This window comes from Amycolatopsis minnesotensis (genome assembly GCF_039529815.1).
GTDB lineage: Bacteria > Actinomycetota > Actinomycetes > Mycobacteriales > Pseudonocardiaceae > Amycolatopsis > Amycolatopsis minnesotensis.
Genome location: NZ_BAAANN010000038.1, coordinates 1 through 53541, shown reverse-complemented (window position 1 = coordinate 53541; position 53541 = coordinate 1). Strand labels below are relative to the sequence as shown.

64 protein-coding genes and 2 pseudogenes (1 of these 66 only partly in view) are annotated in these 53541 nt (G+C 69.0%); 44 read left to right on the top strand and 22 right to left on the bottom strand.

What is annotated here, in order from left to right:
- The 3 genes in view from ABD256_RS35030 to folP are tightly spaced (at most 4 nt apart) and all read left to right on the top strand, a layout consistent with a single transcriptional unit that may run on beyond the window.
- Nucleotides 1-303: the end of a GntR family transcriptional regulator gene (locus ABD256_RS35030; RefSeq protein ID WP_344429021.1), read on the top strand. The gene continues 537 nt to the left of window position 1, outside the view; the window shows 303 of its 840 coding nt (coding positions 538-840); the start codon falls outside the window, past its left edge; the stop codon is at nucleotides 301-303.
- Nucleotides 304-307: 4 nt separating this feature from the next.
- A complete protein-coding gene (locus tag ABD256_RS35025) occupies nucleotides 308-1087 on the top strand; it encodes a glycosyltransferase (protein ID WP_344429019.1) in 780 nt (259 codons plus the stop codon).
- Nucleotides 1084-1956 (top strand): dihydropteroate synthase, encoded by an 873-nt coding sequence (folP, locus tag ABD256_RS35020; RefSeq protein ID WP_344429124.1) that lies wholly within the window; start codon nucleotides 1084-1086, stop codon nucleotides 1954-1956. The genes ABD256_RS35025 and folP overlap by 4 nt, the downstream gene beginning before the upstream one ends.
- A gap of 36 nt (nucleotides 1957-1992) precedes the next feature.
- On the opposite strand, the gene ABD256_RS35015 is transcribed toward folP, so the two are convergent.
- Complete coding sequence (locus ABD256_RS35015) at nucleotides 1993-2763, bottom strand: pyrimidine reductase family protein (protein ID WP_344429017.1); 771 nt, start codon at nucleotides 2761-2763, stop codon at nucleotides 1993-1995.
- Nucleotides 2764-3122: 359 nt separating this feature from the next.
- On the opposite strand from ABD256_RS35015, the gene ABD256_RS35010 reads away from it, so the two are divergent.
- Nucleotides 3123-3716: a P-loop nucleotide/nucleoside kinase family protein gene (locus tag ABD256_RS35010; RefSeq protein ID WP_344429015.1), complete on the top strand. Its 594-nt coding sequence runs from the start codon at nucleotides 3123-3125 to the stop codon at nucleotides 3714-3716.
- Nucleotides 3717-3731: 15 nt separating this feature from the next.
- The gene (locus tag ABD256_RS35005) at nucleotides 3732-4652 is read left to right on the top strand and encodes an NAD(P)-dependent oxidoreductase (protein WP_344429013.1); all 921 of its coding nucleotides are present in this window, start codon (nucleotides 3732-3734) and stop codon (nucleotides 4650-4652) included.
- Nucleotides 4653-4873: 221 nt separating this feature from the next.
- Here ABD256_RS35005 and ABD256_RS35000 read toward each other — a convergent pair whose 3' ends face one another.
- The 3 genes from ABD256_RS35000 to ABD256_RS34990 all read right to left on the bottom strand — a co-directional run bounded on the left by ABD256_RS35000 (nucleotide 4874) and on the right by ABD256_RS34990 (nucleotide 6517).
- Nucleotides 4874-5683 carry a helix-turn-helix domain-containing protein gene (locus ABD256_RS35000; RefSeq protein ID WP_344429011.1) on the bottom strand — a complete coding sequence of 270 codons (810 nt, stop codon included), beginning with the start codon at nucleotides 5681-5683 and terminating at the stop codon, nucleotides 4874-4876.
- A 64-nt stretch (nucleotides 5684-5747) separates the two neighbouring features.
- Nucleotides 5748-6311: a DUF6879 family protein gene (locus tag ABD256_RS34995; protein WP_344429009.1), complete on the bottom strand. Its 564-nt coding sequence runs from the start codon at nucleotides 6309-6311 to the stop codon at nucleotides 5748-5750.
- Complete coding sequence (locus tag ABD256_RS34990; RefSeq protein WP_344429007.1) at nucleotides 6308-6517, bottom strand: hypothetical protein; 210 nt, start codon at nucleotides 6515-6517, stop codon at nucleotides 6308-6310. Before ABD256_RS34990 ends, ABD256_RS34995 begins: the two co-directional genes overlap by 4 nt.
- A gap of 397 nt (nucleotides 6518-6914) precedes the next feature.
- Here ABD256_RS34990 and ABD256_RS34985 point away from each other — a divergent pair, with 397 nt between their 5' ends.
- From ABD256_RS34985 to ABD256_RS34960, 6 genes and pseudogenes are all read left to right on the top strand, one after another.
- Nucleotides 6915-7142, top strand: coding sequence for a type II toxin-antitoxin system Phd/YefM family antitoxin (locus ABD256_RS34985; RefSeq protein ID WP_344429006.1), 228 nt, complete (start codon nucleotides 6915-6917; stop codon nucleotides 7140-7142).
- 399 nt (nucleotides 7143-7541) lie between these two features.
- Nucleotides 7542-8900, top strand: coding sequence for a hypothetical protein (locus tag ABD256_RS34980; protein ID WP_344429004.1), 1359 nt, complete (start codon nucleotides 7542-7544; stop codon nucleotides 8898-8900).
- A gap of 94 nt (nucleotides 8901-8994) precedes the next feature.
- Complete coding sequence (gene dnaB, locus ABD256_RS34975) at nucleotides 8995-10383, top strand: replicative DNA helicase (protein WP_344429002.1); 1389 nt, start codon at nucleotides 8995-8997, stop codon at nucleotides 10381-10383.
- A gap of 164 nt (nucleotides 10384-10547) precedes the next feature.
- A pseudogene (locus ABD256_RS34970) lies at nucleotides 10548-11453 on the top strand (replicative DNA helicase); the annotation flags it as partial.
- A gap of 1864 nt (nucleotides 11454-13317) precedes the next feature.
- Nucleotides 13318-14160 (top strand): ParA family protein, encoded by an 843-nt coding sequence (locus tag ABD256_RS34965; RefSeq protein ID WP_344429000.1) that lies wholly within the window; start codon nucleotides 13318-13320, stop codon nucleotides 14158-14160.
- Nucleotides 14161-14162: 2 nt separating this feature from the next.
- Nucleotides 14163-14588, top strand: coding sequence for a hypothetical protein (locus ABD256_RS34960; RefSeq protein ID WP_344428998.1), 426 nt, complete (start codon nucleotides 14163-14165; stop codon nucleotides 14586-14588).
- A gap of 325 nt (nucleotides 14589-14913) precedes the next feature.
- On the opposite strand, the gene ABD256_RS34955 is transcribed toward ABD256_RS34960, so the two are convergent.
- Nucleotides 14914-15999: a hypothetical protein gene (locus ABD256_RS34955; protein ID WP_344428996.1), complete on the bottom strand. Its 1086-nt coding sequence runs from the start codon at nucleotides 15997-15999 to the stop codon at nucleotides 14914-14916.
- Between the two features lie 336 nt (nucleotides 16000-16335).
- Here ABD256_RS34955 and ABD256_RS34950 point away from each other — a divergent pair, with 336 nt between their 5' ends.
- Together ABD256_RS34950 and ABD256_RS34945 are read left to right on the top strand one after the other, a co-directional pair.
- Entirely contained in the window at nucleotides 16336-17820 is a 1485-nt protein-coding gene (locus ABD256_RS34950; protein WP_344428994.1) for a UvrD-helicase domain-containing protein, read from the top strand.
- Nucleotides 17820-19211: a competence protein CoiA gene (locus ABD256_RS34945; RefSeq protein ID WP_344428992.1), complete on the top strand. Its 1392-nt coding sequence runs from the start codon at nucleotides 17820-17822 to the stop codon at nucleotides 19209-19211. The genes ABD256_RS34950 and ABD256_RS34945 overlap by 1 nt, the downstream gene beginning before the upstream one ends.
- A gap of 571 nt (nucleotides 19212-19782) precedes the next feature.
- Here the strand turns inward: ABD256_RS34945 and ABD256_RS34940 are convergent.
- The 5 genes from ABD256_RS34940 to ABD256_RS34920 all read right to left on the bottom strand — a co-directional run bounded on the left by ABD256_RS34940 (nucleotide 19783) and on the right by ABD256_RS34920 (nucleotide 24427).
- Nucleotides 19783-21219, bottom strand: coding sequence for an RNA polymerase sigma factor (locus tag ABD256_RS34940; protein WP_344428990.1), 1437 nt, complete (start codon nucleotides 21217-21219; stop codon nucleotides 19783-19785).
- Nucleotides 21212-21472, bottom strand: coding sequence for a hypothetical protein (locus ABD256_RS34935; RefSeq protein WP_344428988.1), 261 nt, complete (start codon nucleotides 21470-21472; stop codon nucleotides 21212-21214). The genes ABD256_RS34940 and ABD256_RS34935 overlap by 8 nt, the downstream gene beginning before the upstream one ends.
- A 967-nt stretch (nucleotides 21473-22439) precedes the next feature.
- Nucleotides 22440-22697 carry a hypothetical protein gene (locus ABD256_RS34930; protein ID WP_344428987.1) on the bottom strand — a complete coding sequence of 86 codons (258 nt, stop codon included), beginning with the start codon at nucleotides 22695-22697 and terminating at the stop codon, nucleotides 22440-22442.
- Nucleotides 22698-22870: 173 nt separating this feature from the next.
- Nucleotides 22871-23785 carry a hypothetical protein gene (locus ABD256_RS34925; RefSeq protein ID WP_344428986.1) on the bottom strand — a complete coding sequence of 305 codons (915 nt, stop codon included), beginning with the start codon at nucleotides 23783-23785 and terminating at the stop codon, nucleotides 22871-22873.
- Between the two features lie 327 nt (nucleotides 23786-24112).
- Complete coding sequence (locus tag ABD256_RS34920) at nucleotides 24113-24427, bottom strand: hypothetical protein (RefSeq protein ID WP_344428984.1); 315 nt, start codon at nucleotides 24425-24427, stop codon at nucleotides 24113-24115.
- Nucleotides 24428-25091: 664 nt separating this feature from the next.
- Here ABD256_RS34920 and ABD256_RS34915 point away from each other — a divergent pair.
- Nucleotides 25092-25961 carry an SAM-dependent methyltransferase gene (locus tag ABD256_RS34915; RefSeq protein ID WP_344428982.1) on the top strand — a complete coding sequence of 290 codons (870 nt, stop codon included), beginning with the start codon at nucleotides 25092-25094 and terminating at the stop codon, nucleotides 25959-25961.
- A gap of 29 nt (nucleotides 25962-25990) precedes the next feature.
- Here ABD256_RS34915 and ABD256_RS34910 read toward each other — a convergent pair whose 3' ends face one another.
- The 3 genes from ABD256_RS34910 to ABD256_RS34900 all read right to left on the bottom strand — a co-directional run bounded on the left by ABD256_RS34910 (nucleotide 25991) and on the right by ABD256_RS34900 (nucleotide 28570).
- A complete protein-coding gene (locus ABD256_RS34910) occupies nucleotides 25991-26932 on the bottom strand; it encodes a hypothetical protein (RefSeq protein ID WP_344428980.1) in 942 nt (313 codons plus the stop codon).
- A 1159-nt stretch (nucleotides 26933-28091) separates the two neighbouring features.
- Nucleotides 28092-28232, bottom strand: a complete 141-nt coding sequence (locus ABD256_RS34905) for a hypothetical protein (protein WP_344428979.1) — start codon at nucleotides 28230-28232, stop codon at nucleotides 28092-28094.
- A gap of 32 nt (nucleotides 28233-28264) precedes the next feature.
- Nucleotides 28265-28570 carry a hypothetical protein gene (locus ABD256_RS34900; protein ID WP_344428978.1) on the bottom strand — a complete coding sequence of 102 codons (306 nt, stop codon included), beginning with the start codon at nucleotides 28568-28570 and terminating at the stop codon, nucleotides 28265-28267.
- A 139-nt stretch (nucleotides 28571-28709) separates the two neighbouring features.
- On the opposite strand from ABD256_RS34900, the gene ABD256_RS34895 reads away from it, so the two are divergent.
- The 20 genes and pseudogenes from ABD256_RS34895 to ABD256_RS34795 all read left to right on the top strand — a co-directional run bounded on the left by ABD256_RS34895 (nucleotide 28710) and on the right by ABD256_RS34795 (nucleotide 38760).
- A complete protein-coding gene (locus tag ABD256_RS34895; protein WP_344428976.1) occupies nucleotides 28710-28898 on the top strand; it encodes a hypothetical protein in 189 nt (62 codons plus the stop codon).
- Complete coding sequence (locus tag ABD256_RS34890; protein WP_344428974.1) at nucleotides 28891-29160, top strand: hypothetical protein; 270 nt, start codon at nucleotides 28891-28893, stop codon at nucleotides 29158-29160. Before ABD256_RS34895 ends, ABD256_RS34890 begins: the two co-directional genes overlap by 8 nt.
- 127 nt (nucleotides 29161-29287) lie before the next feature.
- Entirely contained in the window at nucleotides 29288-29545 is a 258-nt protein-coding gene (locus ABD256_RS34885) for a hypothetical protein (protein ID WP_344428972.1), read from the top strand.
- Complete coding sequence (locus ABD256_RS34880) at nucleotides 29542-29736, top strand: hypothetical protein (protein WP_344428970.1); 195 nt, start codon at nucleotides 29542-29544, stop codon at nucleotides 29734-29736. The genes ABD256_RS34885 and ABD256_RS34880 overlap by 4 nt, the downstream gene beginning before the upstream one ends.
- A 52-nt stretch (nucleotides 29737-29788) precedes the next feature.
- Nucleotides 29789-29944 carry a hypothetical protein gene (locus ABD256_RS34875; RefSeq protein ID WP_425546573.1) on the top strand — a complete coding sequence of 52 codons (156 nt, stop codon included), beginning with the start codon at nucleotides 29789-29791 and terminating at the stop codon, nucleotides 29942-29944.
- Nucleotides 29945-30097: 153 nt separating this feature from the next.
- A complete protein-coding gene (locus ABD256_RS34870; protein ID WP_344428967.1) occupies nucleotides 30098-30268 on the top strand; it encodes a hypothetical protein in 171 nt (56 codons plus the stop codon).
- Nucleotides 30269-30372: 104 nt separating this feature from the next.
- Complete coding sequence (locus ABD256_RS34865) at nucleotides 30373-30858, top strand: lytic transglycosylase domain-containing protein (RefSeq protein WP_344428965.1); 486 nt, start codon at nucleotides 30373-30375, stop codon at nucleotides 30856-30858.
- 20 nt (nucleotides 30859-30878) lie between these two features.
- The gene (locus ABD256_RS34860; RefSeq protein WP_344428963.1) at nucleotides 30879-31589 is read left to right on the top strand and encodes a hypothetical protein; all 711 of its coding nucleotides are present in this window, start codon (nucleotides 30879-30881) and stop codon (nucleotides 31587-31589) included.
- Nucleotides 31590-31659: 70 nt separating this feature from the next.
- A complete protein-coding gene (locus tag ABD256_RS34855) occupies nucleotides 31660-31887 on the top strand; it encodes a hypothetical protein (protein ID WP_344428961.1) in 228 nt (75 codons plus the stop codon).
- Nucleotides 31884-32609, top strand: coding sequence for a GmrSD restriction endonuclease domain-containing protein (locus tag ABD256_RS34850; RefSeq protein WP_344428959.1), 726 nt, complete (start codon nucleotides 31884-31886; stop codon nucleotides 32607-32609). Before ABD256_RS34855 ends, ABD256_RS34850 begins: the two co-directional genes overlap by 4 nt.
- Nucleotides 32609-33289, top strand: coding sequence for a DUF4031 domain-containing protein (locus ABD256_RS34845; RefSeq protein ID WP_344428957.1), 681 nt, complete (start codon nucleotides 32609-32611; stop codon nucleotides 33287-33289). The genes ABD256_RS34850 and ABD256_RS34845 overlap by 1 nt, the downstream gene beginning before the upstream one ends.
- Nucleotides 33286-33810, top strand: a complete 525-nt coding sequence (locus ABD256_RS34840) for a hypothetical protein (protein ID WP_344428955.1) — start codon at nucleotides 33286-33288, stop codon at nucleotides 33808-33810. Before ABD256_RS34845 ends, ABD256_RS34840 begins: the two co-directional genes overlap by 4 nt.
- Entirely contained in the window at nucleotides 33807-34130 is a 324-nt protein-coding gene (locus ABD256_RS34835; RefSeq protein ID WP_344428953.1) for a hypothetical protein, read from the top strand. The genes ABD256_RS34840 and ABD256_RS34835 overlap by 4 nt, the downstream gene beginning before the upstream one ends.
- A gap of 279 nt (nucleotides 34131-34409) precedes the next feature.
- A complete protein-coding gene (locus ABD256_RS34830; RefSeq protein ID WP_344428951.1) occupies nucleotides 34410-35045 on the top strand; it encodes a hypothetical protein in 636 nt (211 codons plus the stop codon).
- Nucleotides 35023-35609: pseudogene (locus ABD256_RS34820) on the top strand (bifunctional DNA primase/polymerase). The gene ABD256_RS34830 and the pseudogene ABD256_RS34820 overlap by 23 nt, the downstream one beginning before the upstream one ends.
- Nucleotides 35602-36366, top strand: a complete 765-nt coding sequence (locus ABD256_RS34815; protein ID WP_344428947.1) for a hypothetical protein — start codon at nucleotides 35602-35604, stop codon at nucleotides 36364-36366. The pseudogene ABD256_RS34820 and the gene ABD256_RS34815 overlap by 8 nt, the downstream one beginning before the upstream one ends.
- Nucleotides 36363-37049, top strand: a complete 687-nt coding sequence (locus ABD256_RS34810) for a hypothetical protein (RefSeq protein WP_344428945.1) — start codon at nucleotides 36363-36365, stop codon at nucleotides 37047-37049. The genes ABD256_RS34815 and ABD256_RS34810 overlap by 4 nt, the downstream gene beginning before the upstream one ends.
- Before the next feature lie 371 nt (nucleotides 37050-37420).
- The gene (locus ABD256_RS34805) at nucleotides 37421-37837 is read left to right on the top strand and encodes a hypothetical protein (RefSeq protein ID WP_344428944.1); all 417 of its coding nucleotides are present in this window, start codon (nucleotides 37421-37423) and stop codon (nucleotides 37835-37837) included.
- A 47-nt stretch (nucleotides 37838-37884) separates the two neighbouring features.
- The gene (locus ABD256_RS34800) at nucleotides 37885-38349 is read left to right on the top strand and encodes a hypothetical protein (RefSeq protein WP_344428943.1); all 465 of its coding nucleotides are present in this window, start codon (nucleotides 37885-37887) and stop codon (nucleotides 38347-38349) included.
- Nucleotides 38350-38760: a hypothetical protein gene (locus ABD256_RS34795; RefSeq protein WP_344428941.1), complete on the top strand. Its 411-nt coding sequence runs from the start codon at nucleotides 38350-38352 to the stop codon at nucleotides 38758-38760.
- Between the two features lie 7 nt (nucleotides 38761-38767).
- On the opposite strand, the gene ABD256_RS34790 is transcribed toward ABD256_RS34795, so the two are convergent.
- Nucleotides 38768-39439: a hypothetical protein gene (locus ABD256_RS34790; RefSeq protein WP_344428940.1), complete on the bottom strand. Its 672-nt coding sequence runs from the start codon at nucleotides 39437-39439 to the stop codon at nucleotides 38768-38770.
- A gap of 564 nt (nucleotides 39440-40003) precedes the next feature.
- Here ABD256_RS34790 and ABD256_RS34785 point away from each other — a divergent pair.
- From ABD256_RS34785 to ABD256_RS34775, 3 genes are all read left to right on the top strand, one after another.
- Entirely contained in the window at nucleotides 40004-40405 is a 402-nt protein-coding gene (locus ABD256_RS34785; RefSeq protein ID WP_344428939.1) for a hypothetical protein, read from the top strand.
- A 6-nt stretch (nucleotides 40406-40411) separates the two neighbouring features.
- Nucleotides 40412-41974 (top strand): relaxase/mobilization nuclease domain-containing protein, encoded by a 1563-nt coding sequence (locus tag ABD256_RS34780; RefSeq protein ID WP_344428937.1) that lies wholly within the window; start codon nucleotides 40412-40414, stop codon nucleotides 41972-41974.
- Nucleotides 41975-42104: 130 nt separating this feature from the next.
- Nucleotides 42105-42392 (top strand): hypothetical protein, encoded by a 288-nt coding sequence (locus ABD256_RS34775; RefSeq protein WP_344428935.1) that lies wholly within the window; start codon nucleotides 42105-42107, stop codon nucleotides 42390-42392.
- A 13-nt stretch (nucleotides 42393-42405) separates the two neighbouring features.
- Here the strand turns inward: ABD256_RS34775 and ABD256_RS34770 are convergent, their stop codons facing one another.
- Nucleotides 42406-42681, bottom strand: a complete 276-nt coding sequence (locus tag ABD256_RS34770; protein ID WP_344428934.1) for a hypothetical protein — start codon at nucleotides 42679-42681, stop codon at nucleotides 42406-42408.
- A 94-nt stretch (nucleotides 42682-42775) separates the two neighbouring features.
- On the opposite strand from ABD256_RS34770, the gene ABD256_RS34765 reads away from it, so the two are divergent.
- Nucleotides 42776-43393: a GNAT family N-acetyltransferase gene (locus tag ABD256_RS34765; RefSeq protein WP_344428933.1), complete on the top strand. Its 618-nt coding sequence runs from the start codon at nucleotides 42776-42778 to the stop codon at nucleotides 43391-43393.
- Nucleotides 43394-43510: 117 nt separating this feature from the next.
- The gene (locus ABD256_RS34760; protein WP_344428931.1) at nucleotides 43511-43804 is read left to right on the top strand and encodes a hypothetical protein; all 294 of its coding nucleotides are present in this window, start codon (nucleotides 43511-43513) and stop codon (nucleotides 43802-43804) included.
- A gap of 140 nt (nucleotides 43805-43944) precedes the next feature.
- Here the strand turns inward: ABD256_RS34760 and ABD256_RS34755 are convergent, their stop codons facing one another.
- Nucleotides 43945-44079, bottom strand: coding sequence for a hypothetical protein (locus ABD256_RS34755; RefSeq protein WP_344428929.1), 135 nt, complete (start codon nucleotides 44077-44079; stop codon nucleotides 43945-43947).
- A 658-nt stretch (nucleotides 44080-44737) separates the two neighbouring features.
- On the opposite strand from ABD256_RS34755, the gene ABD256_RS34750 reads away from it, so the two are divergent.
- Nucleotides 44738-45670, top strand: a complete 933-nt coding sequence (locus ABD256_RS34750) for a hypothetical protein (protein WP_344428927.1) — start codon at nucleotides 44738-44740, stop codon at nucleotides 45668-45670.
- Nucleotides 45671-45771: 101 nt separating this feature from the next.
- On the opposite strand, the gene ABD256_RS34745 is transcribed toward ABD256_RS34750, so the two are convergent.
- The gene (locus tag ABD256_RS34745; RefSeq protein ID WP_344428925.1) at nucleotides 45772-46704 is read right to left on the bottom strand and encodes an endonuclease/exonuclease/phosphatase family protein; all 933 of its coding nucleotides are present in this window, start codon (nucleotides 46702-46704) and stop codon (nucleotides 45772-45774) included.
- A 113-nt stretch (nucleotides 46705-46817) separates the two neighbouring features.
- On the opposite strand from ABD256_RS34745, the gene ABD256_RS34740 reads away from it, so the two are divergent.
- Nucleotides 46818-48119 (top strand): hypothetical protein, encoded by a 1302-nt coding sequence (locus ABD256_RS34740; RefSeq protein WP_344428923.1) that lies wholly within the window; start codon nucleotides 46818-46820, stop codon nucleotides 48117-48119.
- Between the two features lie 89 nt (nucleotides 48120-48208).
- Here ABD256_RS34740 and ABD256_RS34735 read toward each other — a convergent pair whose 3' ends face one another.
- Nucleotides 48209-49060 carry a hypothetical protein gene (locus ABD256_RS34735; protein ID WP_344428922.1) on the bottom strand — a complete coding sequence of 284 codons (852 nt, stop codon included), beginning with the start codon at nucleotides 49058-49060 and terminating at the stop codon, nucleotides 48209-48211.
- 183 nt (nucleotides 49061-49243) lie between these two features.
- Here ABD256_RS34735 and ABD256_RS34730 point away from each other — a divergent pair, with 183 nt between their 5' ends.
- Nucleotides 49244-49741 carry a hypothetical protein gene (locus ABD256_RS34730; protein ID WP_344428920.1) on the top strand — a complete coding sequence of 166 codons (498 nt, stop codon included), beginning with the start codon at nucleotides 49244-49246 and terminating at the stop codon, nucleotides 49739-49741.
- Nucleotides 49742-50058: 317 nt separating this feature from the next.
- Nucleotides 50059-50997, top strand: coding sequence for a hypothetical protein (locus tag ABD256_RS34725; protein ID WP_344428919.1), 939 nt, complete (start codon nucleotides 50059-50061; stop codon nucleotides 50995-50997).
- A 54-nt stretch (nucleotides 50998-51051) separates the two neighbouring features.
- Here the strand turns inward: ABD256_RS34725 and ABD256_RS34720 are convergent, their stop codons facing one another.
- The gene (locus tag ABD256_RS34720; protein ID WP_344428917.1) at nucleotides 51052-51234 is read right to left on the bottom strand and encodes a hypothetical protein; all 183 of its coding nucleotides are present in this window, start codon (nucleotides 51232-51234) and stop codon (nucleotides 51052-51054) included.
- Nucleotides 51235-51317: 83 nt separating this feature from the next.
- Between ABD256_RS34720 and ABD256_RS34715 the strand changes: the two genes are divergently transcribed.
- Complete coding sequence (locus ABD256_RS34715; protein ID WP_344428915.1) at nucleotides 51318-51707, top strand: GntR family transcriptional regulator; 390 nt, start codon at nucleotides 51318-51320, stop codon at nucleotides 51705-51707.
- Nucleotides 51708-52080: 373 nt separating this feature from the next.
- On the opposite strand, the gene ABD256_RS34710 is transcribed toward ABD256_RS34715, so the two are convergent.
- The 3 genes from ABD256_RS34710 to ABD256_RS34700 all read right to left on the bottom strand — a co-directional run bounded on the left by ABD256_RS34710 (nucleotide 52081) and on the right by ABD256_RS34700 (nucleotide 53427).
- Entirely contained in the window at nucleotides 52081-52362 is a 282-nt protein-coding gene (locus ABD256_RS34710) for a hypothetical protein (protein ID WP_344428913.1), read from the bottom strand.
- 188 nt (nucleotides 52363-52550) lie between these two features.
- Nucleotides 52551-52940 carry a hypothetical protein gene (locus tag ABD256_RS34705; RefSeq protein ID WP_344428911.1) on the bottom strand — a complete coding sequence of 130 codons (390 nt, stop codon included), beginning with the start codon at nucleotides 52938-52940 and terminating at the stop codon, nucleotides 52551-52553.
- Nucleotides 52941-53001: 61 nt separating this feature from the next.
- On the bottom strand, nucleotides 53002-53427 hold the full coding sequence (locus ABD256_RS34700) for a hypothetical protein (protein WP_344428909.1): 426 nt from the start codon (nucleotides 53425-53427) through the stop codon (nucleotides 53002-53004).
- Between the last annotated feature and the right edge of the window lie 114 nt (nucleotides 53428-53541).

Below are 53541 nucleotides of genomic sequence, written 5' to 3'. Positions count from 1 at the left end.
CCCCACGACGTAGTACGGCACAATCCACGACTCCTCGACCCCAACGAGGAGCCCTGGCCTGGCGGCACTCTGCATCAGCTGTGGACTGCCGGCCGCGAAGTCGGCCGGATCGAGGACCGAATCACTGCCCGGATGCCGACCAAAGCCGAGCAGGAGGCACTCGACATCCCTCCTGGAATCCCACTGCTCGACCTCACCAAGATCACCTACGACACGCTGGACAGGCCGGTCGAGGTGGCGTTTGTTCCCCTGCCAGCCGACCGCGTCGAGTTCCGATTCTCGACCGACCTCGAGCGGTGGTGACGACGTGCCGACGATCTCGATCATCACGCCTGTCTACGACGGCGGGCACCAGTACCTTCCTGACGTCTACCGGTCGCTGGTCAACCAGCAGATGCCGCCCGGCTGGGAGTGGCAGTGGATAGTCCAGGAGGACGGCGAGAGCGGTCGTCCTCTCGGTGCGCTGCCCGCCGACGATCGGATCTCATGCGGCCAAGGTCGGCGCAGCGGCGCGGCCACCGCGCGGACAATGGCCCTGGCTCGGGCGATCGGTGAGCTCACCCGCCCGCTGGACGCGGACGACGTGCTCACCGACGGCGCGCTCTGGCGCGATATCGCGGTGCTGACCAGCAATCCTGCACTGGGGTGGTGCGTCTCGGCCGGGCTTGATCTGCTGTCAGACGGACAGCAGATCGCCGCTCCTGACGATTTCCCAGCCGGCCCAATGCACCCAGGCGTCATCTATGACCACTACGAAGCCGGGGCGCACCGGGTCATCTCCTGCACGCTCTCCGCCTACACCGAGCTCATCCGCGCCGTCGGCGGCTGGGGAGCGCTCCCCGCGAGTGAGGACAGTTCACTATTGCTGGCCTGTGAAGCAGTGGCGTCCGGCTGGATGATCAGCCAGCCGAGCATGCTCTACAGGAAGCACGCCGGGCAATCGACCCGAAGCACGGCGTTCCACGACGAAACCGAACTCGCCGCGCGGCAGTTGTCAGCCCTGCAGCGTGCAGAGGCGTTGGCTCGCACCGGATGGCGCTGGACCCCGACCACCAAACTCTCACCGATCGCAGAGGCAGCCGTATGACATCCTCCTTGGCGTTCCGCGGCCGTCGCGTCGAACGCGACCGCGCATTGATCATGGCCATCATCAACCGCACCCGCGACTCCTTCTTCGATCGCGGCGCCACCTTCTCCGAGAACGCCGCCCGCGACGCCATCTCGCGGGCCATCGACGACGGCGCGGACATCGTCGACATCGGCGGGGTCCGCGCGGGCGCGGAAGGCGAAACGGTCACTTCTGACGATGAGATTCGCCGGGTGGCACCCCTGGTCGCCTGGACTCGGCAGGCCTACCCCGACATCGTGATCAGCGTGGACACCTGGCGACACGAGGTCGGACGGGCGGTCTGCGCAGAAGGCGCCGACCTCCTCAACGACACCTGGGCGGGTTACGACCAAGAACTCGTCGCCGTCGCCGCCGAGTACGGAGCCGGGTACGTCTGCTCACACACCGGCGGCCTACCCCCGCGCACCGACCCATTCCGTCCTCAGTACGACGACGTGGTCGCCGACGTGATCACCACGACCACTCAAGCGGCCGAGGCAGCTGTCTCGCTCGGCGTGCCGCGAAGTGGCATTCTGATTGACCCCACGCTTGACTTCGGCAAGAACACCTGGCACAGCCTCGCTCTTCTGCGGAACACTGCCGCGCTGGTGGAGACAGGCTGGCCTGTCCTCATGGCACTGTCCAATAAGGACTTCATCGGTGAGACCCTCGACGTCGACGTAGACGAGCGCGGACCAGGCACTCTGGCCGCGACCGCCGTTGCCGCCGCCGCCGGAGCCGCGGTCTTCCGCTGCCACGATGTACCCGGCACCCGCGACGTCCTCGACACCGTGGCGTCCATTAAAGGAGATCGGCCACCTGTGAAGGTCGTACGCGGGCTGATGTAGCAGCTGGGATCAACGGGGGCCGACCAGGACTTCTGGTCAGCCCCCGTTTTCGTCGTCGCGACGGCGGCGATACCGCAAAAAGAGCAAGCCGTCCTCGGTCAACACGGAAGCCAGTGAAAGCGCGCGAGGTGTGGAAACCGCTCCCCCACCGACATGCCGGGCTCCTCCACCGGCCAGCATCGGGGACATCGTCAAGCACATTTGATCCACAAGATCCAGTGCGACCAGATCGCCAAACAGGCGCGGCCCGCCTTCGCAATCCACACGTCGTAGACCACGATCTCCCAATGCCGCCACTGCTATCCGCAGGTCGACGTGCTCATCACCAGCCACGATCACGTCTACGCCAGCAGAGATCAAAGCCGCTCGGCGACTAGCAGCAGCGGATGCACATGTGATCACGATCAGGGGCGCGACGGTGTCGGTGACCAACGGCGACTCCGGCGAGAATCGCGCTGTCCCTGTCACCACCGCAATCGGAGGTGCGACGGACAGACCCAGCCTCCGGCGGCGGGCGGCACCTTCCGCGGTAGGGCGCTCACCCCGGTATCCCTCGGCCACCGCAGTCGTAGCACCCACGAGGATCACATCGGCGAGATCTCGAGCTAGGTGAAACAGGCGCTGGTCGGCGGGATGGCCAAGCCCCGCGGACACACCATCCACCGCGGCCACGCCGTCCACTGAAGCCACGAAATTCACCTGGACCCAGGGCTCCTCCACGTCCTCCGGGTAGCTATAGATCCCCTCGAGGTCGTCATCGGACAGCTGGTGACCAACTCGAAGTCCGAACGGCCATACCGCCTCCACGATCAGTCTTCGTGCCCCGGAGCAGGGAGCCTGCGGAATTCTTCGGCAGCCTCCTCACGCCGCTCCGGAGGTAGATCCGGTGAGTCAACCTCCGTGGACATGTGCTGCAGCACCGCACGCCGAGTGTTGATGTTGATGTCGTTCGAGTCCGGCTCCGTCATACGCAGCACGGTACGCGAGGGCCACCACCAAACCGAAGCGCTCGAGCTGCAGCCCCGGTCGGCTCCGAGCTGCGCTCGACGTCACCCACGCACGCGCGGGCCGGACATCTGTATCTACCAGCCCAAGGTCATCCCGGGGGGGCTCACCCACGCACGCGCGGGCCGGACGCGCGGGCCAGCATGGCGGCGGCGGCGAGCGTGGGCTCACCCACGCACGCGCGGGCCGGACGCTGGACTGGCGGCTACGCCGGGTCCGGCAAGACCCAGCTCGGCCGCATCATCGCCAGCCACACCCACTGGCCGCTGCTCGATAAGGACTCCACAACGCGCGCGGTGGTCGAGGCCGCGCTCGAAGCGATCGGCTCGTCGCCACACGACCGCGACTCCGAGCTCTACAAGACCGTCGTCCGCCCCGCCGAGTACGTGGCCCTGATGACCGCCGTGCTCGAGAACATCGAGTGCGGCAGTTCGGTCGTGGCGACCGCGCCGTTCATCACCGAGCTGGCCGACCCCGCCTGGTGCGAAGAAGCACGGGACCGTGTCGAGGCCGCCGGTGGCCGGATGGAGGTCGTGTGGGTGCGGTGCGATGCCGACTCGATGCGCCGCTACATCCGTTACCGAGGCGCCGCTCGCGACGCCGCCAAGCTCGCTGACTGGGACGGCTACATCGCCGGAGTCGACCTGGACTACGCCCCGGTCGTCGACCACCAGATCGTCGAGAACAACGCGGCGCTGCGGTCGCTGCAGGAGCAGGGCGAAAAGCTCCTCGCCCGCGTGATCGCCGACGAGTAAGACAGGGAGAGGGACGTGCAGGTACTGGTGAGCCAAGAGACCGACGATCAGGTCGGGGCACAGATACTCGGCGGCGTCGATGGGGTTGAGGTCGTTTTGTACGACCCGAACACCGACCAGCTCGACGAACGCCAGCGCGGCGCCGACGTGCTGGTCCCGCCCTATCGCAGCAGTCACCGCCCGAAGCGGCTCTTCGTGCAGCTGGAGAAGCCCCGGATGGTGCAACTGCTTTCCGCTGGCCTCGACGAGTGGTCAGATACCGTGCCGAACGACATCGTGCTGGCCAGCGCCCGCGGCGCGCACGCCCGCCCGGTCGCCGAATGGGTCCTGTCCGCGATCCTGTGCCTGTACCGGCAATGGCCTGCCCTCGTGCGCTACCAGGACCAGAACACCTGGGCTCATCGTCGGGTCGAGTTCGACACCCTCGCCGGCAAGAGCGCCTTGATCGTCGGGGCCGGGCACATCGGCAAAACCGCCGCCCGGATGCTCACCGCCTTCGAGGCGACCAGCACGCTGGTCGCGAGCCAAGCTCGCGAAGGCGTGTCGGGGCCCGACGAGCTGCCCGCGCTGCTCGGCGAGCACGACATCGTGATCGTCACCGCTCCGCTCACCGACCAGACCCTCGGACTGATCGACGCAAAATTCCTGGCGCACATGCGTGACGGCGCCGTACTCGTCAACGCCGGACGCGGCCAGATCGTCCACACCGACGCGCTCGTCACCGAGCTGCAAGCCGGTCGACTCCGAGCAGCGCTGGACGTCACCGACCCCGAGCCGCTACCACCCGAGCATCCGTTGTGGACCTGTCCTGGCGTGATCATCAGTCCGCATTCCGCGCGCACCGTGCCAGGCACGAGCGCTCTCTGCTATCAGGTCGCCGCCCGGCAGATCTCATCCTTCCTCGATGGCGAAACGCCGTCTAACGCCAGACTTTGATCAACCTGCTCGAGCGGGGGGCCGGCCGTTTTGCGGCCGGCCCCCCGCCGTAAGGCCATCGCGAACAGGTAGCCCTCTCAACCCCTCGTGCCTCGTGGTGGCGCAGTGGAGGGGCAAGGGCTACGTGGTTCAGTTCCGCTGTGCAGTTTTCAAGGTACGACTATAAGCGACTATAGTCGTACCATGATCACATGGAAGCCCCATCCGAGTGAGAGCAGGGATTACAGGGCGCGGATGTGCTCGGCGGCGCGCTGGATTATCTCCGCGGCAGCGTCGTCGTAGACGGCCAGCGACTGCTGGTACTTGAACATCTCGTCGTAGGCGGCGAGCTCTTCGTCCGCGGTGAGGGTGATTTCGCGGGTTAGGGTCTCGACGCGGACGTCGGCCCAGTCGAGGCCGCGCTTGAGCACGAAGGAGTGCGCCGTGCGGTGCTCTTCCTGCACCGTGTCGGGCACGATGCCGATGCTGACCGAGGGCAGCTCGGCGATGGTGAGCAGGCGGTCGAGCTGCCCCAGCGAGACCGGCGGTGGGCCGGGGCGCCAGCGGAGGACCGATTCGAGGATCACGGTGTCGATCGTCTTGGTGCTGTCGTAGAGCACGGTCTGGCGCTGCGCGCGAGCTGCCACGGACTCGTCGATGTGCTCGGCGCCGCGGCCGATGCCCTGGAGCATGTGCCGGGTGTAGTCCGGGGTCTGCAGCAACCCGGGGACGACCTTGGGCTGGTAGATACAGATCTCGGTCGCCTCTGCTTCGACCGCTGCTCGGGCGTCTTGCTGAGCAACGAATCCGCGCCGGTCGACCTCCTGGTTCGTTGCGGTGAGGGCGGCGACTTGGTCCGCGAGCTCAAGAAGGTCGGCTCGTCGATCGCCGGTGACACTGCAGGCGGTCAGCCAGCTGGTGACATCGGCTGGCGATGGCCGCACCCGACCGACCTCGATCCGGCTGACCCTGGCCTGGCTCCAGCCGATCGCCTCGGCCATCTGCGCACCCGTCAACGCAGCGCTGTGGCGGACAGCGACGAGCTCCTCCACGAGGCGTGCGTGTCGTGGCGGAAGCTCGGCGAGATGGTTCTGACGTCGACGGGGACGAGGGGGGTCAGAGCTCAATCGTGGTCGCCTCACGAGTCGGGACGGACTCGTCGCTGCGCTGGTCCGGCAGCAGCGTGTACTCGCTGTACGGCACGGACAGCTCCAGAGCACGAGCCCGCAACGCGACATAGGGAGCCGGGTCATCCGCGAGCTCCGGCCCGAGGTAGGCGCCGTCGTCGGCGTACCGCTGGATCACCGCTGTCTCATCGTCGAACAGCCAGACGTCTTGCTGCCACAGCGGGTTCTCGTCGTTGAGCCACGCTCGGTCGAGGATGCGAACGTCCTCGCCCGCGGCGATGTTCTCGGGGTAGACCGACATCTCCCAGCGGGTGTAATCCGTTACCGGATGCCCGATCATCCGCACGCGAGCGAAAGAGCGCCCTGCGGCCGCAGCTGCAGCAGTCTGCTCTCCCCACGCGGTCTTCGTCGCCGATTCCGGAAGCGACTCGCCTGCAAGGAACGCCTGCAGGCGAGCGTTCTCGGCAGGCACCCCGTACACATCACGCGCTTCGAGACGCCACGCGTAACGGCGGAACGACCGGTACAGCTCGGCAAGTTCTTCTCTCGTCATGGGCCCTCCAGTCCGTGGGCTGCCCGCAGCAACAGAGAACGTGGGATCACGACGGCGTCCTCGTCGGAGGCGAACCTGATCGCGGCGCGGTCACCACTACCGATCATGTAGCCCTTGACGACCACGTCGCCGTCGTCGTTCGTGAAAATCTCCGGGCAGTCGCCACCCTCGCAGCCCGCCACAAGATTCAGAGCCATGACACCCACCTAGTCGACTATAGTCGAAGATCTTGTCGCTTCGGAGACTAGGCGTGCGTATAGACGTCGAACAAGAGCAGCCTACGATGTTCACCCCGACGACGGCACGCTCAGATCCGAGCGGGCGGCGCCAGTCTGCTGACCGACTAGTCGCCAGTCCAGCAGCCCTGGTGAGCTCGGCTTACTTCTCGTTCACGCGATGAGCTGCGGCTCGTGACGCTCGAGGTACTCCTGGACCGGAATGGAGTGACGGAGAGCGGTGGCCCTCATGTCCAGGTACGGACGGGCAGGTGAGCACACGGTCGGTTGCGCGACACGCCCAGGTGTGGCGTGTCGCGCAACTAAATGGATCGGTTTTGCTAGCGTGATCGCCGTCCGTGGGTCCCAGATGCCACAGGAGCACCAGATGACCACTTTGACCGCGTACGAGCTGAAGCTTCAGCCCGGCATCGTCCGAGAGACGATGAGGCGGGGGGAAGAGCTGGCCGTCACGTATCACCGCAAGCCGATGGCGCAGATCATCCCGCACGACCGGGTGCAGCAGGAGCGTGCCGAGCTGGCCGCGCTTCGTGCCGAGGTTGAGGAGCTGCGGCGTCGCTTGGGCATCGACCTCACCGAGGGGGTCCCGGCATGACGTAGGACCCACATCCAGGGTGATCGACACCCGGGCAGCGACAGGCCATACCTCCCTAGGCCGCCCGAGTCGAAATAGTCCCTGAATAGGCGAAACGCCCCACGCGTCAGGTTTGGCTGGCCGTCGCGTGGAGCGCCTCTCGAGTCAGGCACCTGACCCCTTTGACGAGGAGTCGGGCCTTAACGTCGCTCTTGATTCTGCCACATGCCTTCGGGATTTGTCTGTGGCACACGGAACATGCGGCGTGCGGGTTTGCCTGACTTCACGATCTAGTGGAGCAAACGCGCAGATGATCAACACTTTTTGGCCTTCCGGAGCCCGGTGGTGGTTCCGAGTTCGCCATCGGCGAGTCGTGTTAGCGCCCGTCGTGATGGTCGCCGAGGCCCTCGGGGGTGCCGCGTGATCGGGCAACAAGGAACTCAGGCGACCTTCCCGCTGGAGGCTGCGGTTGCCGAGGAATCGCGGCAACCGTTCGATACCGGGTTCACCTCGGCGACGCACATCGGCTTGTCTCCGAGGTGGGTGCAGTACAGCGGGGTGTCGGTGACGGCGCGGGCCGTGGCGGAGGTGCTCACCGATGTCACCACGATGAACACGCACGGAGACCAGGCGCTCCGGCTGGATCGCGAGTTTCTCGCGTACGCGGTCGATATCGGGCGGGCGGACAAACTCGCTCCGTTCCTGGCCGAGCTGGAAGCGATCGGGTTCTTGACGATCTTCAGCGGCGGGTTGGATCCGGCTACTGGTAAGCGACGGCAGTTGCGGGACCGGCATGGACGCCCTGTTCAGGACAGGTTTTTCATCTCGTTGGATCCGCCTGCGGGGTACGTGGGTCCGTCGCACCTGAACAAGATGTACGCCCAGTTCATCGGTGATCGTGACGCTGCCTATCAGGCTGCGCAGGACGCCGGGAAGCGCAAGCGGGGCAGTAACACCACCATTCGCCGGAGCTCGGTGGGTCGCCTCGAAGAGGTGCAGGTCAGCACTGACCCCGGATTCCGGGGTCAGCCAAATCGTACTGACCCCGGAATCCGGGGTCAGGCAAAGTTTCCGCAGGTCAGCACTGACCCCGCAATCCGGGGTCAGCTTTCTCAGCCTGACCCCGGATTGCGGGGTCAGGCTGAGTCTTCGCAGGTCAGCACTGACACCGGAACCCAGGGTCACCTTCAGATCGATTTGAGATCTTCGATCTCTGAAAGAGAGATCGAAGGATCTGAGCCTGTGGCGGGCGGGACGGCGAAGCCGCCCGCCGCAGGCAAGGACGAGGCGCTGGTGGCTGCGGTGCGCGAGTTGGTTCGGCAGCTGGACTGGCGTGAGTGGGCCAAGCGGAACCGGAAGACGTTCTCGCTGCGGATGTCGGACGCGGACACGGTGCAGGCCGCGGTCGTCGCTGCGATCGAGCGCGGCCAGGTGTCGCTGGAGCAGGCGGCTGAGGTCGCTGTCCAGGCGTTGTCGGAGGCGGCCGGGAACCCGGTCATGTTCGTCGCTGGCGCGTTCAAGGCGCCGCAACTGGCGCGGCGGCTGCGCGCGCTCGAGGCGGAGCCGCTCTCGGATGACCCGCTGCCGTTGCCGGACACCGGTGCTCGAGAGCCTGCCGCGGCCGCCAAACCGACGGCTGCGGGCCAGAGGCTGGTTGAGGTGCTTCCGGCGTGCGGCACCTGCGACGCTCGGGAGGGGGAGCCGTTGGGGTGGCGGACGGTGCAGTGCCCTGAGCAGGAGCGTGAGATCCCGTGTCCTGATTGCGGTCCGACGGCCTGACCTTGACTTCGACCGGATTTTCCCTCTGCGGCGCGGGTTGGTGTGACGGAATGCCAGCTGCGGTTCGTGAGGGGCGACGACCAGGAGGACGCGTATGTCCCACCCGATGATGACCACCTCGGCGGAGGAGGTCTACGAGAGCGATCGGGATCAGCCGCCGCACGATCGTGGTGCGGAGCAGTCCGTGCTCGGCGCGATGATGTTGTCGGAGGACGCGATCGGTGTGGTCGCCGAGTCGCTGGATGTCGAGGAGTTCTTCGAGCGTCGGCACCAGGCGATTTACCAGGTGATCCTGGATCTTTTCAACGCGGGGCAGCCGGCGGATCCGGTGACGGTCGCGACCGAGCTGGGGCGTCGTGGTGAGTTGCGGAAGGTCGGCGAGGCCCCGTACTTGCACACCTTGATCGCGACGGTGCCCACGGCGACGAATGTCGGGTACTACGCCGAGATCGTGGCGGAGAAGGCGACGCTGCGGGGGCTGATCGCCGCGGGCACGCGGATCAGCCAGTATGGCGAGCTCGCCGCGGCGACGAGTTCGCCGGACCTGCCGGTGCTGTTGGAGCGAGCGCAGGAGCACCTCGACGAGGTGCTGGACGGCCACGTCGCCAGCACCGACCTCACGACGCTGGGCGCGATGCGGGCCGAGGCGTTGTCGACGCTGGACGATCTGCAGGCTGGGCGGGTCGAACCGGGCCTGCCGACGGGCATGCTGGATCTCGACGCCGCGACCGGGGGCTGGAAACCGGGCCAGCTGATCATCATCGCTGCTCGGCCGGGCCTGGGGAAATCCACCCTCGGGGTCGACTTCGCCCGCTGTGCGGCGATCAAGCACGCCCAGCCCGCGCTGATCTTCTCGTTGGAGATGAGCCGCAAGGAAATCTGGCTGCGGGTCGTCTCCGCCGAGGCCAAGGTCCGCCACGAGAGCCTGACCACTCCGCATGCCCTGACGCCTGCGGACATGGACCGGATTACCGGCGCGCTCAACCGGATCGACGATGCCCCGTTCTTGGTCGACGACACCCCGAACATGACGTTGACGACGATTCGGGCGAAGGCTCGGCGGATCAAGCGTCAGCAGGGGCTCGGGCTGGTCGTGGTGGACTACCTGCAGTTGCTGACGGCCGGCGGCCGGTACGAGTCGCGGCAGCAGGAGGTCTCGGAGCTGTCTCGTCAGCTGAAGCTGCTGGCGAAGGAGCTCGAGGTGCCGGTGATCGCGATCAGCCAGCTCAACCGCGGCCCGGAGCAGCGGGCGGACAAGCGGCCGATGCTGTCGGACCTGCGGGAGTCCGGTTCGCTGGAGCAGGACGCGGACATCGTGCTGCTGATCAACCGGCCCGACGCCTGGGAGCGCGACGACCCGCGTGCGGGTGAGGCCGATCTGATCCTGGCCAAGCACCGTGCCGGGCCGCAGTCGACCATCGTGGTGGCGCACCAGCTGCACTACAGCCGGTTCGCCGACCTCGCCAAGTTCGGCGCGATGTGAGCGTTGCCGGTGGCGATCGTTTTTCCGATTTGACCCGTAGGAGCAGATCAGTGCGTACTTCCCCGGTTCCCGAGCCCGAGGTGCCCGAGACTGGCAGGTCGGGGCCGCTCCAGGATCAGGCCGCTGAGCAGTCGATGCCCGATGAGATGCCGCGGTCCGTGGGGTACGAGGCCGGTGAGCGGCGTGCCGGGACGGATTTCGTGGCGATGGGCGACCTGGCGCAGAGCATGCTCGCCGGGCTGGACGCGTCTGCGTCGAATGACGAGCCGAGTGGGGTGCCGACCGGGTTCCTGGAGCTCGATGAGCTGACGGCCGGGCTGCACCCAGGACAGATGATCACGGTTGCGGGACGGCCGGGGATGGGCAAGTCGACGCTCGGGCTTGACTTCGCTCGGGCTTGCTCGATCAGGAGGGGGCCCGGCGGTGGGATCGAGCCGGGATGTCCAAGCGCGGTCTTCTCGCTGGAGATGAGCCGTGAGGAGATCATGCAGCGGTTGTACTCGGCGGAAGCCCGAGTGCGGCTCTCGAACATGCGTACCGGGCAGATGAGCGACACCGACTGGACGCGGATTCGGCAGATCGCCAGGGACACCACGTCGGTGCCGTTGTTCATCGATGACTCCCCGAGCCTGACGATGATGGAGATCCGGTCGAAGGCGTGGCGGATCAAGCAGCGGCACGGCCTGGCGCTGCTGGTGGTCGACTGCCTGCAGTTGCTGACGGCTGGCGGCCGGTACGAGTCGCGGCAGCAGGAGGTCTCGGAGTTGTCTCGTCAGCTGAAGTTTCTGGCGAAGGAGCTCGAGGTGCCCGTGGTGGCGATCAGCCAGCTCAATCGCGGCCCGGAGCAGCGGGCGGACAAGCGGCCGATGCTGTCGGACCTGCGCGAGTCCGGCGCGATCGAGCAGGACAGCGACCTGGTGATCCTGTTGCACCGTCCGGACTTCTACGACCGCGACTCGCCCCGCGGCGGGGAGGCCGATCTGATCGTCGCCAAGCACCGTGCTGGGCCGCAGTCGACCATCGTGGTGGCGCACCAGCTGCACTTCAGCCGGTTCGCGAATCTCGCTTGATGAAGCAAGTGGCCTCGCACCTGCTCCCGCGAATGCTCGGAGACGTGGCGCGCTCGCCGAGAGCAACTCAAAAAACGGCGCCAGATTGGCCGTGGAGCGACGAACAGTGCCACGCGCGAGTCCTCGTATGGATTTCAATTTTCGGACGCCCAGCGGCGCTCTCAGCCCCTCGTGTTCGGATCCCCGGCGTCGTTGTTGATCTTTGGCGGGGGCGAGATGTGGCGATGACCTGCGAGATCAGCGAGTGTGATCATCAAAGCAGCACTGTATAACTAGTTATACAGTGCTGCGTTCAAGGTCTGCTTCCCGCGGCGGTTTCCCGGTGTCCGGTAGCCCCTCGGAGTACCGAGCCCCGTGACGGGCCCGCCCGATCAGTCCTTGCCGCCCACATCCAGGTTGGTCACGGTCGGTTACCTGTCAGGTGGGTGCGCAACCCGCAACCCGGGAGGCTGGCTCCTAGCCCGGAATCCGGGGCTAAGCGGCGCGTCGCGTGCGCGCGTATGTGCGCGAGGCGTTTCCGCAGGTCACGGGGTTGCGGTGGTGTGGGCGCAACCCGGGGTGCGCAACCTGGTTGCGTCACCGTCCGTCAGTGATGCGTCGACGAGGTCGCCGAGCCCCGCTCTCCGGCAGGCCGGAGCGTCACCGGCCGCCGGTGACGACCACGTTCCGGCGCGCGGTCGGCGGTGCCGGTGCTCCTGGTGGAGGTGGTGCTCGCCGCGGCGATCCGCGATCGCTCGACGCCGGCGGACCGGGCGTCGGCGGGGGTGTTGTGGGGTTCCGTTCCTGGAGCCAGGGGCGGAACGGAACCCCACCGCGAGCAGGTCGGTGGCCGGGCGGAAACGTGGTTCCGCCCGGAACGAGCCGCTCCCCGTTCCGGGCGGAACGGGGAGCAGAATGAGACCGGAACGAAGCACGCTCGCCGGGCCGGAACGTGCCCCGGAACGGCAGGGCGGAACGAGTGGTCTGACCTGCGTCGTTCCGGGTGTCGTTCCGGGCTGTTCCGCCCTGCCGTTCCGGGTGCCGTGGAGACCGTCGTTCCGGGTTGGGCGGCGCGGAACGTGCCCCGGAACGACGGCGTCGTCGACCGGAACGGTGACCCCGCCGTTCCGCGGCGGAACGTCCTCAACCGGAACGACATGTGCCCCTGGCCGTTTCCGGCGCGCGGTTCCGCAGACCTCTCCCCGCCGTCGGCGGAATCACCCCGCGGCGTTCCCGACGAACGCGCCTCTCCGGGTCGGCAGAGGCCCTGTGCCGGTTCGGGCCCAGCCGGGAACGAGGCAGTGGTGCCGACGGGGCATGCGGCAGCGTGGCCCGTCGGCACGGCGCGCTCGAGGCCGGCGATGAGGTCGAGGTGGGTCCTTCAGGTGGTAGCCGAGCCCTGGACCGCCCGCTGCCCAAGGCGAGGCCGCCACGATGGCGAGCGTGTACACGGCCTCCAGCTTGTCGCTCGGGAACATGACCGCGTCGCGTATGTAGACGAACAGCTCGTTTTGCGCTTTCGTCAGGCTGGTGAGCAGGTCGCCGAGCCTGGCCTCAGCGGACGCTGTCGACGCGGCGCCGAGGTTCTGAAGCGCATCCTTCCCCTGATCGTGATGGGCTGTGGAAACGTGCTGTCAGGAGTCGCGGCGGCATAGTCCAGACAGCTGGCAGCAACAACGCAGATACGTACTACACAGGATGTTTTCGTGCACTACCTGATGACAAGGTCGCTGTGTTGCGACACGCCGAGGGGGCGTTTCGGTCGTACGGGAGGTAGGCCCTACAGTGACGCCTGCAAGCATTGTTAACAGTCGCTGTTACGAACGTAACGCACACTGATACGTTGTTACGGACGTAACGCTGAACAGGGGAAGGAGTGAAGGTCATGGCGTACAGACTCACCGTCTGCAACAACAAGGGCGGTGTAGGTAAGACGAACCTCGTCATCCAGCTCGCCGCGTTACTGGCTATGGATCACGGACTTCGGGTCCGTGTTGTCGACCTGGATCCACAGGCGGACAGCTCCGCTGCGTTCAACTTCGAGATCAACGGCGAGGAAGATGTACCGTCTGTTCTCGACGTAATCGAGGAAGCGTACGTTCGTCAGCGTCTTGTCACCGGCACGGCGGCACGTGCCGTGCGCCCATGCACATGGGATGTTCCATGGGCCGACAAGATCAGTTACATCCCTGCGCGGTTCGACCTCGAAGAGGCCAACCACATCGCGCCGAACCGTGACGCGTTTCTTCGTCTGCGCGCGGCGATGACCGAAACCGACGGCGATGTCGACGTCATCCTGTACGACTGCCCGCCGTCGCTCGGCGTGCTGCCGCAGATGGCGTGGGCCGACAGCGACGACGTTCTCCTGGTGACCCAGCCTTCGTTCCGGTCCTGGCGCGGCATGCGCCGCACCCGCGCGCAACTGCTTTACGTCCGGGACAACCTGCTGGTGCCCGACCTCGACTTCTGCGGGTTCGTCGTGACCGCGTTCCGCGAGCAGACGAAGAACCACCAGCACTGGCGAGAACGCATCACCACTGAGTTCGGCGAGGACAAGCTGTGGGGCACCGTCCCGCTGCGCGCCCACATCGCCCGGCTCGACGACCAGCTCAAACCCGTGGCCCTGCTCGAGGACAACGCCGAACGCGACGCCCTGATCGGGCACTACCGGCCTATCGCGAACCGCGTGCACCACCTCGCCACCACCATCGTCACCCAGGAGATCTAGAAATGGCTGCCCCGAAGAAGGACGACGAGTACCCCGACGGCGGCGCCGGGCCCCTGCCCGGGGAGAACCGCCCCACCCGCCGCCGCGGCGCCCTTCCCGGCGCCGACGAGCAGCCCCAGCCCGCGCCAATGAGTACTACCCCTGTCCCCTCGGCCGCGCCGGCGCCCGAGCTCGCCGACGGGCTGGCCATGACCGAGAAGCAGAAGCTTCCCGAGACCAAGGTGTGGGGCATCCGCGTCTCCGAGCGGCACTACGAGATCGGCGGGAACATGCTCAAGGTCCTCGCCACCCGGTACCGGCTCGACCAGCGCCAGGTCGGCGAGCTCATGGTCCAGTTCCTCGTCGACCGCCGCTTCGACTTCGACGACTACGTCCAACGGCAGGTCGGCCCCGGCATTGACCTGGACTTCTTCAACCGCCCCAGCTGAGCAGACGACCAGAGCAGCCCTCGGTGTGGCCGAACGCGTGGGCAGGATCGCGCCAGGTCGGGCGGCCTTGGGTGTAGGCCGCCGCGGCCGCGCACAGGCTCAGCTGCTGTGCCCGCGATGGGATCGGTCAATCTGGAGCAGGGCCATCATCGGGTGCACCAGGCACCTGGAAGAAGGGGTACTTGTCGAGGACGTCGACGACATATTCGACGAGCGCGAGGTGGCCGTGGTCCCCCGGATCGAGTACCACGGTGGCCTCGTGCCCTAAAGCTGGGCGAGGTCCAGGGTCGTTGACCGTTGTGTTCGATGGCGGGTGACCTGGCCCTTAGCCGTATTCGACTTCCGACGGCGCCCAGCTACCTACATTGCCGAAGTGCTCTTCCGTAGCTCTGTGGAGTTCTTCGAGCCAGACGGTCCGGTGCCTCCATCGGAGACGTTCGCGGCGGAGCGCGGCGAACGTCTCGACCTGGTGCCGACCAAACTCCATGAAACGTGGCGCGTACCGCTGCGCTTCGCGGTGCACTACGCCGGAGAACCAGTCGACCAGGTGAGGGTTGAGCTGGTTGGTGATTGTGAGGTCGGCGAACCCGAGTTCGGTCCTGACTTCTTCGAAGTGGGTGAGGTCGATCCGTTCGCTGGGCAGGACGTACTGGTCGTGGGTGTCGAAGATCAGAAACCCGAGATCTTTGGCGAACTCGCGAGCGCGATAGTGCGCCTTCCTGCAGACCAGGATGGGGAGCACGGGATACTCGGGATGAGCGTTGGCCAGGCCAGCGGCTTTGTGGAGCAGTTGGTAGATCTCCCAGTGGTTCGGGTAGAGCGTGTGGCGGACGTTTTTCACCTCGATCGGTACGAGGTAGGGCGTGGTTGGTGTCTGGGTGCGGAGGTCCATGGTGAGAAGCCACGCCGCGTTGTCCAGTGCGCCTCCGGGAACGGGCTGTTCAAAGATCGTAGCTACCTCTCCGCGGGTGGGCTGGAGAACGCGGTAGCCGTATGGCGCCGAGGCGAGCAGCGACTGGTGGACGACGGCTTCGCCGCCTGACCCGATGAGATTGGGCATGTGCTTGCTGCCTCGTGCCCAGCTTTTCCAGCGGGCGATGAGCAGCCGTTTACGTGCTGCGGCGTCCTCGATCGAGCGGGCCATGCCACGTCGGATCGGGCTGAGGTGGAGAACGCCGACCTCTCCGCCACCACGGGTGGTCGCGACGACTTCGCCGATCAGGCCTTCGGTGAGCAGCTCCTTGCGGGCTTTGGTGAGCAGGTGCGGATCGATCGGCTTGGGTTGGTCTCGCCACGGACGATCGCAGATTCGAGCTTCGAGCTCGACGACCGGTGCGGCATGCTGTTCAGCCAGGAGTTCGAGGATCGCCGCCCGCCCGCGCGATACCCACGCGCCGGCGCTGTTGCTCACCATCGCCGGTTTGCGGTTTCACTACGAGCGGCACCCATATATAGGTATCGGGTCCCCTCTCTGGTCCGGAGGAGAACAGCGAGGCGTCGAGGTGGATGGTCGTCTTGCAGACGCAGCGTAATCAGAAGGGGCTGGGCGTCCCAGGGTTCAGCACGTGGCGTAGTGAAGTTGTAGTTCATGGTGGCAGGTTGGCGGCGAAGTGGCACCAGGCGATGCTGCAGATCCCGTGGCTGGACCTGAGCTGGCAGCTTGGATAACGGTGCGGTAGCGAGGCAACCAAACTGTCGTACCCCTGTGTGATCGTGTGCTTGCTCATCGTCTTAAGGGGAGGGCGCGATGGTGTCACGACGTCCGACGTCGGAGCAGGAGGCCGCGGTCGTGGCGTTCCGACGCGGCGACGACCTGGTGTTGCAGGCCGGCGCCGGGACCGGAAAGACGACCACGTTGACGATGCTGGGCAAGGCCACCCGCTGGCAGGGTCGCTACATCGCGTTCAACAAGGCCATCGCGACCGAGGCAGAGAAGAAGTTCGGCGGCAACGTCCGCTGCTCGACCGCGCACAAGCTGGCTTTCAAAGCTGTCGGGCGCCGGTTCGCCGAGCGGCTGGAGCTGCCGCGGATGTCGACGGCGAAGCTGGCACAGCTGCTGGGCATCACGCTGCAGGTCACCATCGGCGCCCGGAACCTGAAGCCGATGTCGTTGTGCTCGATCGCGCGGGAGACGGTGCTGCAGTACTGCTACTCCGCCGACGACGTCCTGGGGCGCCAGCACGTGCGCTGGCAGAAGGGCATCACCGCTGAGAACGAGCATGACCAGCTCACCGAGCTCGTGCTGCCGATCGCCGAGAAGATGTGGGCCGACCTGCAGACCCCCGATCGAGGCAAGGTTCCGTTCAAGCCGGACCACTTCCTCAAGATGTGGGCGCTGACCCGTCCCCGCATCTACGGCGAGTTTCTGCTCTTGGATGAGGCCCAGGACACCAACCCCGTGGTCGAGCAGGTCTTCCTCGCCCAGAACACGCACGCGCAGCTGGTCATGGTCGGCGACTCCGCCCAGGCGATCTACGGCTGGCGAGGTGCCCGCGACGTCATGACCGGCTTCGCCGGCCACCAGCTGGCCTTGTCGCACTCCTTCCGGTTCGGCCCGGCGATCGCTGGCGAGGCCAACCGGTGGCTCACGATCGCCGACGCCCCGATCCGCCTCACCGGCTCCCCGCAGGTGACCAGCAGCATGCAGCCGCTGACCGGAACCCCCGACGCGATCCTGTGCCGGACCAACGGCGGCGCGATCGCCGAGATCCTCGCGTTGCTGGCCGACGGCCGCCGTGTCGCGCTCGCCGGACGCGCCGAGCAGCTCAAGGACCTAGCCAAGGCGGCGCAGAAACTGCAGGCCGGGCAGCGCACCGACCACCGCGACCTGGTGCTGTTCTCTACGTGGGGTGAGGTTCAGGAGTACGTCGAGTGGGATCCCGACGGCCGCGACCTGGTCGCGTTCGTCGACGTCATCGACGAACACGGCTCCGATGTCGTCCTGGCGACCCTCAATCAGCTCAGCGCCGAGACCGATGCCGAGGTCACCGTGTCCACCGCCCATGCCGCCAAGGGCCGCGAGTGGTCTCGGGTGCGCATCGCCGGGGACTTCCCCGAACCGGCCGACCCCGAGGGGGTCGACCTGGCCGGCAACTCGCTGCCCGGCAAGATCGAGCCCGAGGAGGCCCGCCTGGCTTACGTCGCGGTCACCCGGGCCCAGCACCAGCTCGACCTCGGCGGACTGTCCTGGATCAACCAGCACCCCGACGGCAACCCGCCCCGGGACCGGTGATGGCGTTCTCTGCCATCCACCCCGATGCCGGACGCGTCGACGCGACGCTGCCCGACCTCGGCCGCGGTCTGGCCTGGGGCCTGGTGCACAAGGTGCGGCCGCGGATCGCGCTGCGCTGCCGGGAATGCGGGCACGGCGTGCACGCTAAGGTCTCGCCCCGTGGCTTGCGCTACTTCGCCCATGACCCTGGCCGCCCGCCCGACTGCGCGTGGCTGAACGAGTCCCTGGAGCACCACCAGCTGAAGCTGGCGCTGGCCACCGCTGTACGGGCGACCGGCTGGGGCGCCGAGCTCGAGGTCACCGGCCCGGACGGCGCCTGGCGCGCCGACGTGCTCGCCACGTCGCCGGATGGAACCCGCCGGATCGCCTGGGAAGCTCAGCTCTCGCCGATCACCGACGACGACATCCGCCACCGCACCCTCCGCTACCAGGCCGACGATGTCGAGGTGTGCTGGGTCAGTCCGACCTGGCCGCCGTGGCTCGGGGTCGTGCCCTCGGTCCGGGTGGCTGAGGACGCCGACGTGGTTGTCGTCGTCGACGGTGCGGCGGATTTCTACTTCAAAGTGGGCTCGTGGGGGATGACCCGGCGCCTGGCCTTGGTCGAGTTCATTCGCCGGGTTCAGGACGAGACGGTGGTGTTCCACGAGGTGCTGCCCCGCTACCGGCGGATCCGAGTCAACGCCGGCAGCTACTCGCGGCGCCGAGCGCTCTGGGCCACTCCCGCGAGTATCGATGCCGAAGAACGCCACGAGGTGATGCGCCAGCGTCAAGAGGCGTGGAAACAGCGGCAACAGGCGGAAGCCAAGGCGCGCCAGCAGGCTGCGGAGCGGCAGCGTGAGATCGAACGCGAGGCCGAACGTGCCCGGCTGGAGAAACAGCGCGAGCAGCAGCGCGCCGAACAGCAGCGGCAGTGGGCGATTCGAGCGGAGCGCGACCGCCTTCGCCGCGAAGAGGACGAACGGCAACGGCAGGCCGCGGAGCGGGAACGGCTGGCAGCCGCGCAGGCCGCCGAGCAAGAACGTCTGCGTCTGGAACGGATCGAGGCCGCCGCCAGTCACCGGTGGCACGCCGAGGTCTCTGAGACCCGCCAGCACGAACTGTGTGACAAGGTCACCGAGCACGTGTGGCTGAAGGAACGAACCAAGACGATCTCCTTCGCTGCGGCCGGGCCCACGATCGAGTTCGCGTTCGGCACAGCCGTCTACGTGCGCAACCGCCTCTACGGCGTGCTTCGTCCCAGCCCGTCGTCATTGCACCGGCTGCCCCGAGACGTCGTCATATTCGCACTGAACGCTCGAGAAGCCGCCCTGCTCGTCGGCCCAGGGCCGGTCTCCGCCGAACGAGTGGTCTTCTTCGACTTCCCCGAAGCCGAGCAGTTGTCGCTGATGTGAGGACGTCGGGACCGTCCTGCTCTATGCACAGCGACTCAGCCGGGTCGTCCGGCTCACCATCGACGACGTGATCCGCGACGGCGACCAGGTGCTACTGCGCCTCGGCGAACCACACCATCACCATTTCCCGAGCCACTTGCGGCGCTGCTGCTCGAGTGGATTGCCAAGCGGGACAACATGAACACCGCCACCAACCCAAACTCACGCTGGTTGTTCCCCGGCCGCCGCGCCGGCCAGCCGATGCACTCCGACTGGCTTGCCGCCCTGGTCAACGATCTCGGCATCCCCCCACCGCAACTGGCCGGACCTCGGCCATCCGCCAGCACGTCCTCGACATGCCAGCCCCGTCGTCGCCGACGCACTCGGTTACCACCACGTCACCGCCACCAAGATCGCCACACAAGCCGGTGCCACTTGGAGCCGCTACACCTCTGGTGATCACTTACCGCTACAACCCGCGGGGGAACTGGCGATGGTTGAATAGGCGACCTCGCCAGTCTCAACCCCGGGACCCGTCAGACCAGCTGGGGCACGCGTTGCCCAGCTGGTCTCGGCTGCGTTGAGGCCGCTGTCAGGCACGGGTCAGGGGCCAGACTTTCAGCGGGCGGGTGTGCTTCTTGTCGTCGATCGTCAGTGGTTCGGCGAAGACCATGCCCGGGGGCAGTGCGTGGCCTCCGTTTCGCATGACGTCGTGGATCTGGTCGGCGACGAAGAGGATCAGTGGTGTGTCCGGTGGGCGGACTTGCCGCACGGTGTCGCTTTCGACGGCCCGGAGGAGGTCGATGGCGACCGCGCTGGTGAAGGGTTTGGACTCGGTGTGGATCCGGCCGCAGCTGAGCATCACGCGCAGCTGGATCGGGTCCTCGTGGTGGGTCCGGTTGTTCCATGCCAGCGCGTCCTGCAGGCGTTGTACGCAGGAGGCGACGAAGCCGGGTCGCCAGCAGGACATCGGCAGGAACGTCAGCAGGGAGTCGCCGGTGGAGGCGGTCATGGCCTGGTCGTGCAGGAGCTCGTCGACGAGGTTCTGCAGCCGGGTGCGGAGTTTGCGTTGCGCGCTGGCGCCGCGGTCGCGGAACCGGACGACGTCGAGCACGATGGCGATCTTCTCCAGTGCCACGGGTGCTGGTGCCGCGTCGGGGTGGCGGTGGTGGGCGTCGGTGAGTTCGCGCAGCAGGTTCTCGACCGCGTCGACGCTCAGCCAGAGCCTGCGGGCCAGTGTTTCGCGGGCGTAGTACCGGTTGACCCGGGCGGAGTTGGCGGTGATGCCCAGTTGCACGGCGATCTCGCGGGGTTTCATGCCCCGGTACACGACGTAGTTGAGGACTTCGCGCTGGCGTGCGGGCAGGGTCCGGATCGCGTCCTCGAGGGTCGATTGCGCGATCGCCTTGGGGTCCTGCAGCGGTTGGGGGTCGCACACGATCGCGGCGGGCCGGACCTCGTAGTCCCAGTCGCTGCCGAGCAGGGCTTTGCGTGCCCGGGCACGCACGGCGGACAGCTTCGCCGGGGGGATGAAGGGCTCGGTGGCCGGGTTGGGCTGGGCCGACCCTGCGCTCCCGGCGTCGAGGAGGTTCACGTACTTCATGTCCGCGGCCGAGAGGTGCTGGCGCAGGTGGGTGCGCAGCGCGTCGGCGTCGGCCATCGATTCCGGGTGGTCCTCGCCGACGCGGGTGGGGGCGTCGGCGAGGGTGGTCGCGGCGTCCATCGTGACCACTGGGACTGATGACTCCTGCATCAGGCGGCGGCGGGCGACGGTGAGCAGCCAGCCGACCATGCGCTCGGGCTCGCGTATCCGGGGGGCGTGCAGGTCGAGTTGCAGGTAGGCGTCTTGGGCGGCGTCGGCGATCTGGCTGGGTGGCCAGCCTTGGCGGTGCAGCGCTGTGCAGACGGTGTCGAAGGTGCGGGCGTAGAACTCGGCGAACGCGGTGTTGTCGCCTTGGGTGAGGCGGCGGGCCAGCCCGATCTCGGGTCGGCCCGCCGCCTCCGGCGGCCGCGTTTGGGCGCTAGGCACTCGCCGTCTCGCGTGGCGGGGTGTCCGGCCGTGCCGCGGCGCTGATGAGGATCGCGATCAGGCCGGTGATCTCCACTGATGTCCAGTGCGCGGACCAGCCGATGAACACGACGAACAGCCAGGGCAGCGCGTAGACGAGGTCGTTCCACGCGGACGGGGGGTGTTCTCCTTCACCGGGGCGGGGGAGTGCGGCGATGAAGCTGGAAATGGTGAACCGGCGGCCACGTGGGTGGCCGCCGTGCGGGCGGGACATTCAACCTCCGGGTGCACTTGTCGAACGCTGACGACGCGCCACTCCTGTACTCCGGCCAGGAATCACTGAAGTGACAAGCCTCAATCGGTCAAGTCGACCTTTCCTTAGTGCTCCTAGCAGGAGGAAGAGGTTTTCGACGTGGCATAGATCACGGGAAGGTCACGATCTCTCCGGACAAGATCCATTGTCTTTTTCTCCCTTAAACCTCCTGTTCAGGGCGCTTTGATGTAGGGAAACCACCCCAGTTAGGCAAGTAACCTTCCAATACGGAAGGTAGTTGTAGTGCTGTAGGCCACTTCCGTTTAATGATTGAAGCGGCGATCTGTCGCTCCTTGTAGATGTGACCGCATGGTCATAGACGGCTGCACTTGCCGTTGACGACGGTCCCGCCGTCCCTGTACTCCGGCCAGGAACGCAACTGAGGCGGCGGGGCCACCCCCACTTCAGATCCGCCATACCCGCATGGCACCCGCCCGCGGCCGACGACGTCGTCGTCAGGCCGGGGGGCGTGGATGCTCCCGTCGCGAACGTCGATGGGGTGCGCGGGCACCTCCAGGCGGGTGCGAGGAACCCGCTCGCGGCGCCCGCCTCCACCGCCCTGCGCCCCGACGTCGTGGCCGGCGGGCACCGTCGGCGGCGCGCGGGGCGGCTCGATCACGATCCTCATCGCGGGCACGAGTCCGGCGGCGCAGGCCAGGTCGCGGTTCGGGACCGGCATCGTCTTCTCGGTTCCCAGTTCGTTGTGGCTGCGGGTGCGGCCAGAGGTCAGCGATGGTGTTCTCTCCCGCGTGCCGGAACGGACCGCAGTCCGCGGCTGCTGGTCGCGCCGCCGGGTCTGCCTTCCACGGCGGCGCGACCAGCAGTTCCTTTGCACGATCCCCACCGTGCACGACGGGGAACGACGTGATCTTCGGTCGGTGACGTCGAAGCGGCGGGAAACTTTCGGGGCGTGCGCGGCGGTGCCGCATTATCCGGCGGCGGCCGGGCGCGGTGGCACCGGCTTCGCCACGGCGCTGGTGAGCATCGCGATCAGGCCGGTGACCTCGGCCGCGGTCCAGTGCTGGAGTGCGCCGAAGAAGACGACGAACAGCCAGGGGAGCGCGCGAGCGAGGTCGTGCCAGGCCGACGCGGGCCGACTGGTCTCACCCGGTCGTGGGAGCGCGGTGATGAAGCTGGAGACGGCGAACCGGCGGCTCCGGTTGTGATCGCCGTGGGGGTGGAACATGGAGTCCTCCAGGGGAATGTGCTCAGTTCTCGGACGACGCGGGTGACGCGTCGCGGCTGGGGTGGGGTGTGGCCTCGGGTCTCCCCGGACCCGGGTCACCGGAGGCCCGGCGGGCACGGCGCGGGGGACCGGCCGTGGGGCTGGGCCCGCCCGGGTGTGGCTGGGCTGGGGGGTCACGTTCGCGCCTCGTCGGTGTCGCGGGCGGGCCGGGTTCCCAGGTGACCGCGCGCGGCGGCGATGACGAGCAGGGCGCTACCGGCGGTGATGCCGGTGGCCGCGGGCAGCCAGCGGGGCATTCCGCCGACCGTGCCGCGGCGGGTCAGCGCCGCGACGGTGACGGAGACGCCGGCGAGCGCGACGACCAGGGCGTAGCTGGAGATCGGGGTGGGCTCGTGGGTGGCGCCGGGGGCGGTGGGCTCGAGCATCGTGCGCTGGGGACTGCCGGCGATGCTGGTCGCCGGTGACCTGCGGGCGGTGACCGCCGGCGGGGTCCAGGTGAACAGGTTCCGCCACACCGCGACCCACAGGTCCCGCTCGGACGGTTCGAGGGTGAAGCCGCGCAGGATCTGCTCCACGACGCGTTCGTTGGCGGCCTCGCCGGAACGCAGGAACCGGTCCACCCGTTTCGCGGTGAACATGCCTCCCCCGTGGTCGGCGATATCCACGCAGGTCAGCTCCTGGTCGCACTGGAGCCGGTTGAGCGCGACGGCGAACCCGGCCAGGGTCGAGGCGGCGAGCGCGCTGCCCAGGGGCGAGTTCGGTGCGGGGCCGGGGCCGGGTTCGGGGTCCTCGGCGGGTTCCTGGCTGTGGAAGGCCTCGCGGCGCGCGTTCTCCAGCGCGCGCCATCGCCGGACGAACTGCGCCCTGGCTGCCCGGGGCGCGACGGCCTCGGCGATGGCCTTGGTCTGCATGAAGGTCAGGTAGCCGTCGCCGGCGAGGAAGGCGGTGAACACCCAGGGTGCCTGGCCGGTGCTCGCGGACATCTCCTCCGGGGAGGGCTTGGTCGCCAGCTCCCAGAGCCGGATCAGCTCGGCGCGCAGCAGTACTTCCTGGTGGCGCAGAAGGGGATTGGGGCGGGGCGTGCTCATCCCGGCGTCCCTTCGGCAGGCGTCGGCCGGATGGTGCCGAGGTGCTCCGCGGTGCCGGCGGGCCGCATCGGGGCCGGAGGGGAGCAGGCGGGATTCGGGCGAGGTCGAGCTGATGAGGGTGCGAGGTTGCGCACGGTTGTTCCCCTTGGGGATCGTGGTTGTGAGGCGCCGCCGCGATTCGCTGGCTCACCGGTTCCGGAGTCGTGAGGAAGCCGGGTGAGGTGTGGTCCGTGGCGGGCTGCCGGTGTCTTCGTGGTCCGGATGGCCCTGGCGGTGGTCTCGGGATGTCAGGCAGGACATCGGGTTCCGAGCGGACCGCGCGAGGTCTCAGGACAGGCGTGGGCTCGCGGTCTGACGGGTCTCGTCGCGTCTGGCTCGGTGTGCGGAGACGATCACGCAGGTCATGGTGATGGTCAGCGCGCCGGCCAGTGGCAGTCCCATCGCCGCGGTTCCGTGCACGGCCAGCGCGGCCGTGGCGGCGGCGCCGGTGAGCAGCACGGTCAGCAGCACGACGGTGAGCAGGCTCCGCTGCCGCAGCGTGTCGGCGTCCGGTCTTGGGTGTCGCCCGGTCGTGCGCTGCGTTCCTCTGGCGGGTGACGCGTGTCCCGTTGAGGAGGCCGTTTTCGGCTGTACTCTCCCCACAGTTCCTCCTGAGCCCGAGCCTGGGTCTTGTCGTAGGAGCGGTTTTTCGCGCGGTCTTCCTGTTGCAGCAGGAAGACCGCGCTCTTCATTTGTGCGGGCGGGCCGTGGCTGGGCAGCCTCCCCCGACCCCAGGATGCCCCACCAGATCGGTCATGTGGCAAACGTACCCGATTATGGCGGCCGACTGTGTCGACGCTGCGCCGTACGGTAACCGGTCTTCGGCCCTGCCTATCACAGGCCAACGCGTGCCGTCCTGAACGTAAAACCGCCATCTTCGTGCAGTTATACCGGGCTGCACCGTCGTATTAGATCTTGACCGAAACGACGGGTTCCCTGCTGGAGGCCCTCGTTTCAAGATCAAAAACAACTTTGCGATTAATCGTGAAACAGGTTGATCTTGTGGTGTGACACGGGCAGTAGAGCGGTGCTCGTTCGGGGGATTCCGCGCCGTACGCGGTCGAGCGCACGGCAACCACGCCGCTACGGACCGTTCATCGCAGAGCGGGCGCCGTCCGCCGACGCGGTGACCGGGTGGTGTATCTGTGGTTCCGGCGCGCCGGAACCACCCCGTTGGCAGCAGAGCGGGCCGCGGCGTGGCCGCTAGCGTCGGAGCCGGTGTTTTCGCCGGACGCTTCGGTCGACGAGGAAGAGGAGAGCCGCCACCGTGCCCGAGCCCGCCGATCGCGCGCCGACCCAGCTGTCGGACTCCGAGGTCGACCTGACCAAGCCCTCCGCGGCGCGGATGTACGACTGGTACCTCGGCGGCACCAGCAACTGGGCCGTGGACCGGCTCTTCGGGAAGAAGGCCGAGGAAACCTGGCCCCAGGTCAAGGCGACCGCGCTGCACAACCGGCAGTTCCTGCGCCGGGTGGTCCAGGCCGCGCTCGCCGCGGGCATCCGCCAGTTCCTCGATCTGGGCACCGGGGTACCCACGGTCGGCAACATCCACGACGTGATCCGCGAGCACCACCTCGATCCCGACGACGAGGCCCGCGTGCTCTACGTCGACTACGAGCCGGTCGCCGCGGCGCACGGCCGCCGTGTCCTGGCCGACGACGACGTCACCGACTGGGGCGGGCTGGCCCAGCGCGACATGCGCGACCCCGCCGCCGTGTTCGGCGACTCCGAACGCATCCGGCTGCTGCGGATGAACCAGCCGGTCTGCGTCCTGTTCATCGCGGTCCTGCACTTCGTCGGCGACGGCGACCACCCGATGCGGCTGCTCGACGAATACCGCCGCCGTGTCGTGCCGGGCAGCTGGATCGCGATCTCGCACGCCAGCAACGACGCCGCCCCGCCCGAGGGCGCCGCGAACATCCAGAAGGTCGTCGACTCCTACCAGAAGACGAGCAACCCGATGTGGCTGCGCGACCGCGCGGCGATAACCAGCTGGCTCGACGTCGAGGGCTGGGAGCTGCTCAAGCCCGGCGTGGTGCATCCACCGGACTGGCGTCCGAAGCCGGGCACCAAGCTGAACGCCAAGCAGGAAGACGCCCGCCCCTACATGTGGAGCGGCGTCGCCAGCAAGAACTGACACGGCACCACCGGGGATCGCGGCGCCGGTCACCGGTGGTGGTCGAGCATGGTGACCGTGCCCGCGGCCTCGGGCGCCGACGGCCACTCGGTCCCCAGGGCATCCCAGATCTGCCGGCGCACGCTCCACAGCACTCGCTGGAGCTGGTCGCGCGAGGTCGACCACCAGCGTGCGATCGTGTCCAGCCCGACGTTCGCGCCCACCAGCTCCAGCAGCTCACGCTGATACCGCGGCAACCCGGCCAGCGCGTCCTGGTAGCGGCTCTCACCGTCGAACGCGGCCTCATGTTCGACGCGCTCCGGCGCGGCGTGTTCGCGGCGAGCCTCGTCGAGGCGGTCCCGCGAGCGGCGCGCGATCAGGCTGTGCCACTTCTCCATGTACTGCTGGGTCAGCTGGATGCTCATGGCGATCCCGCTGCGGGCAGCGGGCCCCTCGGCGGTGAGCACCCGCAGCAGGACCAGCATCTTGTCCTCGTCGTCGGGGACGGTGGAGCGGGTGAGGATGTTCTGCAACGTGGCGCGGGCGATCCCGTGCTCGGAATCGAGCTGCAGGGTGCGCTCGGAGATGTAGCGGATCGTCAACCGCGTCGACGCGTCTTTCAGCGCCCTCAGCTGGGCCATGAACTCGGCCTCGGACTCGATCCGGGCCAGTTCGGGCGGCGGCGGGGCGGGCCGGTGCGCTTGAGCCAGCAACGGCATCACCGACTCAAGCGCCAAGGCGACCTGCTCGTCCTGTCTGCCTATGCGGTGGGCGATGCGCTGGTGCCACAGCCACGCCACCTCGATGTCGTGATCGCTCGCGCCGGCCCCGTCGAGGATGTGCTGGTAGAACGTCCACGGCCACAGCGTGAGTCCCTGCCGGGGGCCCAAGTCGCTGGCCGGGCTGCGTTTGCCGATCCACCGGTTGAACCGCAAGACATGCGATTGCTGGTTTTCCCCGGGCTGCGCGACCGGGGTGCCGGTCCCGTTCACCTTCAGGCACCGCCCGCCGTGCTCCGCGGCCGCCGGGCGGGCGCGAAACCGGCCCGCGTTCGGAATCCGGTACGCCAGGAGGGCGAGCGAGGATCCGGCTCGTGGCGTTCTGGGGACAGGGGAGAGCGCTTCAACGATCAAACCTTCCGATCCGGGGGAGCCCGCGCGTCTAGTGGTTGGAGCACTAATTGCGTGAGCCGTGCAGTACGCCGCAATCCAAGCCTGAACTCGGCGACATTTTCAAGTCGGCAGGCCCGATTCTTGTTGTCCGATCTTGTCCGACGGCCCCCGTTGCGGACACCCTCAACACTGTCCGACCTCCCCCGTTCGAGTGATTAATTTATACCCTCATTCGGTTTCAAAAAGTGACCCGGATCACTCGACATGGAATTTAATGGGGGCTCCGAGCGGACGTGTTACCGTGCGCGTAGGCACGTTTTCCAACGTCAACGCGCACATAACCGCTTGTCCGATTCCGTGTCCGAGCTTGTCCGAAACGCTTGAGTTCGGGCCCGGACATGACGACACTTCCGACCGATGGGTGAGGGACATACGCCACTCATCGTCTCGGAAGGACAGTCCGGCGCAACACCGAACCGGGGTTGGGTTATGCCGGACGGGGGAGGTATCGGCGGTCAAGGGGTTGGAGCCGCAGCCGCCGAGCCTCGCCCATTCTGAAGACGGCAAGTATCCGAATTTCGCTAACGCTCAACCACATTCTTGTAAGACATCAATTTGGATTAATCGGAATTGTTCAGAAAGATGAGCGTCCGCTTAGCACGGTGAGGCACGCTTGCCGATCACTGGCCGGGCCACAGCAACGGGAGCGCGGACCACACAGCGACCAGACGATCAGCGCTAAGCAGGCCCCGATCCACACCACGGGGGCGAAGCGAGCGCCGAGAAGCGGGCCGGGGACGAAGCATCGTCGGAACCGGCGGAACCGGCGGCGCGGGGCGCCGCGGGAGAAGCCCGCGATCGTCATTCGCGTGACTGAGCGCTCGCCGCGTCTGCTCGCCGAGGCGTTACGGGAGAGCCTCTCCGGCGACGAGATCAAGGAACTGGTCCAGGCCCTCAAGGGCTAGCTAGCCGCGACGCTCCGCGCCCTCCCGGCTGAGTGCAGGCCGGAGTGCTCGGCGAGCGGTAGCGCCACGGACGGTCAGTCCCCGCGCGCCTCCAGGGCCGCCAGCCGGGTGGCCAGCTCCGCCGCGGACTTCTTCACCGGCTCGCGCTTCACCTCGCCGCGCTGTGCCGCGGCGGCTTCCAGCCATCTGGATCTTGCCCCAAGGCCGGGGCGCATTTCGTTGTGTCCGAACGGGAACGTCGGGATTGTTAGGGCTGATCGGTCTCAGGGTGGTCCTGTAGGGCGGCTAAGCGCTCGGCCAGCTCTGCCCTCCTCTGTTTCACCAGTTCGCGCGAGACGTCGTCTACCTGACCTGCACCTGCCTGCAACAACGCGGACGCCGCTATGTGTCGCGGGGTGCCGTCGCCCAGCGCCTCCAGGATCTTCTCGACCGCGGCGTTGAAGGCAGCGAATGCCTCGTCGCTGGCGTATATCGACGACCGGGTCATCCCCGGTGGTGGCCGGTTCCCTTTCGTCTTCGCCTGAGGCACTGCTTCCGGCTGCTCACGTCTCATGGGTCCCAAGCCTAGAACGCTCCATACAGGGTTACTAACCCCGTACACAGTCGTGTCGCCTGCAGACAAGCCCTTAATACATATGTATTCACACGTATGGAGCCTTAATACATGGGTGTTAGTGGGTTACGGTGGGTTGGTGAACGTCATGGATGAGTTCGAACCGGTCAGCAGGACCACGGTGGATAGCCGCCGCCGCGTGTCCGTGGGGCAGGTGATCTCCGCTGCTCCCGGCACGCGGTACAGCGTCCTCGAGGGATCCGACGGGTCGATCCTGCTGCGCCCGGTCCGTCACGCCGCCACTGCGAAGGAGTCCAGCGATGCGTGAGGCGACGCTGCACAAGCACGTGACCGACCTGATCAACAGCACCTGGTGCGGGGAGGACGCCGACGTCGCGACCGCGGTGCTCGCCGACGAGGACGCCTTCGGCGCGCTGGCCTACCTGCTCGGCCAGGCCGGGGACGGCGAGCCGGACGGAATCGCGAAGGCGTGGGGCGAGCTCGTCGCCGAACTCGACGACGGCGCCCTGGACTTCCTGACGTCCCGGGCCGGCAGGCCCGCCGCGTTCCTGGCGTCGCGGGTGGGCTGACCTCGGTCCCCGCCCAAGCGAGCTACCGGGCGCAACGCGCAGACCGCCCTAGACAAGCAATGTCGCGCGTTGCGCCCGGTGCCCAAATTGCCCCGCCTCCACATCACTGAAAACAGGAGCACCGAAAGTGTCTCATCTCGATCTCGCGCTCGACACCGCGCTGACCTATCACCAGCTCGTGTTCAGCGGCCGACCGCTGTCCGGGCTGGAGCACCTCACCGCGGCCGCGCTCGCGGCCGCTGTCGGCGATCACTACCACCAGCTCGCGGAGTCGGCGACTGAGGTGGCGACGTCGGACATGTGGGCGATCGCTGCCAGGAAGGCCTACGACACGGCGGCACGGCATGAGCTGGACGCCGAATTTCTTGAGGTCCTGCTCCCGTGACCGCCCGCGCTCGCCGGCATCGCCGTACTGGGCAGGGGCGCCGCCTGATCTGGGTGGTCGTGCTCGTGGTCAGCCTGGCGGCGACCGTGCTGAATGTCGTGGCCGCGACGCCGGGCAACACGATCGCGGCGGTGGCCGCGCTCGTGGCGGCGGGTTTCGCGTTCGCCGCGCTGGCCGGGGATTCGAAGTGAGCAGGCGGGGCCCGCGCAGGCGGGCTTCCGAACGCGTCCCGCTCGGTGACGTGTGCGATCACGAGTTGTGAATTCGGTGTCGGCGATGCAGAAGTCCCACCGCACCTGCAAACGCTGCGGGCGCGACACCGGCCGCTGGCTGCCGACGAGCACGTGGACGTGCGACGAGTGCTACCTGCTCGCCGAGAAGCAGTCCGGCGCCGCCTGATCCACCCCTGGGCCATCCCGGCCGGGGCGATCACAACCAGGAAGGAAACACCGATGAGCGACCAGTGGATCCCCAGCTCCAGCTACCCGTGGAACACCGCACAGCCCGGCGACGCTGCCGCCGAGACCGAGCCGACGACGGTCGTCGCTGCCGATGTCGTGCTGTTCGGCCGCGAGAACGACCGGCGTCGTCGGCGCCCTGATCGCCGACACCCGCGAGCACGTCGCGCAGTTCGCCCGGTACGACGACATCGACGAGGCCATCGGCGCATTCGGCCAAGCGGGCGAGGCGCTGTCCGAGGTGATCGCCACGCTCGCGGACTGACCGCCGCCGGGCCGGGTGCGTGAGCTTGTCCGGCGACGCGCACCCGGGCCCGGCGGGGCTTTCACCAATTCCCGGTCCCCATTCACTGAAACCGGAGCCCCAGCATGTCATTGACCTCGAAACTCGTGTGGACCGCCGTCATCGTCGGCGGGATCGTCTACATCGGACGCAACACCGACTCGACCGCGGGCGCGGCCACCGACACCGCGCCCATCCCCGCCGACTACCAGCGGCATTACGAGGCCGCGGCGGGCACCTGCCCGCACATGGACGCGCCGCTGCTGGCCGCGGTCGGGAAGATCGAGACCAACCACGGCCGCTCGACGCTGCCCGGCGTGCGCTCCGGCGCGAATTCCGCCGGCGCGGCCGGGCCGATGCAGTTCCTGCCCGCCACGTTCAAAACGATGCGGGCCCGGCACCCCGACATCGGGCCGGATCAGTACGACCCCGCGACCGCGATCCGCGCCGCCGCGCACTACCTGTGCGACTCCGGTGTCGCCGACGGCGACGTCCGGCGCGCGCTGCTGACCTACAACCACTCCTCGAAGTACGCCTCCGACGTGCAGGCCCAGGCCCGCGCCTACCGCTGAACAGCAGAACGGAGATCGTCATGACCAGTACCGACACCGCGGGTGCCGCCGCGGTGGTGACCCTGCCCGATGCCGACTACGTGGTCGGGGGCGGGCACGGCGCCCAGCACGCGGTCGAGTTCGGCCGGGCCGCGCGCACGCTGCGCGGCGAGGGCCGCTGGGGCTACCTGACCTCCGCGGTGTGTGAGGCGGTGGTCCTGCCCGTCGCCAAGTGGGGTCCCTGGACCTACGACAACCCGCGCTTCACCGGCGTGGTCGGGCAGCCGCGGTGTCCGGCGTGCGGCTGGCTCGTCGCGCTCGCGCAGGACACCGCCGCCGCTGAGCTGGCGCTGCTGAGGCCCACCGCAGCCGATCTGGCCGTGCTGTCCCGGCTGCTGCCCGCCGAGCCGCTGCCCGCGCACCGGATCTGCGCGGCGATCCTGGCCGATCCCGCCTACGACCCGGACCACCCGCACCTGGCGCAGCTGCTCGGGCACGTCACCGCGCACACGCCCCGGGTCCTGCTGCCCGAGGACTGCGCCGACGGCGGCTGTGACCACGACCGCGCCGACGACGAGGCCGGGCACTGCTCGTATCCGGACGCGTCGCTGGGCTGCGCGGTGTGCAGCGTGCGCGCCGGGTCCTGGGCGGGGGAGTACGAGGGCCAGTTCGCCAGCGAGTGCACCGTGCCCGCGCCGTGCGAGGTGCTGCGCACCGCCGCCGCCCACTACGACGTCGCGATCGGCGGGTGATCGCCACACACCACCCGCAAAACCTGTTGTCCCGCCTCCACATCACCGAAAACGAAAGGGAAGCTCCACAATGGACTTCACCAGCCGCTACACCACCCCGAACGGGGTCGAGCTGCACGTCATCGGCACTGCCGAGAAGCTCCTGCTCAGCATCAACGGCAGCGCGTTCTGCCTGACCTCCTCCACCCTCGTGCGCGCCGAGGGGGAGCGCCAGGCCGCCGCGCTCGCGGCGGACCTGCAGCGCTGGGTCACCGAGGCCGCCGCGGTGCGCCTCAACCTCAAGGCCGGTTACCGATGAGCCGGGTACGGAGCCTGGCCGCCGTGGCCGCGCTGGCCGGACTGCTCACCACTGCGGGCGCCTGCGACCGGCCCTCCGCCGGAGGTGCCGCCCCCGGCACCGGCCCGTCCGCGCCGGCCGCGGCCACCGGCCCGGCCGAGCACGCCGACTACCGGGGCGCGCTGGCCGAACTCGGCCAGCTGCGCGTCGCACCGGAGGACACCGGCGCGCACTACTCCCGCGACGACTGGAAGCACTGGACACGGGCCGGCGGCTGCACGACCCGGGAGCTGATCATCAAGCGTGACGCGCTCGCCACGGCGAAGGGCAAGCCGATCCAGTACGACAAGTGCCACGCGACCGGCAACGCCTACTGGGTCAGCCGCTACGACAACGTCACCATCACCGACGTGCGCACGCTGGAGGTGGACCACTGGGTCCCATTGAAGCAGCTCGCAGTGTCGGGCACGCGGGGCTGGACGGCGTCCCAGCGCGAGCAGTACGCCAACGATCCGGAAGTCCTGATCGCGGTCTCCGAGCGCTCCAACGCCCAGAAGTCCTCCCAGGACCCGGCGAAGTGGTCCGTTCCCGACAGTCCCGCGTTCGGTTGCGAGTACCAGGCGAAGTGGGTGTGGGTGAAGGCCAAGTACAGCCGCCTGTTCGGGCAGCCGGTGACCGTGGATCCGGCGGAAAAGGCTGCCCTGCACCAGAAACTGACCCTCTGCGCGAAAGGAGCCGTGTGATGGCGGTGTACGTCGACGACTTCCGCGCCTCGGCGCTCGTGGGTGGGCTCAGGGCCCGCTGGTCGCACCTGATCGCCGATGACCGCGAAGAGCTGCACGCCTTCGCCGTACGGCTCGGCCTGAAGCGGTCCTGGTTCCAGGACCCGGTGGTCAACGGCAAAGTCCCGGCGAAGCCGGGCAGCCGGGCCGCGGAGAACTGGCACTACGACGTCACCGACAACAAACGCCGCCAGGCGATCGAACTCGGCGCGCAGCCGATCTCGTGGCGCGAGCTGCCCGCGGTCATCGACCGCCGCATCGCGGCGACCACGAGGAAGGCGTGCGGGGTGGAGGAAGCGACGTGCTCGCCGGAGGCCCCGTCCACAAGCAAGGAGGCGAAAGACGTGAAGAACGAGGACCTCGCACGCCCGCTCGAGCACCTTGACCGGGCATGCAACGTCATCCGCAACTCGCCACTGGGTTTCCACAACGCCGAGCTGGCCATGTCGGCGTCCCGGATCGGTCGGCTCGTTGTGGACGGGCACCTGGACGAGGCGGCGGCGCGTTCCGCGCTGCTGGACGCCGCAGACGTGCTCGTCACCGCCGAGCACTGCAACTGTTCACGCGAATCCGTCGCTGACGTGATCGACGCGAGCTTCGGCCGGGTGCTGCGGTCCTCTTCTCGGGGTGATGATCGATGAAGAACCGAGCTGTAGAGGCGCTGGCGCTGTTCGCGGCGCTGCAGGCGACGTTTTCCGATGTGCATCCGGTCTGCGACCAGATTCTGCAGCGCGACGCCGACGCGGTCGACAAGGGCAAGGCGGGCTGGACCGGCCGCAAGGCAAGTGCTCGACATGTCGGGACGTACACGGCGGGGCAGCTCCTCGCCGCGGTCGGCGTGACGCGCGGGCTCGGGTTCCGCTTGCCCGGGAAGGCGCTGCTGGTCGGGACCGCGATCAACGCGGTCACCCACTACGTGATCGACCGCCGGACACCGCTGGACAGGATGCTGCGCAGCACGCTGCTCGGCAAAGGTCCCTACCTCGACCACGCGACGGTGGTGCGCAGGGTGGGCCCCGGCGGGGAACCGGTCGTCGACGCCAGCGGACCCGGGACAGCGTTCACTGAATGTGACCAAAGTGCGCACCGGCTGATCAGCGTGGACGCGTCAGTGACCACGACGTGGCTGGCGCTGCGAAGCCGGACGGGGCGTGAGGCATGAGGACCACGCCGATCGTCACGGCCACGGCGGCGGTACTCGCCGCGGCCGCGCTGACCGGGTGCGTGCCCGCCGGCGGGCACGGTCCAGTCCCGGGTTCCGGTGCCGGGCACCGGGCGCCGGCGTCGTCCCCGCCACCGGCGCTGGAGACCCCCGATTCCGCCGACGCGGTCTGCGATGGGGACGGCACGATCCTGCGGTACTCCCCGCACACCCCGGCCGGTCGCCGCTACGCCGAGAAAATGTGCGCGAACGTGCCCGACGACGAGCGCAGGCTCAACGACGGGCTGCGGGAACGGGGCGTCACCAGCTTCGGCGGATAGCCATCCGGCCCTGGCGGCGTCCCGGTGCGGGGACGCCGCCAGGACCGCCTGCTCGGTTTGTCGCGACCCGGTTCTGTCGGGCCCGGCTGGTATAACAGGATTCCTGGGGCCGGTGCGCTGGCCCGCCCGCCGCGGCACCCACGCTGCCCGGCATCGATGGGTCAAGGTCCTTCGTGGATCGCGCACCAGTGAAAGCTTTGCCGTGTCGGACGAAGGCCTGTTTCCGTCAGCCTCCCGGTGCGAGGGCGTGGGGATCGTGCCAGGAAGGAACCGACGCCGATGACTCGGCACGCCACCCGCAAAGCACCGGCCCGCGAGTACCAGGCGGCACATCCGGGCATGACCCTCACCGAAGCCAAACGCCATCTCGCGCACGCGAAGGACGCAGGTGTCGTGCTCGGCGACGTGCCGCTGGCCGAGCTCGGCGGCACGGTGCTCCCGCCGGATGCCACCCTGCGGCAGCGGGCCCGCGCCGAGGCGATCTGGCGCCCGGCCGAGGCCGGGAAGCCCTGCCGCTGCACCGGTGCGTGCAGCCACGGCGCTGCCTGCGCCACCGCCGACGACGAGGCCGATCCGGATCGGTGCACCGGGCGGCTGGTCCACCTCGACCGGTATCCCGGCGGCCTGTTCAGCCTCACGATCTGGCAGGACGAATACGCCTGCGACACCTGCGGTGACCACGCGCTCGGCAACGTCGAGCTGCCCGGCGTGCCGTGGGGAGAGCGAGCCGGGGACAACGGGACCGTCGTCTACGACGGCGTGCGCCACCCCAACTTCCGCGACGTCGACGACGAGGACGGCTGGGACTTCGAGGAGGGATGTCCCGAGTGCGGCGCCGAGGCGGGCTATCCCTGCACCTGCGGCCAGCCGGAGTGCGGGGAGGGAGATCCCTATGACTGCGTCTGCGCCCGCTGACCGGCTCCCGGACCCGGCCGTCGCCCTCGCCCGCGGCCTCGCGGTCTTCGCGTTGCCGCCGGGCGGGCGCCGCCCCGAACCGGGCTGGCAGCAGGCCGCCACCGCCGAGGCCGAGGTCGTGCTCGCGGCCTGGCGGCCGGGCGACAACATCGGTGTCGGCTGCCGGGCGAGCAACGTCGTCGGGATCGACCTCGACCGGAACGACGACGGCCGGACGGCATTGCCGCGTTCGGCGCGCTGTGCGCCGACCGGGGGCAGCCGTGGCCGGGCACGCTGACCGTGCGCACACGGTCCGGGCTGCACCTGTACCTCCGAGCTCCGGCCGGCCGCGTCATCGACAGTGCCTCAGGCCGCCGCAGCCCACTCGGGCCGGGCATCGACATCCGCGGCCCCGGCCGGACTTCCGGCGGCTACCTCGTCGGGCCCGACTCCATCGTCGACGGCCACCGCTACGAGATCACCCACGACACCGCCATCGCCGAATTGCCCCCGTGGCTGAGCGACCGGCTCGCACCGCCCCGCCGCCCGCGCGGCCTCACCACGACGAGGAGGACCCGTGTCTGAGCTGCAGCTGGTCGAGGTACGCCTGATGGGCGAGGAGAACCAGGTACGCGAGACGATCCAGCGGATGGGCTGGGTGCTCGAGCTCAACTGGAACGGGGCCCTGACGCCGATGCGCCGCGGCGACGGGGTCCGCGCCTACGTCCAGGTGCGGGTGCCCGATCTCGCCGCGCTGGAGAAGGCGATGCCCGTCGCCGCCAACGCCAACGCCCGGCCAGAAGACCGCCCGGATCGGCCGGACGCCGTCACACCCCTGCAGAAGGCGCTGCGCGAACAACGCCGCGTCCGCCGCGAGCGCGACGACGACGAAGCGCGACGGCGGCAGGCCGAACGCGACCACCGCACCCGCGAGCAGCAGATCCGGACCGAGGCGATCGAGCACCTCCACGCCCTCGGCGGCGAACTGCTCGTCGAGCTCGACGCCGACGAGACCTGCCGCCACAGCGACGCCTTCACCAACGCCGACCGGTTCCGAAGCGAGGACGGGACGCTGTGGCGGGTCATGGGCGAGCAGCGCTGCTGGGTCCTCGACGACCACCCCGATGACGTCACGGCTCCCTGGCTGCTGCTCGCCGACGGTCGGGTGGCTCAGTTCCGGCCCCCGTCCCCGCCACTGACCCGGCTCGACCCGCGCCGGGACGGTTTCCAGGGACGCGAATTCGCCACGGCGAGGTCCATTCACGGCGAGCCCCGGTGGACGATCACCGAAGGGCTCCTGGCCCACGTGATCGTCCAGTACGAACGGCGGTCCGCGCGATGACCGAGACCGCGGTGCGCGGCCGCACCTCCTACGGGCCCGGTGAGCTCGCCCGGTTCCTCGAGGTCGAACGCCGCCAGTTCGACTACGCCCTGGCCGTCGGGATCGTGCCCGGCCCGGATCGCCACAGCCGCCGCCAGCGCCGCTGGACTCACCGGTGCGCCGTTCGGCTGCGCCGCACCGCGCCGGAGATCCGGGCGTGCCTGCCCCCAGCGCCGGAACTGGAACACCTTGGCGCGGTGCGCTCGGCCGAGCTGCTCGCCGACCGGCTCGGCCACGACGTCGATCCCTGCGTGTTGCCCGAGCTCGCGCTGCTCGGCCACGTCCCGCGCGCCGGTTACTACAGAGGGCGCCCGCTCTACGACCGCCGCGCCGTGGACGTCGTCGACGGCGACCTCGTCACCGCGGCCGCGCTCACCGGGCGGCTGGTGATGGGGGAGGAGGCCGCCCGGTATCTCGGTATTCGCGCCGCCGATCTCGACCACCTCGTCCGCGCGGGCCGCCTCGTGCCCGCGACGAAGGTGCGGTCGCGATACCAGCGCCGCCGGAGTGCCCCCGCCGTCGCGTTGTACCGGATCGGCGACCTCGACGAACTCACCACCGACGACCGCATCGACTGGCCTGCCGTCCGCGACACCCCGCGCGGCCGACCGTCGGTGCTGGCCTCGCTGCCCACCGCCGACTGACCAGAACACCGACATCACCAGGGCCCGGCTCACCATCGGGTGAACGTGCGCACCGCCGCGCTGGTGTTCGGTGAATGCCTAATAAGTCCGACGAAGTTCCATGAAACCCGAGTTGCGACCAGGACCATCTCGTGCTTCCAGCGCGGGGGAGCTTGCCGACCAGGGGCCGCTGACCCGGCCGATCCGCCTCGTCTTCCGGTATCCGACTAAGCTGGATCCCCCTTTCACCACGGTTGTTCGGTCGCTGACCTGTGGTGACACGGTCGCCAGGGGGATCCACCGGTATCCCAGACTTGATGGGGAAATCCGCATACGCGAGCACACGTCCCGGGGCCGGTGGGCGTGGCCGGGTGTTGTTCTACGGTCGGGTCATGACCGGCGAGCAGCACTACACGACCGAGTCCGGCACCGCCGAGCGCGACGCGGTACAGCACGTCCTTGAGGAGCGGCTGGCGGAACTGGTGGTCGAGATGGACGCCGAGTCCGACACCACCCGGCTGAAGATGCGCCACGGTGGGCTTAGCCGTACCGCGCAGGCGCAGCGGATGCTCGCCGAAGTCCAGCGGGTGCTGGAGATGTCGCTGGCGTGCGATCGCGCGGCCGGGATGAGCTGGTCGTCGATCGGTACGCTGTCCGGGCGCCCGGCCGAGGAGTTGCGGCAGCACTACGGCGCGGCGGCCGACGAACTGCTCGCCGCCGCGCGGGTCGACGCCGCGGCCCGGGAGACCGGGGAATTGTGGACCCGGCCCATGCCCGCGCGCGGGCAGCACCGCGAGTTCTACACGTAACGACCGCGACGCGGGTGAGCGATTGCGCGTCGTGGAAGGCTGGCGTGATGAGCGACGACAACGGTGTGGTGCGGGGTGAGCGGCCCGCGGTGGCGGCCCCGCCGGGCCTGCTCGCCAAGTACCAGAGCGACCCGCACAAAGGCGGTCTGACGTCCCCGATCTATGCCTTCAGCGACGAGGGGCGGCCGCTGGTTCTCGATCCCGACGGCACACGGCTGGTGCCGGCGGAGAGGGCGGATTTGGCGGGGTCCAAGCTGCCCTACGTCGGAATCGACGTGCGGTTCGGCCCGCCGTTGACCGGACCGTTCACCCCGGCGCCGGCGGGCTTGGTCGCGGTGTTCGACAGCGGGCGCGAGCGGCCGGTGCTGTTCTACGACGTGCACGGCCGCCCGGTGCTGATCGATCCCCACGACGTGACGTGCGCTCTGGTGCTGGCCGAGAACCTTGCCGAGCTGAAGCGAGTCGAGTTCCGGCCCGCGCCCGGCCAGCGGCACGACGACGGTGGTCGCTGAATGAGCGGATGGTTCCGGGGTTCGCGCGGCGCCGACGACGAGCGCGGCGGGGAAAACGGTGGGCAGCAGCTGCCCGCCATCGATCCGCGCGAACTGCTCAACGCCTGGATCCGCGCGCTGACGTTGCTCGGCGAAGGCCGCGGTCCGGACGAGACGATCGCCTCGATCGCGCAGGCAAACCGGCCGGGCAGGCACCTCACCGCGCTGCGGACCCCGTTGCCCGCCGACGACGCCCGCGCGCTCGACGACGTCCTGGCATGGCTGCACGAGATCCGCACCCGCCAGGCCGGGGTCAACATTCTGGTCGAGCAGCTGCTGATCGGCTGGCTGTCCGAGGCCACGGGCCGGAGCTGGAACGAGATCGTGCAGCAGCTGGCGCAGGAGATCGGGAGCATGCTGCCACCGGAGTGAACGGCCGTCACCACAGGCGCTGCGGGGGCGGCAGGTTCTTCGTGCGTTCCCGTTCCCGTGCGCGGCGTTGCTGCCGGGACAGCTCCGGCGATGCCACGTTCGCGCCCTCGTCGACGCCGATCTCGGTGTCGTCGACGGCCGTCGGACGCGGGATGTGTACGCCGTAGATCTCCCGCCGCTGTGCGTCGACCGTGGCTTGGTAGGCACGGTTTCGGTCTTCCTGGTGCGCTTGAAGCTCGGCGATCAGCAGGCTGGCGCGCTCCAGTTTTTCCCCGATGAACTCGATGTCGTAGTTGAGCAGGCGGATGACGCTGTGCTCGTCGGCGAGTTGGTCGAGCAGCCCGTCGAGCGTCGTGTGCCACTCCCGGCCGGTGCGGGGCAGCCGGGCTTCGAGCACGCGCCTGGTGGTGGTGACGCGGTCGTGCACGACCTGTTCCGGTGGCGTGGTGCCCGCGGTGTGGCGGTGCGCCCAGCCGCGTGTGCGGCAGGCGGGGGAGCACCATCGGCGCGGCCGCCCGACAGCGGGCTGGGTCAAGGCGGTGCCGCAGGCGGCGCAGGTGCGCGGCTGGGTCCGGGTGGTGGTCGTCGTGCGCACCACGACGGTGTCGTCCGGGTCGGTGTCGGCCGCGTTCGGCGGTACGTCGGCGCTATCCTCTCCGCTGGTTTCGGTGTCGTTCATGCCCCCATTCTGCCCACGTTTTCACCGTCGTCGTTTCGTTAGACGAAACTGTGGTCACTGGAGTGCAATAGGTGCTGTGTCCGCGTCGGGGCGTGAGGATCGGGGTGCCGGTTTCGTCAAACAGAATCCTGATTCAGGGTCTGCAAGACGTGCTGGAGGCGGTGGTGGCGAGGCAACGCGGGCAGGGCCGGGGTGCTGGTCGGGAGGGCGCTGGGGGCAGCTGGGGCGGCCGGGCCGGAGTGGCTGCGGGCAAGGGGTGCGGTCGCGGAGTGAGGCTGGAATGCGGGTGGCGATAGACCGATACCCAGGTCCATTTTCCGTTTGACGAAATCCGCCAGGATTTCACGTGCGCGACCTTTCTTGCCGCCCGGTCCAGGACGGGGCGGCAAGAAAGCGATCCGGTCCCCGGATCGAAAACCCGCGCCGCGGCCGCCGACGCCGCCGAGCGCACCACTCTGGCCGCCGGGCCGGTCTCGCCGACGGCCCGCATCACTCGTTCGGCGTAGCGTGGTGGGACGAGCGGGCCGTGGGGGCGGGCCGCGTGGACGCATCGGGGGACGCGTCATGACATCAGGGATCAGCGCGAGCGGCCGGCAGCGACGGGTACCCGGGGGACGGACTCGGACGGTCAAGGTGCGCGTCGACGACACCACCTACACCGAGCTGCGCACGCGCGCGGCGCAGCGGGGCCGGTCGGTGCCGGCGTTTCTGCTCGAGCAGGCCCGCCCGGCGAAACCCGGCGGCACCGGGGGATGGTCGCTCGGCGCGCAGCGGGCGGTGGCCGAGGCGCTGGACACGATCGGCACCCGGCTGGTGCGATCCGGAACGTTGCTCAACCAGTACACCGCGAGGCTGCACACCTACGGGCGGCGCGACGACGGTCTGGACGGTCTGCTGCGGTATCACCGCGAGACGCTCGCGCGGCTCACCGAGGTGCTCGCCGCGCTCGATGGCGGCCTGCGGTGAGCACCGGTGATCCGGAAGGTTCTCCGCAGCAGCAACATGGCGCGGACGGTGCACTACCTGTTCGGCCCGGGGCGGAACAACGAGCACACCGATCCGCATCTGGTCGCGGCCTGGGATCCGGCCTGGCTCGACGATCCGGCGCTGGTGGCGTCGCTGGCCACCGCGCGCGGGCGGGTGAAGCTGATCGCGGCAGTGGAGGAGCCCCGGGTCCTGCATCAGGTCGAGGTGCCCGGCGGGCACGTCTACCACGTGCCGCTGTCGCTCCCGGCCGCCGACGGCGAGCTTGGTGACGCTCGCTGGCGCCAGGTCGTCGAGGAGGCGATCGCGAAACTCGGCTTCGGCTCGGACGCCGGCGGGCGGGGCGGGTGCCGGTGGATCGCGGTGCACCACGGCCGCAATACCTCCGGCAACGACCACATCCACGTCGTGGTGCAGCTGGTGCGCGGTGACGGCCGGATCGCGACGCTGTGGCGGGACTGGCCGAAGTGGGACGCGGTGTGCCAGGCCGCCGAGGAACGCTGGGACTTGACCCGGACCCGCCGCGCCGGTGCCGGGCAGCCGGGCCTCGCGCGCGCGGAGGTCGAACGTGCCGCGCACACCGGGCGGGAACCGCAACGCCGCGAGCTCGCCCGCCGGGTCCGCGCCGTGGCCGCCGGGACCGGCTCCGAGCCGGCGTTCCTCACCGCAGTACGCGACGAGGGGATCCGCGTAGAGCCTCGGGTGACCGGCGGCCGGGTGACCGGCTACCGGGTCGCGCTCGAGGGCCCCGGCGGGCCACTGGTGTGGTTCTCCGGCGGGCGGCTGCACCGCGATCTGTCCCTGCCCCGGCTGCGAGCCCGCTGGGCCCCGCAGTCGGGCTCCGACGAGGCCATGGTGGCGGCCTGGCGCGGCGAGTTCGCGGTGCCCGCCCCGGAGCTTCTGCGTGAACGGGAGTGGCGCTCCGCGCGACGGAAGCTGACGACCGTGGTCGACCACGTCGAGGACCTCGCCAGGGTCGACGGAGCGGACGACGCCGGTGCCCAGGTGTGGCCGGAGCTGGCCGTGCCGGTGGCCGACCTGGCTACCGTGCTGGCGACCCGGCTCGAACCCGACGGCGGCTCGCTCACCGACGCCGGCGCGCACCTGGCCCGCGCCGCGCAACACGATCCCGACCGCACCCGCCGACACCACCCGCGGCACCGGCCGCCGACGCGGGCGTCGGAGACGGCCGCTCTGATCCGCGACGTCGCCCGCGTGCTCGCCTACAGCCCCCGGCCGGGCACCACCGTGGCGGTCGTCGCGGTGCTCCTCGCCGTCCTCGTCCTCATGCGTCTCCTCGCACGCCTCGCCGCCCGCCACACCGATCCCGCCGCGCACCGGCAATGGCGCCTGGGCGTGGCCCGGTTCGCCGAGCAGCCCGACCTCGCCCGCGCCCGGGCACAGCCGTCGCCGGCACCGGTCGCCTCGACACCGGTGCCCGGCGTGGCCGCCTCTCCCGCTCCCGCGCGCCACAGGCTGACCTGGCAGCAGCCCACCCGCGCGGTGGCACGGCCGCCGACCGAACGATCACCAGGTCGTCGAACGCCGTGAACCCCGTGCCGACGACCCGAGCTCATGTGCGACCGCCGGACTCGGTGATCTAGTCGGCTGGGCTGGCGATGACCGACATAGAGTTGCTCGCGTTGCTTATCCGCTGCCGCACCTCCGGGAGGGGAGCTCGATGCCTGACCGTGATCCGCGGTACGTCGTCGAGCCGGGAACGGACGGCAGCTGGCTGCTCATCGACCATGGCGCCGATCGTCGGCAGCGGGAGGCGATCGAGCGCTCGGCCACCGAGCAGGACGCGCAGCTGACCGCGGATGCCCTGTCAGTGGGGGAGGAGATCACGAGAGGGCTCGACCGTCCGCCTGATCCGGCCTTCGACGGCATCGAGGAGCTGATCGCCTCGGCCACCGCCGCCCTGCGTCGCGAGCACAACTTCAACCACCTGCTCTTCCCCGCCGAATAAGCCCGCAGGGTCCTCAGCCGCCGACAGCCTTGGGGGCGTGCTGTGCGGGCCATGCGTCGTCGGGGGTGTCCCCGGCGTTCGTGCCGACCTGCGTCCAGGTGCCGCGCGGTGCGCGCAGGGAGGTCGCGCTGACGATCCTGGTGAGCTCCAGCTCGCCTGAGGGTCGCTGGTACACCACGACGTCGCCTTCGCACAGGAACCAGCGGCCCCAGGTCGTGATGTCGCTGCCGGTGTGGACGTAGATCGTCGACTCCGCCAGCGACGGGATCGGCTCGCTCTGCTCTGCCACCGGCACACACTCCTTCGTTTCCTGCGAACTACCCCACCATTTTTTAACATTTCAGGGAACATGTGTTCGAATCAGGTGGGAGGTGTGGCGTGTCGTGGTGATCAGCGGAGCGACCGGCGAGTTCGGGCGGGTGGACGAGTACGTCCGCCCGCGCTGGGGTGATCGGCGGTGGCCGCGGTGCCCATGCGGGCACGAGCTCGCCATCGGGGGCGTGACCGGCAGCTGGTCGCACGCGCTGGGCCTGCCGACAATGGTGTGCCTGGCCTGCCAGACAGCGGGGACCGGCCGGGGGAGCTGGGTGGAGATCGACGTCACCAGGCAGTACACGCCGGAGACCGCGCCCGGCAGCGGCCTGGCGCTGGTCCGGCACCGGCCCGCCTCGCCCGCGGGAGCGGGACGAGTCGAGCTCGTGCTCGCCACCACGGTTGTCGGGCACGTCGAGCTCGCGCTATGCCGGATCGAGCGGCGGGCGAACCTGCGCGCCCTCGAAGTCGAGCCCGCTCATCGCCGGAGGGGATACGGCACCGTGCTCGCCGCGGCCGCGAAGACCCTGGCACCGGACTACGACTGGTCGGTGCCCGCGTTCGTCGAGGACCCCGTCGCGCGATCGTTCTGGGCCGCCGCCGGCGTTCCCGGCCCGGCACCACTGGCACCCTGCTCGCACATCCGCGACGCCCTCGGCCTGCCGAGCGAGGCCTGGACGGGGACGTGACTCCGTGGCCGGTGTTGCGTTTCCTGGCCCCGTCACGACCTCCACTGTGGAACCGCCTGCGTCGAGTGGCTGATCGAGGGCATGGGGCCCGTGCTGGGAGATGGGGGGGGGCAGTTGATGGTGACCGTGGTGATGATCGCCGTGGGGCTGGGGATGCTGGTGTTCGTGGCGTTGCTGTGCCGGCGTGTGCTGCTCGCGCTGTGCCAGGCACAGCGAGTGGTGGCCGATCTGCAGAGCACGCTGGCGCGGGCCAGCATGGCGGCGGCGGCGAGCGTGTTCGAGCTGGGCGAGGTCGAACAGGCGGCGCAACTGGACGCGGTCGCCCAGCGCTGTGAGGAGTTCAAAGCGGACCTGCTCGCCGTGGTCCGCCGGACGGAGCGGCGCCTCACGCCCTGGCGAAAGCCGAGCTGAGGGGGCCGGGCCCCGAGCCACCCTCTCACTCCTGCCATCGAGATCGCACAAGACCTGCTCGCCCAGCTCTAGAACAACGCTGAGGGCCCGGACCGTGCGGTCCGGGCCCTCAGCATCGCGCCTGGCGGCCGGGCGCGTGGCTATCGCGTCGTGCCGATGCGCAGGTCGCCGACGGTGATCTGGATGCCGAGCATCGTCGCGATGAGCACGATCGCCAGCGGTGTCGCCATCAGCGTGATGGCCCGGAACGTAGCCGTCCAACTTCCAAGCGCCACGCTGACGATCATGGCTATGACCTGCGGCCACGACCGTTCACCGGTGCCCTGACACCGGTCGCCGCGAGCGGTATTAGGACCAACGCAATTTCCGGGCCGCCCGTCAGCGCGTCGAATACGCACCTGACCGGTACGTTCTGGCACCAGCCGTCTACCTCGCACTACCGTCATCGATGGTTCCCTTCGGGATTGATGTCGTGCCGATGTCATCGCGTTCCGGAACCACCGGGCGGCCTCCTCTGCCAAGGAGGCCGCCCATCCGGCCCGCGGCTTCCTTTCCGAACGTAGAAGCACGACCCCGACGGCAGGACTCCCGCTCGACAACCGGCCACCCCCACGCGGCGAGCGAAGACAATGCTTCGTCCCTCCGCTCGGCGGATATGCCGCTTACCGCAGCCTGCACTGAGCAGTTCGCGCCCTGAACTGGGGATACGTCCTGCCGTAGCGCTGTTGTGGCCGGGCAAGACGCCGTTGGTCGTGCGCTCGTCGCGGAGTGCCTGACCGGTGGGGCTTGGCACCCTGTGAAGTGACCTGGGCGTCACTCGAATGCCCAGGCGCGAGCCGATCCCGGTGCACGCGATCTGACCGGCGACTGAGCGAGAACCTCGCCGCGCGGCACAGGTTCCCGCGAGTGACCGGGCCGGTACCGTGTGCCCGCATGGGGAGTGACCAGGGGCCGGACGAGCTCGTCACCGGGTTCTTCGCGGGCGTGCCCGACTACACCGCCCGGCTGCTGGCCTCGATCACCCCGATCACCGGGGGGAGTGGCTCCTTCGATCAGGAGGCCTTCGACCCGGTCGCGTTCGAGATCGGCGCGGACGGTTTCACCGGCGCCGTCCTGATCTCCTGGGCACTCGTGCTCTCCGGCGCCTACCCGGCCGGGGCGCGGGCGCTGGAGCCCGTCCTCGCTGAGGTGCCCGAGCAGTACCGCGGGGCCGTCGACGAGCACGGGCACCGGCTGCTCGAGGTCGCCCGCGAGGTCGGCGGCACCAGCGAGGCGATCCCCGTCCTGATCCGGACCTTCGCCGACAGCAGCGAGGCGGTCGCGGATCTCGCGGTCTACTGGCTGCTGCGGGTGATGACGATGATCGTCCACCCGGTCCTGTGCTCACTGGGGGGTTTCGGCCGCTGGACCCAGGTCACGGCACTGGTCGGCACCCGCACCCAGCCCCTGTACGAACTGCTGCCGGTCCGGGACGCCGAAGGGCATGCGGTGTGCGCGCTGAGCGCGTTCTCCGCCGGGAACATCCGGCAGGCCCGCATGATCCTGTCCTTCCTGCGGCCGTCGCAGGTGCTGCTCATGGTGTTGCCGGTGGCGGCCGAGGTGCTGCGCGGCCCCCACGAGGTCGGCCTGGTCGTCGACGAGCACGGCGTGCCCGAGGCGGTCATCGACGCCGCCGCCGAGCCGACGCTGGCGTGGATCCGCGGCATGCTCGACGCGATCACGGCCGGGGACCACGCGAGAATCTCTGAGTTCGCCACCGAGCTGCGCGAGGCGGACGAGACCGAGCTGGCTCCGGCGGCCGGGCAGCTCGCGGCCAGCGTCGGCTACCGCCTCGGCCAGCTGCTCACCGCCCCGGCGCGAAACTAGTTCGACGCTCGGCTAGCGGGTACGGAGAAACCGCCGGAATCCCTCGACTCGAGGGCGAGCGACCCGACTCGGGTGAATGTATGGCTGAGCCTTCCGCTTTCTCACGACGCGGTCGCCGCGGCGACCGCGTCGGTGTCGAGGTCGACTTCGACGGGCAGGTGGTCGGTGCTGGCGCCTACCTGGTCCTGCCCGAGCACGCGGATAGCTTTGACGGCGTTGTCGGGCAGGTGATGGGTGGCGTACCAGCGATCGATCCGGCGGCGCGGGTGCTGGTCGGCGGGGTGGTGGCCGGTGGTGGCCTGCCAAGGTGTGTCGGTGATCAGGGCGCAGTCGCGCATCCGGCCGACGTTTTCGAGTCGGCGGGCGACGCGGCGGTCGAGTTCGCCCTTGTCGTCGAACTGGTAGGCGTGGTCGGGATGCCACGGGATGGCGAACTTCCCGTGGTAGATGTACGGGTTGAGGTCGTACCAGCGGTCGCCGTCACCCGTGGCGACCTGCTGGGCGCCGATGCCGTTGAAGTCGCCGCCGAGCAGGCCCGGAATACCGTCGCGGTGCATCGCGCGCAGGATCTGGTTGGCATCCGACCAGCCCCACGCCTGGTCGAACGGGGACAGCTGCACGCTGCCGACCCGCACTTTCGTGCCGCCGAGGTCGAACACGGCGGTGACCAGCGAGTGCCACATGCCCGCGTTGTCGCGCTGGAACCGGCCGACGGTGCCGGGCACCACCTCGATGCCCGCCCGCCACAGCAGCGCGGTGTGGTGGATCCCGCCGCCCAGGGCCAGCACCGGGGCACCCTCAGCGTCGCAGTGGCGGTCCACGGCGTCGGCGAGGTGGCGGACCGCTCGCGCGGCGGCCTCGGCCTTGCTCTTCCCGGAGGGCTGTTCCGGGTCGCGGGCCACGACTTCCTGGACCGCGACGACGTCGGCGTCGATGTCGCGGATGAGGGCTTCGAGCCGCCGGAACCGCGCCTGCTGATCGGGATCGGTGCTGCCGTAGAGGTTGTAGGCGTTGACCGACACCATCGTGATCATGCGGCCCCCTTTTCGCTCCCCGCCCGGTGTGGTCGACCCGGTCGGTCCCGGTGTGCTTGATGGTGCTCGGCACCGTACCCGGGGTGGGGGCTCGCGGATGGCACGATGAACCGATGACGAGGATCGTCACCCCCTTCGGACCGATCGTCCACCACACCGAGCAGGTCGTGGCGGTACGGCAGGATCCCGCGCGGCACCAGGACTCGCTTGCCCTGCAACGCGTCCTGGCGGAGATGGGGCGCGGGATGTGGACCCGTGATGTGCTGCGGGCCTGGGCGCATGTGCTCGCGACCCTGCCGCTGGCGGCGAGCAGCTCGAATCCACAGGGCGTGGGCGCGGTGGTCCTCGGCGATGTCGCCGACGGCGACGAGGGGCCCTGGCTGGCGGCGGCCACAGCGCTGGTGAACACCGCGCACGCCCGCGACCTCGACAGCATCGAGGAGCGGCTCGACGCGGTGTTCGCCCTCGCCCCTGAGCAGATGTGGATGCTGATGTGGCGGATGGCGAACCAGATCGTGCCGCCGCTCGGCGACGGCGGCCCGCCCGCGGCCGCCGCCGTCACGGCCGCGGGCGCCGGCGACACCGCGACGTTCCGCGAGCTGGTCACCGAGCTGCACGTCGAGAACAGCCCGCTGACCCGCTACGCGCAGGGGTGGGCCGCGATCGCGGCCCCGGCTTGTGCCGCCGCCGACGACGCGATCCCGGGCGAAGGCCCGCTCGCGAGCTACCTGGCGGCCGTGCTTTCCGGCCAGAGCACCGAGATCGCCGCCGCGCTGGTGGCCTGGCTCTACACCAGCACGATGCGCGAGAGCCTGGACGAGCTCCACGCGCTCGCCCGCGTGGTGCACGGGGTGCTCGGCGCCGTCGGTGGCGCGCCACGGCTGCGGGCCTCGATTCTGTTGCACGCACCCGGTTTCGGTCACGAGGAGGCGCTGCTGTGCCGCCGGGCGGCGGCGATCGTGGCCGCCTCGGCCACCGGCGACCGGGACGCGATGGACCACTTCATCGAGGCCACCGTCGCCGCGCACACCACGACAGCGATCGGCCCCATCGTCGGGGTGTGGATGGACCTGCTCGCCGAACGGCTGCACTACGTGCAGAACAGCCGGGTCGCGGTCGTGGATCCCGACGGCATCCCGGACGGGATGTTGTCCGGTGGCCTGTCCCAGCTCGACCCCGCCGACCCGCCGCAGCGGATCATGGCCACCCTGGTCACCGCCGCGCACGGTCTGCGCGACGGTGCCCCTGGTGCGATGGACACCATCGCCGATCACCTGGCACGCGGCACCGACGACGGCGTGGCCATGGTCCGGCAGCTGGCGATCGTGATGGGCAGCGTCCTGCGCGCCGCCGAGACCGACCACGCCCCCGGCCCCGGCGGCGACCTCACCGAAGGGCGCACGTCGCGCCCGTAGAAGCTCGACAGCGCACGGGTTCCGCCCTGGAGGAATCGGGTAGTGCTGGTCGAGGTCGACACCGACGACTTGGTGACCGAGTAGGTGACTCATCCGGGCAGCGTCGCGGCGATCTCGTCGAGGTAGATCCCGCCAGGATGGCCGGAGACGAGGAACCGGTGGTCCTGACCGGGGTCGTTGATCAGGTCGGCGTCGCCGACCAGGTCCAGCAGCCGGTGAAGGCGCTCGTGCGGGCTGGCGAGGGCGCGTTCGCGCAGTTTGGGCAGTCGTAACGCGGCCAGCAGGTTGGACGCGAGGTTCACCCCGGCCCGACGCACCTGGTCCATGTGCTCGGCGAGCGTCGAGTTGTTCATGATCGCGGGCAGGATCGTGTCGTCGACCGGGGTGTACTCGAGCATCAGGTGGTCCCCGCGGGGCACCCCGAACCGTTGCGCGCTCCACTCGGTGACGCCCAGGCTGGTAGCGCGCACACTCACCGGCATCCAGGACACCGCTCGCACCGGCGGGAACTGCTGCGCGCTGTGGTCGATGAACCGCTTCGACTCCGGCAGCCACAGCCCCGCGTGTCCCCGAAATTGGTCCCCCGTGAAATGCGGGTCCGGGCGTCCGTACTGGGTGGCCTGGCCGGTACGGGTATCGCGCACGATCAGCTCGACGAGCTTCACTTTCGCGTCGATGCCGAACAGGGCGAAGGCCTCGCGCAGTACGAACGCGCCCTCCAAGCAGATGTTCGCGGGTTTGCCGGGCAGCAACAGCAGCCACCACACCGGAAGCCCGACGGTGAGCACCTGCTCAGGGATGAGCCGGTCCAGCAGCGCGAACGCCTCATCCTCGTCGACGTGGACGGCGCCAGGCCGGTAGCGCCCGCCGCCTGTGTTCGGGGGAGTCCGGGGCCGGTTCTTCTTACCGGGCTTGGGTTTGCGACCTTTCGACTTCGGCACGACACCCATGCTGACCGCCCACCCGCGACGCTTTCGCCACCAACACCCGTCCTGGCGCGAAGTTCGCCCGAGCGGCCCACCGAACCGGGGCGGCTCGGCTGAACAGCAGCGTGGCGGTGGCGGCCACGTGGGACACTGGGCCGTGGCGCACCACCCCGGGACGGAAGGTATGGAGGAATCCTGATGAGTCTTGTGGTGGACAGGATGCGGGAGCGGGCACCACAGGCCGGGCCGGATCGGTGGCAGGCGGCGTGGACCCGCACGATCGAGCTGTACGCCCCGATCTGGCGTACCCGGGGATGGCCCAGCGACGTCGAGTTCCAGGTGGACGCGGCCACCGCGGTAGCGCTGGGCATGTACCTGATCGCCGAGGAACGCGACATCCCCGTCGCCGAGGTCCACACGGCGGATCTGCGAACCCTGCTACTCACGGGGCCAGGCCACGCCGAGGTCGCGTTGTGGGACCGCAAACTTCGCGAGCTGAGCCACGATCCTGACGACGAGGCGGACCCCGTGAGCGCGCACTGGCGCATCTTGCGCCAAGACCAAGCCGGGTCCGACCCCGCCGAATTCCACCTCATCCCGGACTCGATCTGGTTCGACCCCACCACCAGGGTCGGCCCATTGATCGGCGACGCGCTGCATCACGCGCTCGCCCCGATCTGGAACGTGGAGTTCTAGGCCCCGCCGCCAGTTCTTACTGGTCGTGGGTGTGGTCGACAGGCCCAAGCGGAGCCCGAGACCGGCTTCGAGCGAGTCGATGGCGCCGGACCCCGGCCCCTGGACGTACATGCCGGTGGGGGATCGGGAAAGTTCAGCACCCGCGCCGACGTGGGCGGCCATCACGTACTCGGAGAGCGGACAGCATACGTAGCCAAACCCGCTGCAGTACGACGCTCCGACAAAATTACTGAGCGACTGCGCCGATCGGCTGGACCTGGCCGATGCCCCGGGATGGCATCCGCGGCTGCGCCGGGGGAGGGGCCACGATCGAGGGCGTGGATGAGGAAACCCTGACCGAGGCCGAGCCGCGCCCGGCTCCGGCCGTCGGGAACACGATCACCCCGATCAGCGTGGTGCTGACCTTCACCACCGACCGCGGCGATGTACGCCACGCGCTGGAGAACGCGATGTTTCCCAGCGCGAACCGGATGGCCTGGCTGCATCAGTGGCTGCGGGACGACAAGCCGCGGATCGAGGTGTGGCCGGCGCTGCTGACGACGACGAAGACGTCCGGCCGGGTCATCACCGTCGGCCCGTTCGGCGACACGGACATGCCGCTGGGGCATTTCCTGCGCACCGCGCAGCAACTCGAGGTCGTGAACCTCTACGCCCGCTACCTCCACCCGCCCGCGAGCGACCCAGCCACGCTCGGGGACGGGCTCGTCGTGCAGTTCCTCTCCGGCGGAGTCCTGCACATCTGGTCCGGGGCGCGGCCGCAGGAACCCCAGCCCGACGAGGCGGGAACGCCATCCGAGGGAACGTCAACGGCCTCGCATCCGAACCGGGAACAACAGGAAGTCATCGACTTCATCGTCGCCCAGCTGGTCGCCGACCCCGGCTACCGGGCGCTGACCCGCAAGGGCGAGCGCGAGAACTACGCCCGGACCGAGTGCGGCGAACTCGAGGAAGCCATGCGCGGCGAACACCCCGTGCTGCCGCCGAACTTCGTGTACCGGGTGCTGATGGCCGCCGCCGGGAAAGTCGACCAGGGCGCCCGCGCCGCCTACGCCAAGGTGGAGGACGACCTGCAGGACCTGCTCGACGAACTCAACGCCGATCCCCAGTACCTGGTGATCGCGGACAAGACCGCCCGCCGTTATCACCTGCGCACCATGCTTTTCGAGCGCTACGGCCAGTTCGCGCCGCCCTCGTCCCTGGTCGCCCGCCTGCTCGACGCCACCGACGACACCCGCCCCATCCGGCGCAGCCGCTGACAAGGGGCGGAGTTCGCGGCCGACATCGACGACGACGGACCTCGAGACTGAGCCTCACCAGCCGCGCTGCTCGTCCGCTTCTTGCCGCCGGTACTTCGCCGTCAGCGGGCTGTCGCCGGTCGGCTCGGCGGCGATCGTGCACCAGGCCAGTGCCAGGCCCGGCTTCTCCAGTTGCAGGTACAGCTCGATCAGGCGCAGCGGTGGGCGTGCCTCAGTTGCTGGTTTCGCCGAAGGCACAGCGTGGCGGGGATCGACCGCCTCGGCACCCTCGGCTGTTGTCTGTGCAAGCCGACCTGCCTGGCTCTACTAGCATAGCTAGCATGGCTGAGCAGGGGCTTGATCCAGACGACTCCCGATCGCCTTACCGGCAGGTCGCCGAGCAGTTGCGGCGAAAGATCGTGGAGGGCGAGTACGCCGCTGGTGACAAGTTGCCGTCCCGGCGAGAGCTTTGCGAGATATTCGGGGTCGCGCCGATGACCGCGGAGAACGCGGTACGTGAGCTCCGTACCGCCGGCTTGGTCGTCTCCCGCAAGGGCAGCGGCGTTTACGTCCGCACGCATCCCGGGCGCACCAGCGTCCCGGTTGGTGAAGTCGAGAACCTCGTTGACGAGATCGAGAATCGCATCGCGACCTACGCGACGCTGTCCGGAACGGCGACCGCCACGGATATCATCGAGCGCGTCAGGGCGTTGCTGATGAAAGCCAAATGACGCCACACAACGTCAGCTGCGCACCATGCTCTTCGATCGCTACGGCCAGTTCGCGCCGCCCCCGAACACCGCCTCGTCATGGCGCTGGCACAGCAACCGGACCCGGTGACGACGTCCGGGCAGACGCTCACCGCTCACTGCGGGACGTCCGCAAATCCAGCAGATCCCACTGGTCGCCGGAACTCGCTGCACCCCGACCTCGCGGGGAGCGTCAGCCGTCACACCCGACATCGTCGCGCCGGAGCCTCGCCGAACGCAAAACGACGCCACCCGATCGAGCAGCTGCCCGACGAACGGGCCCGACTCCCGACTGGGCGCGCCACACACCGCAGGGAACCGGGCCACGGACGGGGAACCCGGCGCGGTCCGGTGATCACCCGCGGGTGAACTTCTCGAAGTAGGCCGGTTCGTTGTCGGGTGCGACCGTCAGGCCGAACACGTAGAACACCGTGTTGCCCTGAGCATCGCAGCCCTCGGCCCAGCCGGGGCCGGTGGACCAGGCAAGCGGGCCGGGGTTGTCGGGGTGCTGAGCACGGAACCCGTCAAGATTCGCGATCGCCTTCTCGACGGACTCATACGCCGTTGCCTGGATGCCAGGCTGGGCGGACGTGGTGCGGTCATGCACCACGTACACGGCTCGCTTGTTGCTCGTCATGGCCACCATAGTGCCAGCCGCAACCGGAAGTCGACGATTTTGACGGGTGTGCAGAGGGGAATGTCCGACCACCAGGACATCGCCGCGATCTGCCCGACCGCGACCCGTGACGAACTGCTGGGCGCCACCAAGCTCGGCGCTCCCGGCGACACGACCGCCACCGTTTGTCTCTCACCCGCCGCCAGTTCTTACTGGTCGTGGGTGTCGGGTGTGGGCGGTATCGAGATGTCCATTCCCACGAGGGCACCGGCCAGCCACGAGGCGTGTGTGGTCGACAGGCCCAGGCGGAGCCCGAGACCCGCTTCAAGCGCGTCGATGGCGCCGGACCCCTGCCCCTGGACGTACATGCCGGTGGGGGAGTCGGGAAAGTTCAGCTGCGTGCTGTGGCGATAGAGGCCACGGGCGGTGTGGGCGATGATGGTCAGCTCCGGGCCGAAGCGCTCGATCACGTCCTCGGGTGCGAGGGCGACCTGCTCGTGCGGACGAGGGCGGTACTTCGCATAGAACCGCTCCAGCGCCGCGATCTCCTCGCGGTACTCCAACAGCCACGCGGCACGGTCACGGTCGTGCTCGATCATCTGCCGAGTCCTCGCCCGTTTCATGTCATCCTCGGTGCTCACCGGCACCAGCCGCCCGAAGTCATGAGACCGCCAGCCCCCGGTGGTGCAACGCGCGGTTGACCAGGACTTTGCCGCGGGCTTCCGTGCGTCGACAGACCGCTGTCGGCGTGTACGGCAGGCTCAGGTACGGGTCGCAGGTCAGGCTGACGTAGCGAGCGTAGAGCGCGTCCGCCGCCGCGGCGTGGAAGTCGCGTTCGTCGCCGCCGGCGGTGGCGCGGGCGGCAGCTTCGATCTCGGCGATCGTGGCCTCCACGGCGACCTTGTCGGCGTGGCTTGGGACCGGTGGCGAGATGGTTCGATGGTGAGCCAGCGTGTCGCGGGCACCGACCAGGGTCAGCCCGCCCTCGCTGCCCTCAGCCAGCTCGCGCGCGGCGTCCTCCAGCGGCAACGCACCGGTATCCACCAGGCGCTGCACGCGGTCGAGGCGCTCCTGACGCGAATCCATACCCCACAGCGTATCCAGCCCAGGAACGGGTCGATCCCGCGAGCACGGCGCGTCGGGGTGAACGGGTCGCCTCCGGCGTCGCGGATCGCGACGTAACGGGCCACGGTCTTCTCG

Bases quoted from the DNA above. Each gene is read 5' to 3' on its own strand.
- ABD256_RS34700 (WP_344428909.1), bottom strand. From the start codon at position 53,427: ATGGATTCGCGTCAGGAGCGCCTCGACCGCGTGCAGCGCCTGGTGGAT.
- ABD256_RS34740 (WP_344428923.1), top strand. From the start codon at position 46,818: ATGACGAGGATCGTCACCCCCTTCGGACCGATCGTCCACCACACCGAG.
- ABD256_RS34855 (WP_344428961.1), top strand. From the start codon at position 31,660: ATGGACTTCACCAGCCGCTACACCACCCCGAACGGGGTCGAGCTGCAC.
- ABD256_RS34960 (WP_344428998.1), top strand. From the start codon at position 14,163: ATGGCTGCCCCGAAGAAGGACGACGAGTACCCCGACGGCGGCGCCGGG.
- ABD256_RS34790 (WP_344428940.1), bottom strand. From the start codon at position 39,439: ATGAACGACACCGAAACCAGCGGAGAGGATAGCGCCGACGTACCGCCG.
- ABD256_RS34835 (WP_344428953.1), top strand. From the start codon at position 33,807: ATGAGGACCACGCCGATCGTCACGGCCACGGCGGCGGTACTCGCCGCG.
- ABD256_RS34860 (WP_344428963.1), top strand. From the start codon at position 30,879: ATGACCAGTACCGACACCGCGGGTGCCGCCGCGGTGGTGACCCTGCCC.
- ABD256_RS34850 (WP_344428959.1), top strand. From the start codon at position 31,884: ATGAGCCGGGTACGGAGCCTGGCCGCCGTGGCCGCGCTGGCCGGACTG.
- ABD256_RS34890 (WP_344428974.1), top strand. From the start codon at position 28,891: ATGCGTGAGGCGACGCTGCACAAGCACGTGACCGACCTGATCAACAGC.
- ABD256_RS34830 (WP_344428951.1), top strand. From the start codon at position 34,410: ATGACTCGGCACGCCACCCGCAAAGCACCGGCCCGCGAGTACCAGGCG.
- ABD256_RS34995 (WP_344429009.1), bottom strand. From the start codon at position 6,311: ATGACGAGAGAAGAACTTGCCGAGCTGTACCGGTCGTTCCGCCGTTAC.
- ABD256_RS34950 (WP_344428994.1), top strand. From the start codon at position 16,336: ATGGTGTCACGACGTCCGACGTCGGAGCAGGAGGCCGCGGTCGTGGCG.
- ABD256_RS34865 (WP_344428965.1), top strand. From the start codon at position 30,373: ATGTCATTGACCTCGAAACTCGTGTGGACCGCCGTCATCGTCGGCGGG.
- ABD256_RS34935 (WP_344428988.1), bottom strand. From the start codon at position 21,472: ATGTCCCGCCCGCACGGCGGCCACCCACGTGGCCGCCGGTTCACCATT.
- folP (WP_344429124.1), top strand. From the start codon at position 1,084: ATGACATCCTCCTTGGCGTTCCGCGGCCGTCGCGTCGAACGCGACCGC.
- ABD256_RS34705 (WP_344428911.1), bottom strand. From the start codon at position 52,940: ATGATCGAGCACGACCGTGACCGTGCCGCGTGGCTGTTGGAGTACCGC.
- ABD256_RS34715 (WP_344428915.1), top strand. From the start codon at position 51,318: ATGGCTGAGCAGGGGCTTGATCCAGACGACTCCCGATCGCCTTACCGG.
- ABD256_RS34845 (WP_344428957.1), top strand. From the start codon at position 32,609: ATGGCGGTGTACGTCGACGACTTCCGCGCCTCGGCGCTCGTGGGTGGG.
- ABD256_RS34900 (WP_344428978.1), bottom strand. From the start codon at position 28,570: ATGAGACGTGAGCAGCCGGAAGCAGTGCCTCAGGCGAAGACGAAAGGG.
- ABD256_RS34800 (WP_344428943.1), top strand. From the start codon at position 37,885: ATGAGCGACGACAACGGTGTGGTGCGGGGTGAGCGGCCCGCGGTGGCG.
- ABD256_RS34750 (WP_344428927.1), top strand. From the start codon at position 44,738: ATGGGGAGTGACCAGGGGCCGGACGAGCTCGTCACCGGGTTCTTCGCG.
- ABD256_RS34965 (WP_344429000.1), top strand. From the start codon at position 13,318: ATGGCGTACAGACTCACCGTCTGCAACAACAAGGGCGGTGTAGGTAAG.
- ABD256_RS34730 (WP_344428920.1), top strand. From the start codon at position 49,244: ATGAGTCTTGTGGTGGACAGGATGCGGGAGCGGGCACCACAGGCCGGG.
- ABD256_RS34795 (WP_344428941.1), top strand. From the start codon at position 38,350: ATGAGCGGATGGTTCCGGGGTTCGCGCGGCGCCGACGACGAGCGCGGC.
- ABD256_RS34870 (WP_344428967.1), top strand. From the start codon at position 30,098: ATGTCGTGCTGTTCGGCCGCGAGAACGACCGGCGTCGTCGGCGCCCTG.
- ABD256_RS34805 (WP_344428944.1), top strand. From the start codon at position 37,421: ATGACCGGCGAGCAGCACTACACGACCGAGTCCGGCACCGCCGAGCGC.
- ABD256_RS34710 (WP_344428913.1), bottom strand. From the start codon at position 52,362: ATGACGAGCAACAAGCGAGCCGTGTACGTGGTGCATGACCGCACCACG.
- ABD256_RS34925 (WP_344428986.1), bottom strand. From the start codon at position 23,785: ATGAGCACGCCCCGCCCCAATCCCCTTCTGCGCCACCAGGAAGTACTG.
- ABD256_RS34745 (WP_344428925.1), bottom strand. From the start codon at position 46,704: ATGATCACGATGGTGTCGGTCAACGCCTACAACCTCTACGGCAGCACC.
- ABD256_RS34945 (WP_344428992.1), top strand. From the start codon at position 17,820: ATGGCGTTCTCTGCCATCCACCCCGATGCCGGACGCGTCGACGCGACG.
- ABD256_RS34785 (WP_344428939.1), top strand. From the start codon at position 40,004: ATGACATCAGGGATCAGCGCGAGCGGCCGGCAGCGACGGGTACCCGGG.
- ABD256_RS34810 (WP_344428945.1), top strand. From the start codon at position 36,363: ATGACCGAGACCGCGGTGCGCGGCCGCACCTCCTACGGGCCCGGTGAG.
- ABD256_RS34840 (WP_344428955.1), top strand. From the start codon at position 33,286: ATGAAGAACCGAGCTGTAGAGGCGCTGGCGCTGTTCGCGGCGCTGCAG.
- ABD256_RS34985 (WP_344429006.1), top strand. From the start codon at position 6,915: ATGACCACTTTGACCGCGTACGAGCTGAAGCTTCAGCCCGGCATCGTC.
- ABD256_RS34760 (WP_344428931.1), top strand. From the start codon at position 43,511: ATGGTGACCGTGGTGATGATCGCCGTGGGGCTGGGGATGCTGGTGTTC.
- ABD256_RS34930 (WP_344428987.1), bottom strand. From the start codon at position 22,697: ATGTTCCACCCCCACGGCGATCACAACCGGAGCCGCCGGTTCGCCGTC.
- ABD256_RS34775 (WP_344428935.1), top strand. From the start codon at position 42,105: ATGCCTGACCGTGATCCGCGGTACGTCGTCGAGCCGGGAACGGACGGC.
- ABD256_RS34905 (WP_344428979.1), bottom strand. From the start codon at position 28,232: ATGCGCCCCGGCCTTGGGGCAAGATCCAGATGGCTGGAAGCCGCCGCG.
- dnaB (WP_344429002.1), top strand. From the start codon at position 8,995: ATGTCCCACCCGATGATGACCACCTCGGCGGAGGAGGTCTACGAGAGC.